Consider the following 57671-nt stretch of genomic DNA (forward strand, 5'->3'; position numbering starts at 1 on the left):
TGCATCTTGCCCGGGGTCTTGGAGGCGTAAGGCAGGTTGGTCTGCTCCTCGACGGGCAGCGCGTCCATGTCGGCGCGCAGGCCAATCACCTTGAGCCCCTCGCCGGCCGGATTGCTGCCCTTGATCACGCCGACCACGCCGGTCTGGCCAAGGCCAGTCACGACCTCATCGCAGCCGAACTCACGCAAACGGTCCGCAACGAATGCTGCGGTGCGGTGAACGTCATATAGCAGCTCCGGATGCTGATGCATGTCCCGGCGCCAGGCCTGAATATCGGGTTGGAGGTCGGCGACGCGGTTCACGATGGGCATGGAGGGTCTCAAGCTTTGTTGGGAATACAGGACTGTCTACCATGCAAGCGCCGGTCCACCTAACTGCCGCGGATCGAGGGTAGCCCTGTCTTCTCGTCATGGCCGGGCTTGTAGCGAGCTTGTCTTCGCCATCCACGTCCGACTATTAGGACAGAAAGCGCTGGAGCCCCGGGACAAGCCCCGGGCATGACGCCTGTTTGGGTGGACGCAGAATGCCAAGACGGCTCGAAGGTGAGTTTGACTACATTGTCGTCGGGGCCGGCACGGCGGGCTGTATCCTCGCGAACCGGCTCTCGGCCGATCCGAAGAACCGTGTCCTCATTCTCGAGGCCGGCGGCGACGACAACTGGATCTGGTTCCACATCCCGGTCGGCTATCTCTTTGCCATCGGCAATCCGCGCTCGGATTGGATGTTCAAGACCGAGGCTGAGCCGGGCCTGAACGGCCGCGCGCTCGCCTATCCCCGCGGCAAGGTGATCGGCGGCTGCTCGTCGATCAATGCCATGATCTCGATGCGCGGACAGGCTGCCGATTACGACCATTGGCGCCAGCTCGGCATGACCGGCTGGGGCTATGACGACGTGCTGCCGCTGTTCAAGCGGCTGGAAGATCACTTCCTGGGCGCGAGCGAGCATCACGGCGCCGGCGGCGGCTGGCGCATCGAGGCACCGCGGCTATCGTGGACGATTCTGGACGCGGTGGGCGACGCCGCCGAGGAGATGGGCATCAAGCGCATCCCGGATTTCAACACCGGCGATAACGAAGGCACGAGCTATTTCCACGTCAACCAGAAGCGTGGGCGGCGGTGGTCGTCGGCGCGCGGCTTCCTCAAGCCGGCGCTGAACCGCCCCAATCTGCGGCTCGAGAAGCATGTGCTTGTCGACCGTATCATCATCGAGCAGGGCCGCGCCATCGGCGTGCGCTTCATCCAGAATGGCGAGATCATCGAGGCACGGGCGAAGCGCGAGGTGATCCTCTCGGCCGGCTCGATCGGCTCGGTGCAAGTGCTGCATCGCTCCGGCATCGGCCCCGCCGACTGGCTATCGCCGCTCGGCATCGACGTCGTCATGGACAAGCCCGGTGTGGGGCGCAACTTACAGGACCATCTGCAGCAGCGCGCGATCTACAAGGTCGAGGGCGTGCGCACGCTGAACGAGACCTATTACAACCTGTTCCGCCGCGGCCTGATGGGGCTCGACTACGCCTTCCGCCGCCGCGGTCCGCTGACCATGGCGCCGTCGCAGCTCGGTATCTTCACGCGCTCGGATGCGACGCGCGAACGCGCCAACATTCAGTTCCACGTGCAGCCGCTGTCGCTCGACAAGTTCGGCGATCCCCTGCACCGCTTCCCCGCGATCACGGTGAGCGCCTGCAATCTCCAGCCAACCTCGCGCGGCACCGTGCGGCTGCGCTCGGCGAGCCCGGACGAGAAGCCGATCATCGCGCCGAACTATCTGTCGACCGATGACGATCGCCAGGTCGGCGCCGACGCAATCCGCACGACGCGCCGCCTGATGCAGCAGAAGGCGCTCGCAAAATATCGCCCGAGCGAATACCTGCCCGGCCCCTCCGTCGGCGACGATGATGCCTCGCTCGCGAAGGCCGCCGGCGACATCGGCACCACCATCTTCCATCCCGTCGGCACGGCGAAGATGGGCGCGGCGAACGATCCGATGGCGGTGGTCGACGAACGCCTGCGCTTCTACGGCCTTTCCGGCCTTCGCATCGTCGATGCCTCGATCATGCCGACCATCACCTCGGGTAACACCAACACGCCGACCGCGATGATCGCCGAGAAAGGCGCGACGATGATCTTGGAGGATGCGAAGTAGCATCTTGCCACTATGATCGATCCGCACCGCTTTTCGATCGGCCCGGCCGGCTCCGAGATCGCCATGCTGCAGTGGGGCGAGCGCGGCAAACCGCCCGCTCTTCTTCTGCACGGCACCGGTTTCGTCGCCGACGTCTGGGACGAGGTCGCGCGCGAGCTTGCATCGACCTACACCGTCTATGCGCTCGACCGCCGCGGCCACGGCGCCAGCCACAAGCCCGGCGCATATCACTTCCTCGATTACGCCGACGACGTCTGCCGGGTGATCGATGCGCTGGAGCTGCTCGACATCTACGGCATCGGCCACAGCGCGGGTGCGACGGATTTATTGCTCGCAGCGAAACTTCGGCCCGGCCGTTTCACGCGCCTGTTCGTGATGGAGCCGACCGTGATGGATCCGCGCAAGGCACGCGATGCGTCGGCGGGATTGAGCGAATGGGCCACCGCCGGCGTGCAAGGCGTGCTGCGGCGCCAGGCCGAGTTCGACAGTTTTGAGGCGGTCTTCAAGCGCTACCGCGCCGCGCCGGCGTTCGCGGATTGGACCGAGACGTCGCTTTGGGCCTATGTGAAGCACGGCTTCGCGCCTCTGGAGAATGGCCGGGTGCGGCTCTGCTGCACGCCAGAGATCGAGTCAGCGATCCTGCGGCCGATCTTCGAGGCAATGGACCAGATCTACACCGGCGACGCCCGCGGAAACCCCTTCGCGCGGCTCATCGAGATCGAATGCCCAGTGCGCGTGACGACCGCCGAGGCCTCGGGTGCGATCTACAAGGAGATGGCCTTGCGCGCCGTGTCACTCATTCCGCGCGTCAGCACGCAGGCCTTCGCCGGCATCGGCCATTGCGTTGCGCAGGAAGCGCCGGCCGTCGTGGTGCGGGCTGTGCGGGAATTTTCGGCCTAGCGCCACGACCGCTTGCGAAACCTGAAATCGCAGCAGGCTCCGCCCTCCATGATCGTCTGGCTTCGGGACAGTTCGAGTTCGTCGTTGAAGCCGGCCAGCATGGCATGATCACGATTGCAGTGGACGCGAATGCCGAGATCAGCGAGACCCAGCTCCTTGTAGAACGCGGCGTATTGGCAGCGCGTAACGTTGAAATCGAGGTGATCGTCGGACTCCGAGACAACCTCGACGTCCATGCTGCCGCCGCCCGCCCAGAGCTCCTGTGCCACGGTTCGCAGCGACGCAGTCGTCTTGCCGTAGGTTGCTGCCCATCTCGCGCCGTCCTCGGCAGCGAGCCTGCGGATCGTTTCGTCAACGACTTCGCGCATTGCGCTTTGACCAAACCGGTCACGCAATACCTGAATGAACGGGATCAGCACGCGCCCTTCGATCTTCCGGCGCTGCAGGTGACTGATAACAACTTCGCTCGCATCAACCATTGTCGCTCACCTGTTTCATGGTTCGGTGGGAGCTTGTTTCACGCCGCCATCCCCGGATCAAACCAGATCTTCTGACGTGTTGACTGAGATTTTCTATGCCATGAAAATTGGTGTTTCCGTCACCTGAGTTTCAAGCGGGCATCCGACGAGCTCTGCGTCACGCCCGGAGCCGTCAGCCAGCAGGTCGAGAGTCTTGAAGCGAGCCGGTGCAGCTGTTCGAGAAGTTCGTCCTTCTAACCGGACCTTAGTAACGCCGCCGGATCCAAGCGCGCAGCCCGCTCGGCCGGCAGAAGACCGAAGATAATGCCGATGAGACTGGAGCAGGCTACGGCGACCAGCGCCATCCCTGCGTTGAACTCGACGGGCCAGCCCAACGCGGAGGGCACAACGCGCGTGCAGGCGTAGCCGATAACGAGACCCGACAGGCCGCCGATGGTGCAGAGGAGCACCGCTTCCATCAGAAATTGTTTCCGAATATCTTGTGGCCGGGCGCCAAACGCAAGGCGAATGCCGATCTCATTGAACCGTTCGGTCACCGATACGAGCATGATGTTCATCACGCCGATGCCGCCGACCAAGAGCGAGATTCCCGCAAGCGCGGATACCAGCAACGTGAACTGGCGATAGGTCCGATCGCGCGTCTGGGCGATCTGGATGAGGTTCTGAATCCGGAAATCGTCGTCCTTGTGTCCCATGATCTTGTGACGCTGCCGCAGGACGCGGGCAATCGCACCTCCCACCGCTGTCATTGACTGGGTGGAATCGGTCTTCACCAGAATCGTATGCACGGCATCCGGATTGGCCTGACTTCGTCCGGTGGCGAAGATTCTTGCGGACGACAGGGGAATGAAGATGACGTCGTCCTGGTCGCGGCCGGTGAAGTCCTGCCCCTTCTCGGCAAGCACCCCAATCACGACATATGCAGTGCGGTCGATACGGATGAAGCGGCCGAGCGGATCGCTATCGCGGAACAGTTCGCGCGCGACCGTACCTCCGATCACCGCGATCTTTGCGACTGATGCAACCTGATCCTGATTGAATAGCTGCCCCTCCCCTATTCGCCACCCACGGGCTTCAAAAAACTCGGGGGTCACGCCGGCAACAAGGGTTGACCAATTCAAGTCTCTCGCGATGACCGTCTTTTGTCCGCCCACGAATGGCGCCGCAATGACAACGTCGGATACCTCGCGAGCAACCGCGAGCGCATCGGTTGTCGTCAGCGACAGGACGGTGCCCGCCTGCTGTCGCACGCCTTGCGCGTTTTGCGCACCGGGCTGCACCAGCAATAGATTGGATCCAAGCGAATTGATCTGTCTCGAAATCTCGGCACGCGCCCCTTCCGCCACGGCGACCACGATCAGCACGGCGGCAATGCCGATGACAATGCCCATTATCGCGAGAACAGAGCGCAATATGTGCGCACGTATCGACTGAAACGCCAGATAGACGTAGCCGAGCGATCGCATCAAACCTCCGCGATGGTCGAAGTTGAGGACGCGCCGAGAGATATCGAGTCGCCGACGACCGCGCCGTCCCGGAGCCTGATCGTGCGCTGCGCGCGCCCCGCGACTTCGGCGTCGTGGGTTACAAGCATGACCGTGAGGCCGCCACGCCGGAGTTCGGCGAGTATCGAGAGGATGGTATCGCGTGTGCTCGTATCGAGTGCCCCGGTCGGCTCGTCGGCCAAGAGAAGGTCGGGTTCGTTGACGATCGCACGCGCGACGGCGACACGCTGCTGCTCACCGCCCGAGAGCTGGCCAGGCATATGCTGCATTCTGCTGCTGAGACCGACCCGCTCGAGCGCAACGCGTGCCCTTGCGATCGGATTGCGCAGCCCGTCACGCCGATAGAACAAGGGCAACCCTACATTCTCGAGTGCGGTCAGGCGTGGCAACAGATTGAAGTTCTGAAACACAAAGCCGAAGCGCCGGTTTCGCAGTTCGCTCAACCGGCGCCTTGACTGCGCAAGTACATCCTGACCGTGAAGAAAGTAGCCTCCGGAGGAGGGTCGATCGAGGCAGCCTATGATCGAAAGCAAGGTGGATTTTCCTGATCCGGACGGGCCCACGACGGCAACGAACTCACCCGGATCGATTTGCATGGTTATGTCCGACAGCGCATGAACGCTTTGGCTGCCGAGCCGGTGCCGCTTGTGGATATGTTCGAGGACGACGAGCGATGTCATGGCTTGCTACGATAACCGATGGCGACCCGCTGACCGATTTGGACGTCCTCCGACAGGATCTGGGTCAGAGAGTCGCTGGTGGCGCCCAATGAGACCGAGGCTGGGTCCAGATGGCCGGACTTCGTACGGATCCAGATCACTCCCTGTCCGGGGCCGCGATCGGTTGCGCCGTCCCGCACCGGGCGAAAGCTGAGTGCGGCATTGGGAACAACCATCACATCGTGTTGCTCTTGAACTACGATGCGAACATCAGCCGTCATCCCGGGAAGCAGCAGATCTTCTGGATTGGGCGCCGAAATCATCACGGTGTAGGTCACCACGTTTTGTACCATCCGTGCTGCCTTTCGGATCTCGAGTACGCGGCCTTCGAAGGTCCGTCCCGGATAGGAATCGACACTGAACAGCGCACGCTGGCCGGTTCGCACCGCGCCAATGTCGGCCTCGCTGACGGACGCACTGACGCGCATGTCCGACAGATCCCGCGCGATGGTGAAGAGGGTCGGCGCCTGGAGGCTTGCAGCCACTGTCTGGCCAAGCTCGACGCTGCGCCGGATGACTATTCCATCGATCGGCGACTTGACGGTGCTTCGTTCGAGATCAAGTCGAGCCCGTTCGAGGGAGGCACGCGCAACCATCACACCGGCCGCGCGTACCTGCACGCGCGCCTGCGCCGCGGACAATTCAGCGCCGAGCGAGCGAGCCGTCATCTGCGCTCGCTCGGCGTCGCGTTGGGAAACACTGCCGTTCTTGCTGAGTGAGCTCTTGACCTGAAGATCGCGCAACGCGTCATCGTAGTGCGCCTGCGCGCCATCGACGGCTGCCTTGGCCTCCTCGTGTTGTGCGAGCGCGACGGTGAGCGAGGCTTCTGCTTCCTTGACCAAGACTTCGAAAGTGGCGCTGTCGAGTGCAGCAAGGGGCTCGCCGGCCCGAACGATGGAATTGTGGTCGGCCATCAGCTTGGCGACCTGCCCCGAAAGCTGCGAGCTGACCTCGACGGTATCAACGGCTTCGAGCGTTCCGGCAGCGGTGACGTTCTGAATGATGTTGTCGCGGGCAATGCTAACATAGCGCAGATCATCATGGTCGCCGCCGGCAGCTGTGAGCGAGCTGTCCGGAGCCCACAACGGATAGGCAACGGCAACCACGCAGCCCCCCAATGCTGCGCGCATCAGAAGGCTTCGGGGCGATGTCAATTGATTATCCGTGCGAATGATAATTTCGCCGCATTAGCTCTTGCGGCGCTCCACGCTGAACGTTGCCCCCTCGTTGACGATGCCGCAGGCGGCGTGATCAGACCAGAAGAGCTGAGACTGAACGCGCCGCTTCTGACCCGCCCCGAAGCGATCGCAGTGGCTGGATTAGGGCACCGAAGGGCTGCCCGTCGGCACAGTCTTCGTCCCGCTCTGCGCTGGCGGAGGCGTTTTAAGCATCTTCACCCCGGTCGTCGTATCCGTTGCCGGGACGGTATGGTCCTCGCCCTGAAATACGCTGCCTTGACCTGGGACTTCGTCACCCGGTCGACCCGGATTGTTGAGTCCATTCAGGAATGGTTGGCTTTCTTGGCCGGGGGTATTCGACAGTCCGCCCGCAGCCACGGCGGTGAACAGATGGTCTGCTGCATAGCTCGGGCAAGAGACTGCAAGCAGTGATGCGCCTGCCGCAAGGATCGCGAGTGTTCTCATCATCATCAACTCCTCTTCAGTTGCGTTCGCCAAGGCGTCAAACTCGGCAGCCTGCGTCATTGGCGAACCTTGAATTCAGTTGATCTCCAGCTGTTCCTATTCTTGCGATGCGAGCTCACCTTCGAGCGAGTTAGTTTCTGACACCGAAGTCAGTCTCGTCGATTCGCGGATGATTGCTGCGGCTGAACGCTGCATCCTGATCGTTGCACAAGCACCAAGAAACGACGGCCTGGCAACGGCTTCCACAGCGCGAGATGGTTGCTCAGCTGCGCCACCATTGGCGTCCCGCGGTGCGGAGACCACCTGTTTCGGGGTAAACCGGTTCTCGGAAAGTTGATTAGCCGGTCCCGATCCATTCTATCTGGAGCCCGGGAATAAACCCGCCCCTCTCCCGATCATCTCCCGGCAAGCCCAATTTCGGGCCAGAGGAGATGCGCGATGAGCGGACACGACCATGGCGAAGACGGCGTCAACCGCCGCAAGGTGCTGGAATGCATGACCTGGGCCGGCACCGGGGTTCTCTGGACCATCACCGGCGGGGTGCCGCGCTCGCTGGGCATCATCGATTCTGCGCAAGCCGCGACCGCGGCTGCGCCCGGCATGACCTTCCTCCAGATCAGCGACAGCCATGTCGGCTTCGACAAGCCGGCCAATCCCAACGCGCTCGGCACGCTGGAGGAAGCCGTGGGCAAGATCAATGCGATGCCGATCAAGCCGTCCTTCATGATCCATACCGGCGACATCACCCATTTGTCGAAGGTCACCGAGTTCGATAACGCCGAACGCATCATCTCGCAGACCAAGCTCGACGTGCACTACGTGCCGGGTGAGCACGACTTCATCGACGAGGAGGTTAAGCTCTATCGCGAACGCTATGGTCGCGGCACCAAGGGGCACGGCTGGTACTCATTTGATGCCGGCGGCGTGCACTTCATCGGCCTCGTCAACGTCGTCGACCTCAAGGCCGGCGGCCTCGGCAATCTCGGCGCCGAGCAGCTCGCCTGGCTCGAAGACGATCTGCGCGGCAAGTCGAAATCGACGCCGATCGTGCTGTTCGCCCATATCCCGCTTTGGACCGTCTACCCGCAATGGGGCTGGGGCACCGAGGATGGCGGCCGCGCACTGGAATACGTCAAGGGTTTTGGCTCGGTCACCGTGCTCAACGGGCACATCCATCAGGTAATGCAGAAGGTCGAGGGCAACGTCACCTTCCACACCGCGCGCTCGACCGCCTTCCCGCAGCCGGCGCCGGGGGCCGCTCCCTCGCCCGGGCCGATGAAGGTCGAGGACGCTAGACTCCGGTCCATGCTCGGCGTTGCTAGCATCAACTTCAAGCAGAACGAGCAGCGCCTCGCCATCATCGACACGCCGCTCCAGGGCTGAGAGAAGGGCTGATCATGAAGACACTTAACCGCCGCGACTTCGGAGTCGACTTCGGTCTCGCTTTGGTCGCGGCCATCCTGCTGCCCGCAACGACTGCCCGCGCCGACGACATGGAGGTACATATCGACAATTTCGTCTTCCAGCCGGCCGAGCTCAAGATCAAGGCCGGCACCACCGTGACCTGGACCAACCGGGACGACATTCCGCACACCATCGTGTCGGCCGGCAAGTTCAGGTCCAAGACCCTGGACACCGACGACAAGTTCTCGTTCACCTTCACCAATGCGGGCGATTACAAATATTTTTGTTCGTTGCATCCGCACATGACGGGGATGATCAAGGTTGAGTAACATCTCGAGCCGAGACATCAACGTCTTGCCCGGCCGGTGGTCCCACGCCGGCCGGGCTCGGACGTCTTCGATCACGGCAAAAGACGAAGCAAAGCAAGAGGCAAAGCGAGGAGCGATGCCCGCCACCGACGATATGCAGAAGGCGCAGCGCTTCCGCGAAGCGGCACTGCCCCATCTCGACGACGTCTATACCCTCGCGCGCTACCTTCTGCGCGATGCCTCCGACGCCGAGGATGCGGTGCAGGAGTGCTATTTGCGCGCGCTGAAGCACTTTGACAGTTATCGCGGGCCGGCGATGAAACCCTGGCTGTTCGCGATCCTGCGCAACGTCTGCAACGCAGAATATGCGCGGCGGGCGCACAGGCCCAGCGCGATCGAGGATACACCCGGCGCCGCGGAGCAGACGCCGATCTGGCAGGAGAGCGAGGCAAGCCCGGAAACCGAAGTGCTGCGCAGCCGCGATGCCGGCGCGATCCGCAAGCTGATCGACACGCTCGCCGAACCGTTCAAGGAGACCTTCGTGCTGCGGGAGATCAACAATCTGTCCTATCGTGAAATCGCCGAGACGGTCGGTGCACCCATCGGCACCGTGATGTCCCGCCTCGCCCGCGCCCGCGCCATGCTGCGGGCGGCCTGGACGGCGGAAGAGGAGCAAGCAAGATGACCTGCGACGAAGCAAGAATCCTGCTTCACGCGCTGCTCGACAATGAGCTCGATGCCGGCCATGCGCGCGAGGTCGAAGCGCATATCGCCAGCTGCCCGGCCTGCGCCGCCGAGCTCGCCGCGCAGCGCGAAATGCAGCGCGTGCTCGCCGACACCGATTTGCGCTACACCGCGCCCGCGAGCCTCCGCGCTCGGATCGAGGCGTCACTGCCGCAAGCACAGCACCAACCGACTCGCCGCTCCTTGCTGCGCGGCTTTGCCATGGGCTCGGCCGTCTCCGCGCTCGCCGCCTCCGGCGTCGTCGCATTGGTACTGCGCCAAGACGACCAGCAGCGCATCCTGTCGGAGGTCGTCTCCGCGCATCTGCGCTCGCTCCAGGCCGGCCACCTCACCGACGTGATTTCGACCGACCAGCACACGGTCAAGCCGTGGTTCAACGGCAAGCTCGACGTCGCCCCGCCCGTGATCGATCTCACGGCGCAGGGCTTTACGCTGGTCGGCGGCCGGCTCGACTACATCGACGCGCGCGCCATCGGCGCGGTCGTCTACCGGCGCCGGCAGCACGTCATCAACCTGTTCGTGTCGCAGACATCGAACGTGGAATATCGCGCGCCGAAGACCGAGACCATGCAAGGCTTCAACTGCCGCCGCTGGGGCAATCGCGGCCTGAATTTCTGGGCCGTCAGCGATATCGCCGCCGACGAGCTCGCCGAGTTCGTCGACAAGTTCGAGGCGGCGATGAAAGCGAATGTGGAGGGGTAGATTCACCCCGCACCGTCATTGCGAGGAGCTCGCGGCAAAATTGCGCAGCAATTTTGCGCTGAAGCGACGAAGCAATCCAGACTGCCTCCGCCGAGATAGTCTGGATTGCTTCGCTTCGCTCGCAATGACGAATGCCAAGATGGCTCGGCCAAAAATCAGGCCGACCGTCGCACCGCGTTGTCGACCAGGGTCTTGCCTAGCGACCAGATCGCACCGGGGACCTTGTGGCTGCCGGCGATGACGTCGTCGAAGGCGCGCTCGATCCAGCTGCAGTCTTCCTCGGTGATGGTGAGCGGCGGCAGCAGCTTGATGGTGTGACTGCCGTGGCCGGCGACTTGCGTGAGGATCTTGTGATCCTTGAACAGCGGCACGGTGATGAGCTGACAGAACAGGCCCTTGTTGGCGGTCTCCAGCACGTTCCAGGAGGCGCGCAGACGCAGCGATTTCGGCGGGCCGAACTCGATGCCGATCATCAGACCCTTGCCGCGGACTTCCTTCAACAGCTCGTAGCCGGGCACCATGCGCGTCAGCGCCAGGCGCAGCTCGGCGCCGCGCTTGGCCGCGGCCTCAATCAGCTTCTCGGACTCCATGACGTCGAGCGTGGCGATGCCCGCCGCCATCGCGAGGTCGTTCTTGGAGAAGGTGGAGCCGTGCACCACCGCACGGTCCATCTGATTGAAGATCTTGTCGAAGATGCTCTTGCGCGTCAGCACGGCGCCGACAGGCACGTGGCCGCCGGACAGCGACTTCGACAGCAGCACAATGTCGGGCTCGACGTTCCAGTGCTCGACCGCAAGGAAGCGGCCGGTGCGGCCCATGCCGGTCTGGATCTCGTCGGCGACGAACAGCGTGCCGTATTTCTTGCAGAGCGCGGCCGCGCCGGGCAGGAACTCGTCGGTGGGCATGTTGACGCCCTTGCCCTGGATCGGCTCGACGACGAAGGCCGCGACCTCGCGTGAGGCCAGCGCCTTTTCGAGCGCAGCCAGGTCGTTGAACGGGATCGGGGTGCAGCCCGGCAGCAACGGCTCGAAGCCGGTACGGAAGTTCGAGTCGCCCGTGAGCGACAGCGCGCCATAGGTCAGGCCGTGATAGCCGTGGGCGCAATAGACGATGCCGGGACGGCCGGTCGCGCCGCGTGCGAATTTGATCGCTGCCTCGACGCATTCAGCGCCGGAATTGGCGAAGAACGCCTTGTCGAGATAGGGGACGTATTTCAGAAGGCGCTCGGCGAGCACGCCGGCGAGCGTCGAGACGTCGAACTGGACGAGGTTCGGCAGGTCGGCATCGAGCACGCTCTTGAGCGCCTCGCGCATGACCGGATGATTGCGCCCGATCGCAAACACGCCGAATCCGGACAACAGGTCGAGATAGCGCGCGCCCTCGCGGTCGTAGAGGTACTGCCCCTGCCCCTTCTGGAAGCCGACATCGTAGCCGATGGTCTTGAGAACCCGAACGAACTGCTCGTTCAGATACCGATTATGCAGGGCGCTGCGCTGGGCCTGACGGTCCGCGAAGAGCTCAGACATGTCTGGATTTGGACTGTGCATCCGCTACATACTTCGGTTGAGGGCCGTCTAGTCAACTGAAAACGGACCGCTATCGAAACGGTCTGTGCGGCCTTTTGCCCTTTTTCGGACCATCTTCGCAAGCACAGCTTTAAACCATGTTGCACTGCCAAGGAACTATCATGCGTTTAGCCCTTTACACCGGAATAATACTGGCTGGCGGTTACACCTGTCTGACCCCCGCGCTCGCCACAGACCCGACCGGCGACTGGCGGGTCGCCGACGGCGTCGCCAACATCCGTGTCGCCCAATGCAGTGGCAGCATGTGGGGTGCCGTCTCCTGGGAAAAGCAGCCCGGAGGCCGCGACGAGAATAACCCGGATGTGTCAAAAAAGAACAGGCCGACGCTGGGCATGCCGACCCTGATCGACATGAAGAAGAAGCCCGGCGTCGATCAGTGGGAAGGACAGGTGTACAACGCCAAGGACGGCCAGCTCTACAGCGCGACCATCACGCCGGCCGGGACTGACCAGCTCGAAATCAAGGGCTGCGTGATGGGCTTTCTCTGCGGGGGCGAGACCTGGACCCGGGTTGGTCCGCCGATCCCCTTGAGCCCCGCCAACGCGATGGCCAAGGGCGCGCCGAAGTCCACCGGCGCGACACCGAAAGCCCAGGGCACGACGGGCGCCACAGCAGCCCCGAAGGCCGCCGGCGCGGTCAAGCCCGGTCAGAAGGGCGCCGCCGACCCGGTCGGCGACATCTGCCTACTCCCTGAGATTGCGGGGTTTGCCCATTAGGGCCGGCTGGAACAGCAGCACGGCGGCAAGCGTCGTTACCAGCGACAGTGCGAGCAGCTTGCCCATGCTGGACGTGCCGGGATGGCTGGACAGCCACAGGCTGCCGAACGCAGTCGCCGTCGTCAGCGCGCTGAAAAAGATCGCACGCGTCAGGCTGGTCTGCAGCAGATTCGTCCTGCCCGAGCGCCACGCCACGACATAATAGATCTTGAAGGCGACGCCGACGCCGAGCAGCAGCGGGAATGCGACGATGTTGGCGAAGTTGAGCGGCAGGCCGACCAACACGCAGATCTCGAGTGTCACCGCGCCGGCAACCAGAAGCGGCACCAGCGTCATCAGCACGTCGACGAACCGCCGCAACGTGATCCACAAGAGCAGGCCGATTACCAGCAGTGCATAGACGCCGGCGTGGATGAACGCCTTCACCACGGTGTCGCCGGATTTCAGGATCGAGACCGGCCCGCCGATCGCAGTCGGCTCGGCCGCGAGCACGGCCGCGGCAAACTTGCGCAGCGTGTCGTTGTCGTTGGGATCGCCCTTGGGCAGCGCCTCGACGCGGATGACGCCGTCCTTGCTCTTCCAGGCGCTGACGAGATCCGGCGGCAGTGACTTCAGGGTCACCGGCTCGGCCTGCAGCGCGTTTCTGAGCTGGTCGAACACGATCTTCATCGGTGTGACGAACACGTCCTGCGCCTTGTTGCGCGTGGCCTCGTCGGAATTAGCGAGCTTCTCGAGCGCGTCGGCCAGCCGGCGCGAGGCGAGCGCACCCGGTCCCTTCGCATCGCCCGCGGTCCGGCGCAGATTGTCGACCGAGGATTTCAGCGCTTCGACGTTTTCCTGGTCCGACGGCGCCGCGTCGATCTGGTCGGGATTGAGCGCGGGGTTCAAGACCTTGGCGCCCTGCGCGAGCAGCTTCAGCTTCGGCGGCTGATCCTGCGGCACGAAGCTGTCGAGTGACATCACCCGCAATACCTCGGGCACCTTCTCCAGCTCCGCCTCGACCTGCTTCGCCTGCTCTTCCGACGTCGTCATCACGTTGATGGCATTGGCGCCCGTGTTGGGATCCTTGCGCAGGTCGAGGAAGGTCGCGATCGATTCGGCATGCGGATTGCGCAGGTTCATCGGGTTGAAGTCGAACTTCATGAAGTAGAGCAGCGGCAGGCCGCCGAGCGCCAGCAGCAGCGTGCCGCCGACGATCAGCACGCGGTGCTTTTCGAGGAAGTGATCGAGCGGCGCCAGGAAGGCGTAACCGACGGGCTCCGGCTCGCCGGGCGGGTTCAACAGCTTCAACAGCGCCGGCAGCACGGTGATCGACGAGAGGAACGCGACCAGCATGCCGACGCCGGCGATCTGGCCGAGCTCGGAGATGCCCTTGTAGTCGGTCGGCATGAAGCAGAGGAAGCCCGCGGCCGTTGCCATCGCCGCGAGCGACAGCGGCACCGCCGAGCGTTTGGCCGCCAGCACCAGCGCGCCCGAGAGATCGTCGTACTTGTAGCGCTCGGAGCGGTAGCGGACGCTGTACTGGATGCCAAAATCGACGCCGAGGCCGACGAACAGCACCGCAAACGCGATCGACAGCAAATTGAGCGAGCCGACCATCATCAGACCGGCCGCGGTCGTGATCGCGAGGCCCACGAAGAGATTGACGAAGACCGCGAAGATGATCTTCGCCGAATGCAGCGCCAGCCACAGGATCAGCAGCACGACGAGAACCGTGCCGATGCCGTTGACGACGGCGCCTTCCTGGACGGTCGCGTATTCCTCGTTGGCGATCGGGACCGGGCCGGTCAGCCGCACCCGCGCCTGGTATTTGGTCGGGAAATCCAGATCCGCTGCGGCCTTGCGGATCGCGTCGGTGGCGCCCTTGCCCGGCTCCAGCGCGTTGTAGTCGAGGATCGGCTTGAACTCGATGAACGCGCGCTTGTCCGAATCCTTCAACGGCTCGTCGCTGACGAGCTCGCGCCAGGAGAAGCTGGCATTGCCCTTGTTGAGCACGGTCTCGACCGTCTGCGCGATCAGGTTGAAGGGCCGCTCCGTGTTGTCGAGCTTGACCTGGCCGCGCTTGACGCCGGCAAGTCCGGTCTCGAGCGCGCCGGTCAGGCCGCGGATCGAGGGGTCGCCCGCCATGATCTCGATCAAGGGCGCCGCCGATTCGAACTGACCGGTGATCTTGCCGACCTCCTCGGTCGGCAGGAACAGCAGGCCATTCTTCTCGAAGAACTCGCCGCTGCCGAGCTGCTGCATCGATTGGAAGTTGGTCTTGTCGTCCTTGAGCTTGGCAAAGAGCGCATCCGCTGCCGCGCTCGCCATCTCGGGCGTCTTGGCCTCGACGACCGCCGTGATGGTCGCGTCGCGGTCGAAGGCGCGGTCGAACTGCTGGTCGCGCTGGCGCCAGTCCAGATTCTGGGCAATCAGCGAATTGATGTCGGTGTTGATGGCGAAGTGGCGCGCAGCGTAATAGCCCGCTCCCACCGACAGCAGGAGCCCGAAAATGACGACGAGGGAGGCAAACCGGGTACAGGCCCTGACGATGGCAACAACGACGCTTTGCAGCACTTCTTTTCTTTCTGCGGTTAACAGCTTGCCGGAAACGCCCGCTGTTTATCGGAGTTCCCGGGCGAAACCTATTGCTGTTTGAGTGGTTCTCGCCGCGACAAGGTTCGAGGTAAACGGCGGAGGACCCGCGGCAAAATCATGCGGGACGGTCGGTATAGCCGGGGAGTTGAGGCGGGAAAGTGACGAAAGAGTGAGCCAAATGTCGCCATGTTGCTCACCGGGAATGACCTACCAAAATACCATCGAACTGCCTTTCTCTGGGAACTCAAGGAGCGTTCGACTTCCCTTGCTGCCGATTTTTTGACACAAAGTATTGCGCCTCCATGCGCCGGAGCCCAAACGGGGGTGGGTGGCTACCGCTGCGCGAGACCAATGGTGCGGATATTGCACCTCATTGGTCAGTAGCGAGGTGCTGCCGGGAACTTTGAAGCGGATTGATGCAACTTGCGTGATGGGCGTCCAATGGAAGTTTATCTGGCGCAGCCGCGCGGCTTCTGCGCGGGCGTGGTGCGTGCGATCGAGATCGTGGAACGGGCCCTGGAGAAGTACGGCCCGCCCGTCTACGTGCGCCATGAGATCGTGCACAACAAATACGTGGTCGAGAGCCTGAAGAACAAGGGCGCGATCTTCGTCGAGGAATTGTCAGAAGTGCCGCCGAAGGCGGTGACCGTTTTCAGCGCCCATGGCGTCGCCCGCAGCGTCGAGGAAGAGGCCGCCGCGCGCGATCTTCCGGTGCTGAATGCCACCTGCCCCCTGGTCACGAAAGTTCACAATCAGGGGAAACGCTACATCACCAAGGGCCGCACGCTGATTCTGATCGGCCATGCCGGCCATCCCGAGGTCGAGGGCACGATGGGCCAGGTCCCGGGGCCAGTGCAGCTTGTTCAAAGCGTTGAAGAGGTTAACGCCCTGACGCTGCCGGCGGATACGCCAATGGCCTACATCACCCAGACCACCCTGTCGGTCGACGACACCAAGGACATCATCGCGGCCCTCCAGGCCCGCTTTACAGATATTCAAGGTCCGGATATCCGGGATATCTGCTATGCGACACAGAACCGCCAAACTGCGGTAAGGGATTTGAGCAAGCTGGTCGACGTGATCTTGGTGGTGGGCGCTGCCAACAGTTCGAACTCGAACCGGCTCCGCGAAATCGGCACCGAAGCCGGCGTCGCGAGTTATTTGATTGCCGACGGCAGCGAGCTCAATCCGGCGTGGTTGAAGGATGCCAGGACGGTCGGCGTCACGGCCGGCGCTTCGGCGCCCGAGGTACTCGTGGATGACGTGATTGAAGCGATGCGGCGGATCGGACCAGTGAAGGTCTCGGTGTTGCCGGGCCGCGAGGAAAACATCGAATTCCGGCTTCCGGCCCAATTGGCTGCGAGCTGACCCATCCGAATTCAAAGCCCAGAAAGAAACTTGTAATGGCTATCCCGTTCTTCAAGGAAATGCGTATCGGCGGCTATTTGCTCAAGCAGAAACTGCTTGGCCGCAAACGCTATCCGCTCGTGCTGATGCTGGAGCCGCTGTTTCGCTGCAACCTCGCCTGCGTCGGCTGCGGCAAGATCGATTATCCCGACGCGATCCTCAACCGCCGCATGACGGCGCAGGAGTGCTGGGATGCCGCCGACGAATGCGGCGCGCCGATGGTCGCGATTCCCGGCGGCGAGCCGCTGATCCACAAGGAGATTGGCGAGATCGTGCGCGGCCTCGTCGCGCGCAAGAAGTTCGTCTCGCTCTGCACCAACGCGCTGCTGCTCGAGAAGAAGCTCGATCTGTTCGAGCCCTCGCCGTATCTGTTCTTCTCGGTGCATCTCGACGGCCTGCGTGATCACCACGACAAGGCGGTGTCGCAGAAGGGCGTGTTCGACCGCGCCGTCTCCGCGATCAAGGCGGCCAAGGCGCGCGGCTTCACCGTCAACGTCAACGCCACCATCTTCGACGGCCATCCGGCCGAGGAGATCGCGAAATTCCTCGACCTCACCGTCGAGCTCGGCGTCGGCGTCTCGATGTCGCCGGGCTACGCCTATGAGCGCGCGCCGGACCAGGAGCACTTCCTCAACCGCACCAAGACCAAGAAGCTGTTCCGCGACGTCTTCGCGATGGGCAAGGGCAAGAAGTGGAATTTCATGCACTCCGGCCTGTTCCTGGACTTCCTCGCCGGCAACCAGGAATACGAGTGCACGCCGTGGGGCATGCCCGCGCGCAACATTTTTGGCTGGCAGAAGCCCTGCTATCTGCTCGGTGAAGGCTACGCAAAAACCTTCAAGGAGCTGATGGAGACCACCGACTGGGACAGCTACGGCACCGGCAAATACGAGAAGTGCGCCGACTGTATGGCCCATTGCGGCTACGAGCCGACCGCGGCCACCGCAGCCCTCCACAACCCGCTGAAGGCGATGTGGGTGTCGCTGCGCGGCATCAAGACGTCGGGCCCGATGGCGCCGGAGATCGACATGTCCAAGCAGCGCCCGGCGCAGTACATCTTCTCGGAGCAGGTCCAGAAGAAGCTCTCCGAGATCCGCAAGGACGAGGCGGCTGCCGCGCAGGCGAAGGCCGCGCAGAAGGCTTCGACCGCCGCGTAAGCGCGCTGGTCGGCACCAACGAAAAAAGGCCCGGTCGCGAATCGCGACCGGGCCTTTTCTTTTGTTCAGCTCAGGCGCCAGGGGAAGAGCAGCGCGGTGCGTAGGCGAGGCCCCTTCGTTCCTCGCGTGGCCGGCTCAGGAGCCCTCCTGCAAAAAAGTGAAAAACAACCCCATGCACAGTAGAAACGCGGCCGGCGAACGGCGCCGGGCGATGACAGCGGAGAGTGGGACGCGTACTGCCTCCGCATAGTCATTGCGAGCGGAGCGAAGCAATCCAGACTGTCTCTGCGGAAACAACTCTGGATTGCTTCGCTGCGCTCGCAATGACGGGAGAAAGTGCGCCTACCCCGCTCAGGCCGCCTCGGAGACCAGGGCCTCGCTGCCGACCAGCTCGGTGCCGATCAGGTAGTCGCGGCAGCCGCGAAGCGAGCGCAGCGCGCGGTTGAAGTCGAGGCCGGTCGAGACCAGCGCATGCAGCGTCGCCGGGTTGCGCACGATGCCGCGCAGCACGGCCGCAAGGTCGATCTGGCCGTTCGGCTTGATCGCGGCGCGAGCGAGTGCCGGCAGCGCACGGTGGGCGGGGTCGCTGATGACGCGGACCGCGGCAAAGGGCAGTCCGGCCTCGGCGGCATAGGCGGCCGCGATATGGCTTTCCATGTCGACGGCCGCAGCTCCGGTCTCCGAATGCAGCGCCGCCTTGCAGGAGCGCCCGGTGACCACTTGCTCGGCACCGGCGAGGCTGCCGCGCACCACGCGGCGGCGTCCCGAGGTCAGGCGTTCGATGAGATCGTCGCCGAGCGACAGCCCGGCGGCCCAGCGGGTGTCGCCGGACAGCACTTCGGTTGCCAGCACGACGTCGCCGGAGCGCAGCGTCGGGTCGAGCCCGCCGGCCACACCGAAGGAGATCACGCCGCGAATCGTCTCGGGATCTACCACCGTCAGCAACGCCCGCAACTGGGTCGGGCTGCTGGATGAACAGATGACCGCCATTCCCGGCCCGGCTGCAATGCGGGCCTCCTGAACCAGTCCAGTCACGATCAGTATCGGCCGCGGGTCGATGGCATTACCCGCGGTAAAATAGTCCCCCGTCCCCAAAGTCACATTCCGACCCCTACCACCCTGCTGTTGGTGTTCCGCAAGTTCCGATACCGCGCCAGCGCCCACAGCGGGAAGAACTTTGGGTAACCATGATACCGTAGATAGAAGACGCGGGGGAAGCCTGTGGCGGTGTACCGCTGCTCGTCCCACAGTCCTTTTTTGTTTTGTGTTGCAATCAGGTACTCCACCCCGCGGGCGACGGCAGGGTGATCAACCTCGCCTGCCGCCATCAGGGCAAGCAAAGCCCATGCCGTTTGCGAAGCGGTCGAGGGCGCGGCCTCCCAGCCCTTGTAATCCAGGCGGTAGCTGACGGCGTCCTCGCCCCAGCCGCCGTCCTCGTTCTGGATCGAGGCCAGCCAGGCCGCGGCTTTGCGAATCATGGGGTCCTTGTGGTCGACGCCGGCCATGTTGAGGGCACAGAGCACGGACCAGGTTCCATAGATGAAGTTCATGCCCCAGCGGCCGTACCAGGAGCCCTCCGGGTGCTGGGTCTTGCGGAGATAGGCAACGCCATCGGCCACCTGCTTGCTGGTCTTCTCGGTCTCGCCGAGCTGGGCCAGCATCGAGATGCAGCGCGCGGTGACGTCCTCGGTCGGCGGGTCGAGCAGCGCACCGTGGTCGGAGAACGGAATGTTGTTCAGGTAATATTCGAGGTTGTTGACGTCGAAGGCGGCCCAGCCGCCGTCGTCGCTCTGCATGCCCTCGATCCACTCCCGGCCGCGGTCGATCGCGGCGTCATAGCCGGTCACCCCGTGCTCCCGGCGCATGCGGTCCATCGACATCACCACGACAGCGGTGTCGTCGAGATCGGGATAATGGGCATTGTTGTACTGGAAGGCCCAGCCGCCCGGACGCACGTCGGGCCGCTTCGCCGCCCAGTCGCCCTTCACCTCGAGCTCCTGCTTCGGGATCAGCCAGTCGAGGCCACGCTTGGCGGCCGGCACGGCTTGCGCGTTGCCGGCTTCCAGCAGCGCATGCGCAGTCAACGTCGTATCCCACACCGGCGAAACGCAGGGCTGGCAATAGGCTTCGTCGTCTCTGATTACGAGCAGCTTGTCGATGCCCCGGCGCGTGATCGCGCGCGGCGGATAATTCGCGTCCTTGCCGAGCGCGTCGTACATCATGACGATGTTGGCCATGGGCGGATAGATCGCACCCATGCCGTCCTCGCCATTGAGCCGCTCCTCGATGAAGGCGAGCGCCGCATCGATCGCGCGCTTGCGCAGGCTCTTGGGAAACATCGGCTCGATCACGCGCAGAATCGCATCGAGCGAGCGAAAGAGCAGGAACCAGGCCATGCTCTGGTGCGGCGCCTTCGCGGTCATGCCGATCGAGCGCGGATCCTGCAGGAACAGCTCGTCGATGCCGATCCCTTTCGGATTCTTCGCGCGCGGCTTCAGCGCGGCGATCACCATCAGGGGCACCATGGTGGTGCGCGCCCAATAGGAGATCTTGTTGAGGTGGAACGGCGACCAGAACGGCAGCAGCACGATCTCGATCGGCAGCACCGGCACCGCGCTCCAAGTCACCACACCGAATGTCGCGAGCAGGAAGCGGGTGAAGACGTTGCTGTGAATCGCACCGCCGCGGGCATGAATGGCCTCGCGCGCACGCACCATGTGCGGGGCATCGATGGAATCGCCGATCATCTTCAGCGCGAAATAGGCCTTCACGCTGGCGCTCATGTCGAACTCACCGTCATGCACCAGCGGCCAACCGCCATGGGCACCCTGGACGCGGCGCAGATAGTTGCCGATCTTGGCCTCGAGCACCGTGTCGACGGGCTCGGCGAGATAATGGCGCAGCAGGATATACTCGGCCGGAATCGTGCAGTCGGCCTCGAGCTCGAACACCCAATGGCCGTCCGGTTGCTGGAAGCCGAGGACGCCTTGCGTTGCCGATGCAATGCTCGATTCCAAGCTGCTCGGATCCAGGGCTTCGCGGCTGGTCGCGTTCACGGAATCCATGTCGCTCGATTGCTCCGATAGTCGATTGAAATTGACCGGGACATTTGCCCGTCAGGGCCGCTGTGCGGCGAGAATCAGATCGGCGGCGCGATCACCCGATCGGACCGATCCCTCGATGGTTGCAGGCAATCCCGTAGCAGTCCAATCCCCGGCGAGGAACAGATTTTTCAGCGCGGTGACCGGCGCCGGACGCAAGGCATTCTGCGCCGGCGTCGCGGCAAAAGTGGCGCGGCGCTCGCGCACGATCTGCCAAGGGGGCAATTGAGGGGGCAGCTCACCGGAGAGGCCGCCGGCCTTGCAGACGTCGTCCCAGATCGCCTGCGCGAGCTCCTCGCGCGGCATGTCGACCAGGCGGTCGCCGTTGCTGATGGTGACGGAAAGCCGGTTCGGGAACGCGAACAGCCATTCCACCACGCCGCCGATCACGCCAAGGATCGGCGCAGAGCCCGGCGGCGGCTCAAAGCGGAAATGCGCGTTCACGATGGCGCGGAATTCGGTCGGCGTCTTCAGGCCGGGCAGCAGGCTCGCGGCAGCGCGCGGCGGCACCGCCATCACGATGACGTCGCCCTCGCTGAGCTGGATCACGTCCTCGCCGCCGAAATTCAGCGCACCAACCTTGCCGTCACTGGTTGCAAACGAACGCAGCTCATGGCCGAGCTGAACCGTGTGGCCGCGCTCAGCCAAGAATTTCACGGCAGGCTCGATCAGCACGGCGCTGAGGCCGTCGCGCGCGATCAGGGGACGGCAGGCCTGTCCGCCCGCGAGCAGCGTCTCGCGCACGATCGCGCCGGCGAGCCCGGCCGAGCCCTCGGGCGGATCGACGTTGAGCGCCGCAAGCAGCAGCGGCTGCACCAAACGCTGATAGAGGATGCCCTCGCAAGGAATCGACTTGCCGACCAGCGTCTCCTCCGACGCCCAGACCAGCGGCGCCAGCTTGAGATAATCGGTGAGGCCGGTGTCGGGCACGCGGCGGCTTTCGTCGAGAACCCAGGTCGGCAGCCGGCCATCGCCGAGGTCGATCTGCCAGCGCTGCCCGGTCTTGATGTCGACGAAGGGAAACTGCGCGCGCTCGGGGCCGACAAGGCCGGCTTCGGTGCCGATCGCGCGCGCATAGGCGCGCGCATGGCTGTTGCCCGACAGCAGCAGATGATTGCCATTGTCGATGGTGAGATTGGTGGCGCCGTCGAAATAGGACCGGCAGCGGCCGCCGGCCTGATGTGTCGCCTCGTGCACGGCGACCTTGAAGCCGGCATTGGCGAGCCGCACGGCGGCGGAGAGGCCGGAAATTCCAGCACCGATGATGTGAGCTGTCTTTTGCATCAGATGAAAGCGTAACGGAGCAGGATCAGAATGCGTGTGATCTTCGACACACGCACCGGCTCGCGCGGCGCGTTGAAGCCGCGCGCGATCAGGAGGTCCAGAATGGAATGATAATATTTCGACATGATCCGCGGCGCGCGCACGGTGCGGCGCTTGTTGCGGTTCATGATCTCGTCCGACTTCTCGAAATGCGATTTCGCACGCTGCGTCAGCGGCAGGCAGACCTTCGGCAGCGCGCGCTCGGTGATGACGCGGCTGGGATCGTCGGAGGTGATGCCGGCATGCAGCAGCGCCTCGCGCGGCAGATAGAGCCGGCCGAGGCCAGCGTCCTCGTCGATGTCGCGCAGGATGTTGGTGAGCTGGAGCGCGCGGCCGAGATGATGGGCGAGCAGGATACCGTCTTCTTCCGGCAGGCCGAACACCCGCACCGACAGGCGCCCCACGGCACTGGCGACGCGATCGCAGTAGAGATCGAGCGTCGCCATGTCGGGCGCGCGGATGTCCTGCGGCACGTCCATCTCCATGCCGTCGACGATGGCGAGGAAGTCCTCGCGCTTCAGCCCGAAGGTTTTCACCGAGGCGACGTAGTCCCTCAGCCGCGGCGGCGGATTGCCCTGATAGAGCGCATCGATGTCGTTGCGCCACTGCTGAAGTGCGGCGAGCCGCTCCTCGCGCGGGCCGTCGGAATCGGCGATGTCGTCGACCTGGCGGCAGAAGCTGTAGATCTGGAACATCGCTTCGCGCTGGTCATGCGGCAGGATGCGCATCGCGGCGTAGAACGAGCTGCCGGATGCGGTCGAGCCATAATTGGCGCCGGGCGAGGTCGCCTCAAGCGTCATGTGCAGTCCCCGGTCTGGAAATGGCCTTGCGTCCGATCGCGCGACGGCCGACTTCGCCGATCATGCCGGCGAGGCTGAAGGTGAGCAGCTCGAGCTTGTTCAGATGCACGCGCTCGCGCAGGGGATCGCGTACCTTGAGCAGGCGCACGATGCGATCGGCATAGGCCTGGATTACCGAAATGTCGACGCCGAGGCGGAAGTCCCTCACCTCCGCGCTGAGCGACTTGCTCTCGTTCAGCAGCGCTTCGTTGCGCACGGCGAGCGCTTGAAGGCAGGCCAGCATCGCCGGCGGCGACTGCGTCAGCCCTAGCTGCTCGACCGAGGCGCCGCTCGCAGCCAGCGCATCGCGCGGCAGATAGACGCGGTTGAGCTCGCGAAAATCCTTGCCGCAATCCTGGAGGTGATTGTTGATCTGGAGCGCCGCGCAAAGCGCATCCGAGGCAGCCCAGGTCGACGTGCTCTCGCCATGGACATCGAGCATGAAGCGGCCGACCGGCATCGCCGAGTAGCGGCAATAGTGGATGACTTCGTCCCAATTCTCGTAGCGGAGCTTGGTCACGTCCATGCGGAAGGCGATGAGCACGTCGAGCGCATGGCGCGGCGCCATGCCGCGCTCGGCCAGCGCGCTGCGCAAGGTGACGGCTTCGGCCTGGGTGTCGCCCTTGCCGAGCAGTTCCGCCTCGAGCAGGTCGAGATAAGCGAGCTTCTCGTCGGGCGGCAGCGTCGCATGGTCGGCAATGTCGTCGGCGGTGCGGACGAAATTGTAATACGCCAGAATCAGCGCGCGATGACGCGGATGAATGATCCAGGACGCGACGGGAAAATTCTCGTCGCGGTCACCCTTACCGGATCGCAATTCGCTCGCAGAGGTCATCGAGGGCTGGTTTACAATCGTTTGGACAGGAAGGGCTTTTTCACTCGCGCGGGCTCATGCCAGCAGTGCCGCCGCGGCCCCCATATAGGGGAATACGGCCGCAAAACCAATCCTGTCTCTCGATGGCTGCCCTTCGTGGATCGCACCCGAAAAGGCGGCCCGGGAGCCGCCTTTGTGGGCCAGCGGCCGAGCTTACTGGTTGTGGTTCTTCAGGACCTGGTCGCAGGCCTGCGAGATCTTGGCCCGGTTCTCCTTAAGGCAGGCCAGGACGGTGAAATCGCCCTGGTCGATGACCGGACGGCAGAACTTCTGCACATCGCGCGTGCAGGCCTTCTGCTCGGCGTCCGTGCCACGCCCTTGCTGAGCGAGCGCAGCCGTCGAAAGGGAGGCCGACAGCAGGGTGAGAGCGACGAGAAGCTTACGCATTGTATTCCTTCATTCTGACGACAGAATCGCACCGATCCCGGGCTGCACAGGGCGGATGGCCGGAACGGGATTGTTCTGATGGCAAGTCGCCGCGGGAGGTGCGGCCTCAGAGAAGGCACAAGCACTGGCAAATGCGGCCAAATTGGCGCCACACCCACCAAATCAGGTCTTCCCTACGCCTTCATTGGCAGATGTAAGGGCTTGATACTACGTCATAATTCAGGAACGCCGCATTTTACTGCACGGCTGTTGCAGAGCTGCATCTCGCCGCCCGCCGTTACAGCCAGAAACACACCGAAACACAGGAAATTGCAGGGTCGCACCACGGTGCGAGGACCGGGTGGGACCGCCATCTCAGGCAGTCAGGCGTTGAACCTGACAGGGGCTGGGAACACTAAACTTTCGATGTGGCGAGACGTTCTCAATCGTAAGCGGGCGTCGTTCCAAAACGGGATATTTGAGATGACATTCTTTGGGCGATCTGGACTGGCAATCAAGGCGGCGGGCATCGGGGCTGCGCTGCTCTTCTCGGTGTCGGCAAGCCATGCTCAATCGTCCGGGCCATTTGCCGGTTTCGACGGCGCGTGGACCGGCACCGGGACGGTGTCGCTGTCCGACGGCTCCACCGAGCGCATCCGCTGCAAGGCCGACTACAAGGTCGCCGGCAGCGGCCTCAGCCTCAAGCAGGCGCTGCACTGCGCGTCCGACAGCTACAAGTTCGACCTCACCAGCGACGTGACGAGCCAGGGCGACCGCATCTCCGGCAATTGGAGCGAGGCGAGCCGCAACATCTTCGGCAACCTCCAGGGCACCGCCGGCGGCGGCCAGATCGACGTGTTCGTCGAGGCCAACGGCTTCGCCGCCAATCTGTCACTGCGCACCAACGGCAGCAAGCAGACGGTGCAGATCTCCTCCAAGGGCGAGATCCGCGGCGTCAACATCACGATGACGAAGGGCTGACGCCCTTCCGGCTCAAGAACAACAAAGCCCCCGGCTCTCGCGAGCCGGGGGTTTTTTGCTGTAGCGCTCCCTGCGGCTCAGATCGCCGGCTTGTCGGGTCCCTGAAGCCTGGCGTGCAGATTGATCAGCCACATCGCGGTCGGCCGCAGGATGAAGAGGTCGGCGACGAGGGCCATCACCATCGAGAAGGCGCTGAGCCAGCCGAACAGCCGCAGCGACGGCAGATCGGAGAACACGGTGACGACGAGGCCGCAGGCCAGCACCACCGTGGTCAGGATCAGCGCCGGACCGACCAGCACGGTCGCCCGCTCCACCGCCAGCCCCGAGCCGACGCCCGGCTTACTCTCGAGTCTCAGGCGATTGAGGAAGTGGATGGTGGCGCTCAAGCCCAGGCCGAACGAGACGGTGAGCGCAACGACGCTGGCGAATTGCAGGCCCTCGCCCATCGCCCACAGCACCGTGCCCGACATCACCACCGGGAAGATGCCCGGCAGGATGCAGGCCAACATCACCACCCAGGAGCGGAAGGCAAGGCCAATGAAGATCGCGACCAGCGCGAATTCGACGGTGAGACCACGGTTCAGCTTCTCGATCATGCTGGCCGAGTTACGCGCGGCAATCGCAGCGAGGCCCGTCACCGCAATCTCGTAGCCGGGATGTTTCTTGCGGATGGTGTCGAGCTCGGTATCGAGCTTGTCGACGATTGGCAGGAGCTGGCTGGAATCCTTGTCCGGCACGCGGCCGGCCACCACGACCGCGTCCTGCTCGGCGTCGATGAAGCGCCGCACCAGATGCTCGGGGATGACGTTGACATATTCCTTGAGCGTCGCGACGTCGGCGCTGCCGGCCTTTTCCGCGAGCCAGCGGCGCAGGGTCTCGAGCGACCAGACGTTGCCGACACCGGCCGCCTTCTCCACGGTCGCATGCACGTCGGCGATGGTCTGGAGCGTCTCCGGCGAATAGAGCGATTCGCCCTTGGGGAACGCGATCAGAACGTTGACCGGATTGGCGCCGGTCAGCTTGGCGTCGAGCCGGTCGCTGGCGGCGACCGCCTGGCGCTTGTCCGGCACCTGGTCGGCAAGGCGGTAGCGCGGCTCCAGATTGGCGTAGATGACGCCGAGGCTGCCGACGAACAGCACCGCGATGAGGCTGAACAGGCCGGGCCGGCCGACCATGCGCACCGCGATCCAGTAGCAGAAATTGCGCAGCGCCTGGACGCCGGCATCGGCGCCCTGGAACTTGACCGCAAAGACCCTCTCATTGCGCACGAACAACACGCCGAACACCGGCACCAGCGACAGCACCGCGACCAGCGCGATGATGGTGGCGGCAAGACCGGCCTCGCCAAACTTGCGGATCAGGTCGGAGTCGGAGAATTGCAGCGCGATGAAGGAAATCCCGGCGGTGCCGTGCGTCAGCACGCAGGCCGGGCCCACCACCAGCACCGCGTTCTTGAATGCGGTGAACTTGTCCTGGCCCGCGATCAGCCGATCGCGCGCGGCGAAGGTCAGCTGCATCGAGTCTGAGAAGCTGATGACCATGATGAGCGGCGTCATCACGTTCAGGAACATGTTGAGATTGAAATTGGCCCAGCCGAGCACACCGAGCGCCAGCAGGATCGCGATCATCGGCGGGAACGCCGCCGCGACCATGAACGAGATCTTGCGGAAGAAGATGATGGCGATGATACAGCCGGCGAGGATGCCGAGGACGTTGTAGGTGAGCCCGTCGCGCTCGACCGCATTGCGGATCTCGAGCTGCATCACCGGCACGCCGGAGAGCTGCACGTTGAGCCCGGTGTCGCCGAGGTCCTCCTTCATCAGGGCGCGGATGTCGGCGACGGTCTTGGTCAGCTTGCTGGAGGCGACCACTTCCGGATCCAGCGACAGCACAACCAACGCAAGTGTCCCGTCCTCCGACAACAGCTTGCCGCGGATGATCTCGTTGTTTTTGACGGTCTCGATGAACTTGTCATAGGCCGCGCCCTCGGGCAGCTCGGGCGGGAACAGTGCCGCCGGCAGCTTGCCCGGCGCCGGCGCCTGGCGCGCCGAGAACAGCGAAACCAGTCCGCGGGTGCCTTCGACGAGCTGCATGTCGGTGATGAAGTCGCGCAGCTTCTCCAGGTTGTCCCGCGCCAGCAGATTCTTGCCCTCAACCACGACGAGAACGTCGAACTCCTCGGCCGGGAACTTCTTGGTCACCTCTTCGTATTGGCGGAATTCGCGGGTGTTGGAGCGGAACAGCTGCGACAGGGAATCGTCGATCTTGATCCGCTGGATGCCGAACACGGCGCCGACGATCAGCGCGAGCAGGACGATACAGGAAACGATCGGGGTCCGGACGGCGATCAGCCCGAGCCGCTCCAGCCCGAAGGCGATCGAGGACGCAGGTCCCTGCTCGACCTTGTCGACGTGAACCTCATTCTCGCTGTGCTTTTCGAGCATGCCTTGTCCAGTTCCTAAATCGGCTCGTCTTGAGAGCTTATTGCGCCCCGCGAACGGCTTGAAAACGCCATACCAATGGGAGGCTTGCCCTTTGAAAATGCGCGGAAAATCGCCGCGAGGGTTTAGCAGGTCAATCACCCCTCTCGCAAGCCGGCGAAATGTGGCCAAATCGATCAAGATGCGGCGATTTTGCCGGAACGCCCGTCATTCGGGCCAAGCCGTGCCAATTCGACGTGGCGCACGGTCCGCGCTCTCGTCCTTCAGCGCCACGCCGGTAACCTTTCGGGCAAGCCCCTCGCGCACCAGCCAGGCGATCTTGAAGGCGGCCTCGTCATAGCTCAACCCAGCATGATGGATGTTGGACACGCAATTGCGCTCGGCATCGGTGCGCCCAGGATTCGGCGCGAAGGTCAGATAGGCGCCGAGACTGTCAGGCGCCGACAGGCCGGGCCGCTCGCCGATCAGCATCGCGACCATGTGCGCCCCGAGAATCGTGCCGATCTCGTCACCAAGGGCGACGCGCGCGCCTGAGGCGACAACGACACGGCCGATCGCGACGGCGCCATCGGCCGCGAGCAGCGGCAGCAGACACGTCAGCAGCGCCACCGCATGGGCGTGGACCGCTGCCGCCGACAGGCCGTCGCCGATCACGACTGCCAGCTGGCACGGCGCCGAGGCACCTCGTGCTAGAAGCTCCGCTGATCCGGCATCAAGCTGTCGTCCGAGGTCCGGCCGCCGCAGATAGTCGCTGCGCTCGACCGCCCGGCTCCTCACCTCGGTCACGACCAGGCCAAGTGCACTGAGATCGGCGACCAGAGGCGGCACATCGAAGGCGGCATGCACGGCATCGCGGGCGCGGGCATGGTCCAGCGTGAAGTCGAGCAGCGCTCTTGTCGGCACGCTTGCCCCGCTGCGGCCCAGCGCAACGCGCGCGGGCGTGAACGCCCGCAGATCGAGCGTCGGACGGCGCGGCGGGGCCGGATCAGACATGTCGCATCATTCGGCGGGAACGGCGGCCTCGCGCAGGCGGATCGAGTAGTTCGAGGCGTTCTGCTTGCCGCTCGAAGCCGCGCGCGCGAAGGTGATGAGGTGATGCGCGATCGTGGCGCAGCCGATCAGGCCTTCGAGATCGCCCCGCCGGATTCGCCCCAAGGCAAACTTCCAGAACACGCGCCTGTAGTCGCCGAGCACCCCGATCTGCCAGAAGATGTTGCGCAGCATGATCAGGCCGCGCTTGATGTTGGGCCAGGTCTTCATCTCCGGTGCCACCGGCACGTTGAGGCGGTTGGCATAGGTGTAGTCGCACTGATGCTGATAGCGCGCATAGACCTTCTCGGGCGCGTAGGCGACCTCCATGCAATGCTTCCAGGACGAGACGACCTCGTCATAAGGTAGCAGAAATTCGACGTTGGAATCGCGGCCCTCATCGTGGACCAGACGCCCCTCGCGCTCCAGCCGGTCCCACAGCGGCGTCTTGGGCAGCGCCTGGAGCAAATTGATGGTGAGCAGCGGAATCTGCGATTCCTCGACGAAAGCGAGCAGTGCGTCCGACGTGTTCGGCTTGTCGGTGTCCAGCCCCATGATGATGCCGGACACGACCTCCATGCCGTAGGAGTTGATGGTGCGCACGCCCTCCAGGATCGGGACCATCATGTTGTGGTCCTTGTGCATCGCATGCAATGCATCCGGATCCGGCGTCTCGATGCCGCAGAAGATGGTGATGAAAAAGGCCTCGCGCATCTTCTCCAGGATCTCGGGCCGCTTGGCGATGTTGAGCGTCGCCTCGCAGGCGAGCCGCACCACGTAGCCGGTCCGCTTCTGCCATTCGATCAGATGCGGCAACAGATCCATCGCGGCCTTGCGGTTGCCGATGAAATTGTCGTCGACGAAATAGACCGTGTCGGTCATGCCGCATTCGCGCAGGCGGTCGAGCTCGGCGATGATCTGCTCCGGCGTCTTGATGCGGGGATTGCGCCCGTAGAGGCCGGGGATGTCGCAAAACTCGCACTGATAGGGACAGCCGCTGGAATATTGAATGCTGCCGAGGAAGTACTTCTTCACGTCGGCGAGCTCGTAGGCCGGGATCGGAAACTCCGTCATCGGCACGCGGTCGTTGGTGGCGAGCACCACCTGCTGTTCGGGCCGCGACGTGTCGCGCGACAGGATCTCGATCAGCTGATTGGTGGCGTCGCCGAGCTCGCCGACATGGAGATAATCGAAGGTCGGGTAATAGTCCGGGCAGGCGCTGACCGAGGGACCGCCGAGCGCGACGGGCAGATCGAATTCATGGGCGCGGCGGCAGATGTCGTTCATCTGCTGGCGCTGGATGTGCATGCCGCTGACGAAGACCACCTCCGCCCATTCGAACTCTTCCCTGGTCGTGCTGCGAAGGTTCTCGTCGACGAATTTGACCTGCCACTCTTTCGGAAGATAGGCGGAAATCAGCAGCAGCCCCTGCGGCGGCATGAAGGCGCGAACGCCGTCGGTCAGGGGATAGGAATATTCGAACGTCCCGAATGAGGAGGTGTAACGCGGAAACACACAGAGAATCCGCCGGGACGTTCCGTTACTTTCAGCTCGCATCTATGCTCCCCCGCCACGCTCGACCGATGGTGCGGAAATTGCCAGCCAGACACATACCGTAATGCGGCTGCCGGAATTTCTCAATATTGTGGCATCCACTCAATTCGCGAGGGCCGCCAATAGTTTCCTGGGGAGCTGGCGTTTCCGCCGCCTCACGCGATCAGCCGTGAGGCAAAATCGGGCAATAGACCTGCATCGCCGGCAAGGCGGAAGTCGGCGCCCGCAATACCGGCCTGCACCAGCCAATCGTCGAATTCCGGCGCGCGGCGCAGGGAGAAGACGTCACGGACATAGAGCGCGTCATGAAAGGACGTCGACTGATAGTTTAGCATGACGTCATCGGCGCCGGGGACGCCCATGATGAAGGTGACGCCGGCGGCGGCGAGCAGCGTCAGGAGATTGTCCATGTCGTCCTGGTCCGCCTCGGCGTGGTTAGTGTAGCAGATGTCGACCCCGAGCGGCAGGCCGAGCAGCTTGCCACAGAAATGATCTTCCAGCCCGGCCCGGATGATTTCCTTGCCGTCGTAGAGATATTCCGGGCCGATGAAGCCGACCACGCTGTTGACCAGCAGCGGAGCGAAGGCGCGGGCGACCGCATGGGCGCGCGCCTCGCAGGTCTGCTGGTCGACGCCGTGATGGGCGCCCGCCGACAATGCCGAGCCCTGGCCGGTCTCGAAATACATCACGTTCTGCCCCACCGTGCCGCGCTTCAGCGACAGCCCGGCCTCTTGGGCTTCCCTTAGAAGCGCGAGGTCGACGCCAAAGCTGCGGTTGGCAGCTTCAGTGCCGGCAACCGACTGGAAGACGAGATCGACCGGCACGCCCTGCCCGATCAGCGACAGCGTCGTCGTGACATGGGTGAGCACGCAGCCCTGCGTCGGAATCTTCAGTCGCGCGATGATCTCGTCGAGCAACCGCAGCAATTGGGCGATTACTGCGGGATCGTCGCTCGCCGGGTTGATGCCGATACAGGCATCGCCGGCCCCTAACAGGATGCCGTCGAGGATCGAGGCGGTGATGCCCCTGGCATCGTCGAACGGATGATTGGGCTGGAGCCGCGTGCTCATCCGGCCCTTCAGCCCGATGGTGTTGCGGAAGGCGGTGGTGACCTCGCATTTCCGCGCCGCCAGGATCAGATCCTGGTTGCGCATCAGCTTCGAGACCGCGGCCGCCATTTCCGGCGTGATGCCGGGCGCGAGCATTTTCAATGCCTCGGGCGTGGCGGCGTCCGACAGCAGCCAGTCGCGGAAGGCTCCGACCGTCAGCGAGGCCACCGGCGCAAAGGCCTTTGCGTCGTGGCGGTCGATGACGAGGCGGGTGACCTCGTCGGTCTCATAGGGAATGACGGCTTCCTGCAGAAACTGTCCGAGCGGGACATCGGCGAGCGCCATCCGCGCCGCGATCATCTGCTCGGCACTGGCGGCGGCGATCCCGGCCAGCCGATCGCCGGAGCGGGGCGGCGTCGCCTTGGCGAGGAGGTCGCGCAGGTCCGGGAACGTATAGGTCGTGGCGTCGATGGTGTGGCGGTAGACCAAGGGCCTCTCCAGGGGTCATCGGCCAGTGGCCGAGTCCAAACTCAATCTCGAGCGCGATCCCGACGACAAGGGAATACGCTCTTGGCAGCCCCAGTGCACGCCGATCTTTGGGGGCGTCGCGCCGGCCCCCCGGGCGCGATCTGCCGGAGATCGATGAGGCATTCGCAACCGGCTGAAACATTTCGTATTTCCGCCGGCCGGCCGGCTCTCCATGGGGCTGTGGCGTTAACGCCGCATCCATCTTCGTTCTGCATAATTTTGCATCAAATTCAAACGACCGCGCTCACCGGCCGCTCCAGGCCATCTCGGGCTTCTTGAACACCATGACATCAGACCGATCTGGGAATGCCGCCGGCCTCGCCGGCCGCTTCACGCTTGCCACCAAGCTCTATGCGATCTTCGCGCTGTTTGCGCTGCTCACGGCGGCGATCGCGATGCTGTCCGACTACAACAGCCGCCGCAGCGCCGAGCTGACGAGCGCGATCGAGACGGCCAACGCCGCCGCGCAGAACGTCGAGCGCGTCAACTCGCTGGTCTATGCGGTCGTGATGGAATCGCGCGGCGTCTACATGTCGACCGAGCCCGCCGTGGTGAAGAAATACGGCGAGGGCCTGCTCAAGTTCAACGCGCAGATCCTCGACGTCGTGAAGCGCTGGGAGACTATCGTCAAGGCCGACGATGCCGAACAGTTTTCCACCTTCAAGAAGCGCATCGAGCAGTTCGTCGAGTTCCGCAAGGAGCTGGTGCGCCGCGGCATCGAGATCAATGCGGCCGCGGGCCGCGAATGGGGCGACAACGATGCCAATCGCAGCGTGCGCTCGGCGTTGAACAAGGATCTCGAAGCGCTCTCCAAGGTCTACGCCGAACGCGCCAGGCAAATCGCCCAGCAGACCGAGACCAATCGTACGCTGTCTTTCGTCCTGACCTGCCTCGGCGGCGTGGCGCTGGCCCTGGTCGTGATCGGCATCGTCATCATCGCCCGCTCGATCGCACGGCCCCTCTCGGCCATCACCGCGACCATCAAGCAGGTCGCAGACGGGGCCGAGAACGTCGCGGTGCCCTACAGCCGCCGCGCCGACGAGATCGGCGCGCTGGCACGCGCAATCGAGGTCTTCCAGGAGGCGATGGGCCGCAACCGCAATCTCGCCTCCCAGGTCTCGCACGACTCCGCCGCGCGCGAGGAGCGCGCCCGCCATATCGAAAGATCCGTCGAGGCATTTCGCGAAGCGATCGGCGCCATCATGCGCGGCCTCAGCGACAATGCATCCACCATGCGCGAGACCGCGCAGACCATCACGCGCGTCACTGCGGATGCGAATAGTCGCGCCGGCACGGCGGCGAACGCCACCGAGCAGGCCTCGCACAACGTCTCGGCGGTGGCGAGTGCCGCCGAGGAACTGTCCGCCTCGGTGGAAGAGATCGGCCGCCAGGTGCGGCAATCCGCCGGCGCGGTCGAGCAGACCGGCCAGCGCACCGAGAAGTCGATCTCCGAGATCGAGAGCCTCGCCGCCGCCACGCAACGCATCGACGGCGTGCTCAACCTGATTCAGGCGATCGCCGAGCAGACCAATCTGCTCGCGCTCAACGCCACCATCGAGGCCGCCCGCGCCGGCGATGCCGGCCGCGGCTTTGCCGTCGTCGCCCATGAGGTGAAGGCGCTCGCGGGCCAGACAGCCAAGGCCACCGCCGAGATCGGCGAGAACGTCTCGATGATCCAGACTTCCACGCGCAACGCGGTCGACGCCGTCCGCGAGATCGGCGGGGCGGTACGCGAGATCAATGAGGTCACCTCGGCGATCGCCGGCGCCATCGGCCAGCAGGACGCCGCCACGCGCGAGATCTCCTCCAACGCGCAATCGGCCGCGCAGGGCAACGAGACCCTGGTCGCCAACATCACCTCGCTGCGCGACGCCATCGGCGAGACCGACACGGCGGCAGCCTCCGTGCTGACGGCGGCGAGCAGCCTGACGGAGACGGCGGACACGCTGTCGCGCGAGGTGGAGAAATTCTTCCAGAACCTGCGCTCGGGCGCGGCGGACGGCCGCAACGCCAAGGCCGGCTGAATGCACGGCAAGGCCCGTTCGCGAAAAAGTCGAAAACGAGAGCGGCCTATCGTTGCAGTGATTGATCGACGAAGATGCGAACGCGGCCGACGTCCTCGATCTCGCGGTAGTGACTGAGCTCCTTTTGCAGTTCGGGATCCGAATTGGCCCAGGCCAACCAGTTGAACTCGAACGTGCTCAGCAGATAGGTATCCACGAGAATGACATTTGGCCGGCCGTTTCGCAGATCCGCCAGCAAATGCCGTCGTTCGAAATTGATGATGCCTTCCAATTTCGCCCGCTCCTCTTCGGTCGGGTGCGAGCTGTTCTCGCGCAGTATTGCGCCGGCCGCCAAGAGCTGCGCACACGAGCTGCCCACCCAAGTGCCGCCGATCTGACGGACGAGCGGATGCCCCAGACCGATGTGGTCGGTGATCGTAAGCAGCCGCGGCTGCTTCACGACGGCCTGGACACGCTCCTGCAGCGGCGGAAACCCCGGAGCCGGTGAGGACAAATAGAGCCCGAGGGCCACAATCGTAGCGAGGCCACCGATCACGATGAGCATTCGCACCGTCTTCGTGCAAACCTGTAGCAACGGCGCCGCAATCGCAAACAGGCAAAGCGCAAAAGCCGTATATGGCCAACCCTTGCCCTGAACAAGGAAACCCGCGGCTCCGCCGATCGCTGCGCCCAGCCAAGGGATTGCATCGCTCCGCATTTCCAGCGTTTCACGGCCAAACAGCCACAGGAAGCCGATGGAAGCCCCTATCACGGCAATTGGAATGGGGAGCAGGCTATCAAATTCCCTTCTGATCGGCAGATAGGCCTCGGCGACCATCGGGGCATAGGTGGAGAGATAGGCGGGGAAGAGCGCTACGACCACCGCCCCGTAGCCGATGACAACAGCGGCGGCCGTGCATGCTTCCGAGGTGAACAAGGGTCTTAGAGAACGCCGGCGGAGTGCGCCCAGGAGGATCGGGAGGCCTGCCACCAGAGCAAAGAAGGGCTTGATACTCATGGCCAGCCCCGCCCCCGCTCCGACGACGATCGCGACCCATCCAGGATCGAGCCCACGCCAGCGCAGTGCGGTGATAGCGACAAACGGGGTCAGTGCGATGACCGCGATGTGTTCACGTTGTCCGAATATGGCACCTGGTAGAATTGCGAGCAGAAGCGCAAACGACCATGTTGAAATACTTCGCTCCCGGGCTCCCAGCTTTGCGGCCGCAGCTGCTCGGTCCATCATCAGAAGCGCACCGGCGATCTCGACAATCACGAGGACGATGACGATGAATTCGGCTGCAACGCCGGTCATTCGGGACAGCATCACCGCCGGCATGTACATGTAGACTGACAGGGGCGGGTTGGACTCGAAGAGGTCGACCCCAAGCTTCCGGCCATCCAGGATTTTTTCGTTTGCAGTCAGGAGCCAGCCCAAATCCGCGTTGAGAACGAGCGGGATTTGAATGACCAAGGCCGCCAGGAGGATCGCAGCCACGACAATCCAACGTCGTTTTGCGCTGAATTTGTCATCTAGCAGACCCACGGCGTGACCTTCTCTTTCAGAGCAGCCCGTGGAGCCTTAAGCGGACATCCGCATCCATCGGGCATCTGCCGTCTTTAGCGTACGCGCCCTAAAAGAGGGTAACAGCGCTACCCCGCCATCACCCCGCCCCGCCGGATCAGTTCCTTGCCGACCGCGGCCAGATGCACCTGGTCCGGCCCGTCGCCGATGCGGATGAAGCGGGCGTAGACGTAAGCGCGGGCGAGGAACGTGTCCTGCGAGACGCCGGCCGCGCCGTGGATCTGAATGGCGCGGTCGATGACGCGGGCGGCCATGCTGGGCACCACGATCTTGGCGGCCGCGATCAGATCGCGTGCGGCCTTGTTTCCTTCGCGGTCCATCTTGTCGGCGGCCTGCAGGGTGAGCAGCCGCGCCTGCGCGATCTCGCAGAAGGAGTGCGCGATGTCCTCGCGCACCGAGCCCTGCTCGGCCAGCGGCTTGCCGAAGGCTGTGCGGGAGACCGCGCGCTGGCACATCAATTCCAGCGCACGCTGGGCGCAGCCGATCAGCCGCATGCAATGGTGGATGCGGCCGGGGCCGAGCCTTCCTTGCGCGATCTCGAAGCCGCGGCCCTCGCCGAGCAGGATGTTCTCGGCGGGCACACGGACGTTGTCGTAGACGATCTCGGGATGGCCGACCGGCGCGTCGTCGTAGCCGTAGGTCAGCATGTCGCGGACGATGCGCACGCCGGGCGTTGCCTTCGGCACCAGGATCATGGATTGCTGGCGATGACGATCGGGATGGTCGGGCGCGGTCTTGCCCATCACGATCAGGATCTCGCAATCCTCGTTCATCGCGCCAGATGTGAACCACTTCCGGCCGTTGATGACGTAGTCGCCGCCGTCGCGCCTGATCTCGCACTGGATGTTGGTGGCATCGCTGGAGGCAACCTGCGGCTCCGTCATCGAGAAGCCGGAGCGGATGCGTCCCTCCAAGAGTGGCTTCAGCCAGCGCTCCTGCTGCGCCGGCGTGCCGTAGTTCGCCAGCACCTCCATGTTGCCGACATCAGGGGCCGAGCAGTTGAAAACCTCGGGCGCCCACAGGATGCGGCCCATGATCTCCTTCACGGGCGCGTATTCGAGATTGGTCAGGCTTGAGTTGGGAAGATCTGGGCCGTGCTCACCGGAGAGAAACAGGTTCCAGAGCCCCTGCTCCCGCGCCAGCCGCTTCAGGTCCTGGAGCACGGGCGGCGTCTTGTAGCGCGCAGCTTCCGGCTTGACCTGCTCGTAATAGAGCTCCTCGACAGGCTCGACATGCGTCCGCATGAATTGGCGGACGCGGTCTTGGAGCTCGAGCGAACGGGGAGAGTGTTGAAAGTCCAGGGTGGCCTCCTCTTCGCTTCTCCCCTTGCGGGAGAAGGTGGCGCGAAGCGCCGGATGAGGGGTATCTCTCCTTGCGTCCAAATAAGAGTTGGACCCGCGGAGACATACTCACCCGGCTCGCCGCTTCGCGGCGATCCACCCTCTCCCGCAAGGGGAGAGGGCTTCTGTGGCGTTCGCCACCGCTCACGTCCCGCGCAGCAGCTCGCTTGCCACGACCCAGTCGTTGCCGTCGAACTGGAGCATGTAGCCGTCCTTGATCGGGCGGAAATCCTGCGGCGTGGTGTTGAGGGTGATGCCGGGCATCAGCAGCGACAGCGGCACGTTCTTCATGTGCGATGCCTGCGCCATGATGTTCTCGCGCGTCAGATTGTCCTTGCACTGCTTCAGCAGCACCACCAGCGCCTCGGCGACGGTGTAGCCGTAGAGGCCGGCGACGTTGTTGACGTCGGCATTGGGCAGGCGTTTCTTCATGAAGTCGATATAGGCGGACATCGCCGGATCGTCCTTCGGCTGCTCGACGAAAGGCTTGAGCGCGCCGAGCGACAGCACGCCCTTGCCGGCATCGAGGCCCGCCGGCACCATCACGGTCGCCTTGTTGGCGCAGCCGGAGGCGAGGAAGCGTGTCGGCTGCCAGCCGACCTCATGGGCCTTGCGGATCGCCTGCGCACAGGCGCGCGGCGTCACCGAATAGATCATGAAGACGTCAGCCTTGGTATTGGCGAGCGTCAGCACCTGGGAATCGACGGTGGGGTCAGCGACCTCGAAGCTCGAGGCCATCGCGATCGCCTTGTCGGCGTCGGCACCGAGCGCTTCCCTGATGCCGCGCAGATATTCCTTGCCGGCGTCGTCGTTCTGATAGAGCACCGCAAAGCGCGCATTCGGGTTCTTGGCGCGGGCATAGGCGACGTCGATCGCGGCTTCGCTGGTGTAGTTCGGCGCCCAGGGCAGCGCCATCGACCAGGGCATGTTGGCGGGATCGTTCCACTTCGAGGCCGAACTGATCAAGAACAGCTGCGGCACCTTGTTGCTGTTCAGGTATTTTGCGATCGCCGAGCTCGGCGCGGTGCCCATGGTGGCGAAGATGAAGGCGACGCCCTCGCCCTCGACCAGCCGCCGCGCCGCTTCCATGGTCTTCGGCGGCGAGAACGCATCATCGAGCGTGACGAGATTGAGCTTGCGTCCGTTGACACCGCCCTTCTCGTTGACTTCGTCGAAATAGGCCGCGATCACCCTGCCGGTGATGCTGAGCGGAGAAGCCGGCCCGCTATAGGGCATGGTGTTGCCGATCTTGATCTCGGTGTCAGTGACGCCGGGACCGTAGGATTTTTGCGCGGCAGCGGGCGTGGACAGACAGGCGGCGGCCAGCGCTGCGGCCAAGACCAAAGCGGCTTTCATGGTTTCTCCCGGTGATCTTTCGTCCGCGCGAGGCGGTCACGCGGCGCGCTGCTTCTTGTCAGCGCGCCAGCTCAGCGGAGTTCCGCAAGATGGTCTTGCGTCGAGTTGCTGATGGCCTCTTCCACTCTAGCGGCGCCGCTTCAAGCTGAAGCCGAGGCTGATCCAGCCGGCACCCGCCATGATCAGGTCGATGCCGAGGAACAGGCCGAGGATGTAGACGCTGTTCACGGGCCAGCGCGCCACGATCAAGAGGCCGAGCAGCAGCGTGATGGCACCCGACAGCGCTACCCAAACCCACGGGCTTTCGCGCTTCATGCTGAAGGCGAGAAACAGCCGGACGACGCCCGAGGCGATCAGCGAGGCGCCCAGGAACAGCGTCAGCAGGACTGCCGCGAACAGTGGGTTCTCGAAGGTCAGGAAGCCCGCGATGACATAGAGCACGCCGAGCAAGGCCCAGACCAAAAACTTGCCCCAGCTCTTCATCTGAAATGCGCCGATGATCTCGGCCGCGCCCGCGACGATCATCATCGCGCCGACCACGATCACGCTCGCCACCGTCGCCATCACCACGCTGCCGAGCGCGACGAAGCCGGCGACGAGGTAGATGACACCGAGCGCGACGATCCAGCCCCATTTGGCATGCAGCGCCGCGATGCCAGAGCCAAGGCCAAGACGATGGGAGGTATCCGATGCACTTGTCATGACGCCACTCCTGCATGCGAAGCCCGGAGACACTCGCCAGGATAGCACAGGTCGATCCGGGACGACAGCCAGCAGAGCAGCCGCTGACGGCAACAACATTGACGCAAATCAAGATCGGATGCGGCGCGTCAGGCGCGCGACCGCTCCATCTCGAGCTCGGCCTTGAGATTGTCGAGATCGCGGTAAATCGAAGCAACCGCGATCACCCGGCCGCCCCTGCGGTATTTCAGCAGGCAGTCCTTGCCGGGTACGCTGCCGTCGATCGCGACGTCGTCGAAGTTCTCGGCGTGACCGACATAGTTGATCGGCACGTCGTAGTGCTGGGACCAGAAGAACGGCACCGCATCGAAGCGCTCGCGCTTGCCGAGCATGTTGCGCGCCGCGGTCTGACCTTGCCGCTCCGCCACCACCCAATGCTCGACGCGGATGGTCTGCCGGGAATGCGGATCGGGCCAGCGCGCGATGTCGCCGGCGGCGAAGATGCCGGATACGCTGGTTTCGAGATATTCGCTCACGCTCACACCGCGATCGGCGGCAAGGCCCGCTTGCTCGGCGAGCGAGAGGCGCGGCTTGACGCCGATGCCGACCACGACGAGATCGGCCTCGATCACCGCGCCGCTCTTCAGCGTCGCGCGCATGCCATCGAGCTTTTCCACCGTATCCTTCAAGTGGAAGATGACGCCATTCTCTTCATGCAGTGACCGGACGAAATCGCCCATCTCGGCGCCGAGCACCTTCTGCATCGGCCGTTCTTCCGGCGCGACCACATGGACTTCCAGCTTGCGCGCGCGCAAGGAAGCCGCGACCTCGAGACCAATGAAGCTCGCGCCGATCACGAGCGCGCGTTTTGCGCTGCCCGCCGCCGTGATGATGGCGCGGCTGTCGGCGACGGATCGCAAGGTGTGGACATGCGGCTGATCGGCTCCGGGGATCTGGAGCTTCACCGGCTCGGCCCCGGTCGCAAGCAGAAGCCGGTCGAACGGCAGCCTGTCGCCATTGCCCAGCGTGACGCTGCGAGATTTGGGATCGATCGCAGAAACATTCGTGTTGAGCCTGAGATCGATACCGGCGTCCCGATAGTAATCCTCGGGCCGTAACGGCAGCCAGTCCTCCGGCGCGTTGCCGGCAAGATAGTCTTTGGAGAGGTTCGGCCGGTCGGCCGGCATCGCGCCGTCACTGCTCAGCATGGTGATGGCGCCGGCAAACCCCTCGCGCCGGAGCGTGTCGGCCGCGGCGAAGCCGGCCGCGCCGCCGCCGACGATCACGAATTTCTCCGGCGTCGGCGCGCTGCGATGTGCTGCCGACGGCTTCGGTGCCTCGCGCTTGCGCTGAACGACGATGCTGTCCCGATCGCGCGTGAGCTCCCACACCGCCAGCGCGTTCAGCGCCGGCGGGCGGGTGGCTTCGCCTGTGCGCAGGGAGAAGCAGGCGTGATGCCATGGACAGCGGATGGTGTCGCCGACCACCAGCCCTTCGGCGAGCGGGCCGTGGTAGTGGCTGCAGGCCGGCTCGATCGCAAAAATCTCGCTGCCGAACTGCACCAGCAGGACGTCTTCCTCGCCGACATGGCCGAGCAATTTGCCGTCCTTGAAATCGGCGGGCGACACGCCCCTGGTCAGATCGGGTCCGCTCGGCTTGTTGTCCTCGGTCATGGCACCGTCTCCTTGGCTCGCGCCGCGTGGCTCACGTGTCCGAATTGGCTAACCCCAACAACTCCTGTCGTGTCAGCGCATTGTCACGGAACACCCCCAGCATGCGACTGGTGACGAGATCGGTCCCGGGCTTGTACGCGCCGCGCGTGGTCATGCAGTGATGCGTCGCCTTGATGATGACGCCGACGCCTTGAGGCTCCAGCACGTCGTTGATGGTGTTGGCGATCTGCGCAGTCATCTTCTCCTGGATCTGGAGGCGCTTGGCATAGATGTCCACGACCCGCGCCAGCTTGGAGATGCCGACCACGCGCCCTTGCGGGATATAGGCGACCCAGGCGCGACCGACGATCGGTGCTATGTGGTGCTCGCAATGGCTTTCGAAGCGCACACCGCGCAGGACGATCATCTCGTCATAGCCTTCGATCTCCTCGAAGGTCTTTTGCAGGATTTCGGTCGGATCCAGCGCATAGCCGGAAAAATATTCTTCGAAGGCACGCGCAACCCGATCCGGCGTGTCGCGCAGGCCGTCGCGCGCGGGATCATCGCCCGCCCAGCGGATCATCGTCCGGACCGCTTGCTCGACCTCCGCCCGATCAGGTCGCTCGGTTGGCCTCTGCGCCACCGCGACACGTTCCAGCTTGCGCACTTGCGACTTCATCTAGATCCTCCCTGCAACGAGCCGCGACACAGAGGCGGCCCCACAGCTTGGACGGCTGCAATCGGAAAAGGTTCCCAGGATCAGGAAAAATCGGAAGGACGACAAGCCAGCCGCGAGACGAGAACCCGGCTCTATGAGGCCGCCTTCCGGACATCGAGCACGGCCTGCGCCCATTCGGCCGGCCGCTCCTGCGGCAAATTATGACCGGCGCCCGCGAACACGCGCCGTTCGAAAAAGCCCTCGAACTTGCGCGCGTGGTGGGCGGTGCCGGGATTGACGCCGTCGCTGTCGCCGTCGATCGCGATCGTCGGGACGCGGATCGGCGGTTGGCTTGCAAGCTTGGCCTCGATCGCGGCATAGGCGGGATCGCCTGCGACCAGTGCATAGCGGTGACGATAGGAGTGGATCACGACATCGACGAAATCGGGGTTGTCGAACGACGCGGCGCTCTTCTCGAACGTGGCGTCGTCGAATATCCATTTCGGCGACCACATCGACCAGAGCTGACGCGCAAAGCCGCGCCGGTTGCGCTCCAGCGCGCGGCGGCCACGCTCGTTGTGGAACAGATATTGATACCAGAGCGCGGCCTCCTCCGGCGGTGAGGCCGGCTCCATCGCGCGGGCGATGTTCTGGATGTTGTAGGAATTGCCTGAGACGAGTCCAATCACGCGCTCCGGAAAGAGTGCTGATACCACGCAGGCGGCGCGTCCGCCCCAGTCATAGCCGCCGACGACCGCACGCTTGATGCCGAGTGCGTCCATGAAGGCCAGCAGGTCGGCGCCGAGCGCCGCTTGCTCGCCGGAGCGCAGCGTCTCGGCCGCACGAAACCGCGTCGGCCCGTAGCCGCGCAGCCAGGGCACCAGCACCCGTGCGCCGGCTTGTGCGATCAACGGCGCGGTTTCCGCGTAGGCGTTCACGTCATAGGGAAAGCCGTGGCCCATGATGCAGGGCCAGCCATCGGGCGCGCCGTAGTCGAGATAGGCGATGTCGAGGATATCGGTGGTGATAGTTTTTTGTTGCATGATTTTCTCACCGATTGACGCGATGTCGTAGCCCGGATGGAGCGCAGCGGAATACGGGATTCGCGGATGCAGGCGTCCCCGCATTCCGCTTCGCTCCATGCGGGCTACGACGAGCTGATCTATCTCTGCGGACCGGACAGCGAGATGTCGCGTTCGGCGCGGAACACGTTGCTGTAGAGATTGGCGATCCACTGCCGGCCGATCTCGGTCTTGTTGAGATAGCCGATCTCGGTCTGGATGTGCGGTGCGACGCTGTTCCAGTAGAACTGCGGATAGCGGTTGACGATGTCGGCGGGCGAGTCGTAGCCGAGCTGGCGGTTGATGCCGACCTCTTCGAACTCGTAATAGAGCGCGTTGGCCTTGCGCAGATAGTTGGGATCGCCGAGCTGGCCGATGAAATCGGCGGCGCGCAGGATCGAGGCTTCGTCGTCGTACTCCTGGCCCTCGCGGGCCGGAAAGCGGGTACCTTCGATGGCGCGCGCGATGCGCTCAGAGTCGAGGCCGCGGATCGGCGGCAGCCGCCGACGCACAAAGAGTTTCGAGCGATCAACGTGATACATCATCAGACTGGCATCCGACGCGCCCCGCGGCAGCGACACCTTGGTCCCGGCCTCGTTGATGATGAAACCGTCGTCGTCATCCTCCGGAAACAAGCCGCGGACATAACCGATGTCATGCGCAAGGCAGGCGATCAGGATATGGAGGTAGTCGTCCGCCGCAAGATGCGCATGGAGATTGCGTCCCGTGAGGATCGCCTGAGCGGCCAGAGTCACCAGCATCGTATGCTCGATGTTGTGGTACAGCGCGTCGCTGTTGCCGATGCATTCCATCGCGGTGCGCGTCGAACCCTCCAGCACCCGGGCAGAGGGCTCGTCGTACCGGCGACGCATGAACGAGCCCAGCATCTTCTCCAGGGTCTCGGCCGCCAGTCGCGGTAACGTCATCATGGATGCAGCCCCGTCTGTCGATGGTATTCCACGCCAACTCCCGACGTTTCATTCTTGTCCTCGGCGCACCAGTCAGCATAGCCCATCTTGGGCCGAGGGACCAAATCCCGGAACGAGAACGCGAAAATATATTGCAGTTGCGCTCCGCTATATCGCGATTGCAGCGATGGGGCGACACATCCTAGAGGTGCCGGCGTCCGGACCGCAAGATTGAGGTCATTCGACCGGCAGCACGTCGACGGCGACGCCGAGCTTCTGTTTCGGCGAGCCGACGATGACGCCATCGACAGGCGAGACGTCGGAAAAGTCGCGTCCGACCGCGAGCACGATGTGGTCATTGGCGATCAGGAGATCATTGGTCGGATCGAAATCGACCCAGCCGAGCTCAGCCCCGCACCACAGCGACACCCAGGCGTGGGTGGCGTCCGCCCCTTGCAGGCGCGGCTGGCCCGGCGGCGGAATGGTACGCAAGTAGCCGCTGACATAGGCCGCGGGCAGACCGAGCCCGCGCAGCCCTGCGATCATCACATGGGCAAAATCCTGGCAAACGCCGTGGCGCTTATCGAAGACCTCGCCGAGCGGCGTCGAAATTACCGTCGCCTTGGGATCGTAGCGAAATTCGCTGCGGATGCGATGCATGAGATCGACCGCGCCTTTGAGGATGCCCGCGCCGGGCGCAAAGCTCACCGCCGCATAGGCGCTGACCGGACGCAGCACCGGCACCAGCGGGCTCGCGAAGACATAGCCGACCGGCGAGGACGGCCCGAGGCTCGTCGCCTCGAAGGCAACGTCGCGAATGGTCTCCCAGGGCGGGCTAGAGGCATCGCGCGCCGGCGGCTGTCGCGAGACGGACACACGCGAACGTGAATCGATCCTTAAGTTGCGGTGCGCAGCTTCGATCACCACGCTCTCGGTGAGCGTGCCGAAGAAATCGCGGCGGACATTGCGCTCGACCGGACGCGGTCGGATCTCGAGGTTGTGCGAGATCAGTTCCTGGCCATTGCCGCTTCTCGGCTCCAGCCGCAGCGTGCAGCGGGCGAAACTGACCGGATTCTCATATTCGTAAGTCGTGACGTGGCGGATGTCGTAGATCACGCCAGCCCCGTCAGCTTTTCCGGCCGGCTGGCATTGGGGCCGTGCGGGAAGTAGTGCTGCCCGATCGCCTCGGCGAGGCTGAGCAGATCCTGCTCCAGCGCAAACAGCATCTTGACCTCGAGCTTCTCGGCCTCCGCGGTCGCAAGCATCGCCTGCATCGCCACCGCAAGCCGCTGCGGCTGCTCGATCAGGCCGTGCTCCTTCAGGCTCGGCAGCGCGGCGATGTGCTCGTTCAGCGCCGCCACCTGGAACGCCACCGAACGCGGATTGTAGGGATCGAGCACGGCGAGGTCGCGCACCGGCGCCAGGATCGGCGCCAGCAGATAGCGCGAGCGATAGGTGATCTGGCAATCCACCAGCGTCAGCAGGATGTCGAGATCCTCGTCGCCGGCCTCGTCGTAGGCGAATTGACGCGTGAAGCGCGTGGTGTTGATGGCGCGCTCGACGCGGCGGCCGACGTCGAGGAAGCGCCAGCCGGCGGCGCGGTTCATGTTCTCCTGCGCGAGGCCTGCAAAGCTCGCTAGCTCCTGCAAGGTCAGTTCGGCAGCGCTCAGCACGCTGTCATCGTCCTCGACCTCGTAGGCGAGCCGCTCGGTCATCTCGGTGATGACCTGCCAGGCATCGGGCGACAGGCGCTCGCGCAACGAGGTCGCGGTGCGCTGGGCCGCGCGGACCAGCGACAGTGCCGAGCCGAAACGCGCCTCGCTCTGCAACGCTTCGGCGACGATAGGTCCGGGCGCCGCGCGCGAGGTCTGCGAGATCGCCCCCCAGGCCACCAGCAGGCGCTGGATGCGTTCGGCCGATTGCAGCGAGGCCGCGGTGCCCTTGTTGGGCCCGCTCGGCGAGCCCAGCGCGCGCACCAGGCGCAGCGTCGCCTCGGCGCGTTCCAGATAACGGCCGAGCCAGAACAGATTGTCGGCGGCGCGGCTCGGCAGTACGCCGGCGATGCGGCGGATGCGCACCTTGTCGGTCGCCGGCAGCAGCGTCGCGGTCGAGACCTGCTTGTCCGATACGACCCAGACGTCGGCGGCGCGGGCGCCGTCGCCCATCGACACCGCGCGCGCATCGGCCTGCTCGGCGATCCGGCAGAAGCCGCCGGGCATGATCACCCAGCCGTCGGGCGTGGCGGCTGCGAACACGCGCAGCACGAAGGGCCGCGGCGTGAGCTGCCCGTGCTCCCACACCGGCATGGTCGAGAGCCGCACCACCTCCTGGCCGACATAGTCCATGCCCCGCGCGGTGATGGCGTCGATCAGGCGCTGGCGGTCGCTCGCATCCAACTCGCTCGCGAGCACCGGCCCCGTGCTGTCGAAGCCGGGAACGCCGCGCCGGTAGGCGCCTTCGATCGCGACCTCGTCGAGCCGCGCCAGCACCTCATCGCGCGCCGCGGGCTGGCCGCACCACCAGGTCGCGATGTGGGGCATCTTCAGCTCCTCGCCGAGCAGGCGGCGGCTCAGCGCCGGCAGGAAGCCCAGTAGCGCCCGGGCTTCCGGCACGCCGGAGCCCGGCATGTTGGCGACGACGACGCCGTCCTTGCGCAGCACGTCGATCAGGCCGGGAACTCCTAACCGCGAGGAGGCATCAAGCTCGAGCGGATCGAGCGAGTTGGAATCGACGCGGCGGAGCAGCACGTCGAGCCGCTTCAGGCCGGCGACGGTGCGGATGTGGACGCGGCCATCGCTGACGGCGAGATCGTCGCCCTCGACCAGGAGGAAGCCGAGATAGCGCGCCAGCGTCGCGTGCTCGAAATAGGTCTCGCTGAAACTACCCGGGGTGAGCACGCCGATGCGCGGCTCGTCACGGTCGGCCCGCGCGCGCAAGCTGTCGCGAAACGCCTCGAAGAACGGCGCGACGCGCGGCACGTTCATCGACTTGTAGAGGTCGGAGAAAGCGCGCGAGAGCACCAGGCGATTCTCCAGCGCATAGCCCGCGCCTGAGGGCGCCTGGGTGCGGTCGCCGAGCACCCACCAGCGGCCGTCGGGCCCGCGGCCGACATCGGCGGCGTAGATCGACAGATACCGCCCGCCGGGCGGCGGCACGCCGCAGACCGGACGGAGATATTCGGGACTGCCGGCGATCGCGGCCGCCGGCAGCGCGCCCTCGGCGACGAGACGGCCCTCGCCATAGATGTCGCGCAGCACGAGCTCGAGCAGCTCGGCGCGCTGGATGATGCCGGCGGACAGCTGCTGCCAGTCGGCCTCGTCGATCAAGAGCGGCAGATGGCTGATCGACCACGGCCGGTCGGCGCTGTCGCCGGGCGCACGATAGGTGACGCCGGCCTCGCGGAGATGGCGGTCGGCCATGCCGAAGCGACGCTCGACCTCGTCCGGCGCGAGCGCGCCAAAGGCGTCAAAGAAGCGACTCCAGACCGCGCGCGGGGCGCCGTCGGGTCCCAGGAACTCGTCGGGAATGCCGGGCAGGCGACTATAGTCGCGGACCCATTGCGCCAGGCGGCGCTGGCCGTCACGCTGACCTTGCGCCCTGCCCGCCTGGTCGTCCTGTTCGGCTGCGCCCTCGCCCATGCGCCTCTCCCTGCCCCACCATCATACTCATTGCAGGAGCGGGGTCCGCAAGTCGAGGGTCAGTGGAAACTCATTTGTGCGTTCCTCCGGCGGCGGCTGGACCGGACCCGGGGTGTGGCCGTGGTCCTGGAAGCGCGCCAGCCGCCGCGCCTCGGCCTCATAGGTGTTGACCGGCTTGGTGTCGTAGTTGCGCCCGCCGGGATGGGCGACGTGATAGACGCAGCCGCCGAGCGAGCGGCCGTTCCAGGTGTCGATCAGGTCGAAGGTCAGGGGTGCGTGGACCGGAATGGTCGGGTGCAGGCCGGAGGCCGGCTGCCAGGCCTTGAAGCGGACGCCTGCCACGGCTTCAGTCGAGCGGCCGGTCGATGTCATCGGCAGCCGGCGGCCGTTGCAGGTGACGATGTGGCGGCCCTCGATAAATCCCTCGGCCTTGACCTGAAGCCGCTCGACCGATGAGTCCACATAGCGCACCGTGCCGCCGGCCGAACCCTCCTCGCCGAGCACGTGCCAGGGCTCCAGCGCCTGGCGCAGCTCCAGCGTCACGCCGCCATGATGGACCCGGCCGAAGGCGGGGAAACGGAATTCGAGCTGGGCCAGATACCATTCCGGCTCGAAGGCATAACCGAACTGCTTCAGCTCGGTGAGCACGTCCTGAAAATCCTCCCAGATGAAATGCGGCAGCATGAAGCGGTCATGCAGCGCGGTGCCCCAGCGCACGAACTTGCCGGCCTGCGGCTCGCTCCAGAATTTTGCGATCAGCGCGCGGATCAGGAGCTGCTGCGCCAGCGACATCCGCGGATCGGGCGGCATTTCGAGCGCGCGGAATTCGACGAGGCCGAGGCGGCCGGTCGGACCTTCCGGCGAATAGAGCTTGTCGATGCAGATCTCGGCGCGGTGGGTGTTGCCGGTGATGTCGACGAGCAGATGCCGGAACAGCCGGTCCACCAGCCACAGCGGCGTCTGGGTACCCGGCGGCGGCACATGCGAGAGCGCGATCTCGAGCTCGTAGATGCTGTCGTGACGGGCTTCGTCGATACGCGGCGCCTGACTGGTCGGGCCGATGAACAGGCCGGAGAAGAAATAGGACAGCGACGGATGCCGCTGCCAGTACAGCACGAGGCTCTTCAAGAGATCGGGCCGCCGCAGGAACGGCGAATCCTGTGGGCTAGAGCCGCCGACCACGATGTGATTGCCGCCGCCGGTGCCGGTGTGGCGGCCGTCGACCAGGAAGCGGTTGGCGCCGAGCCGCACCTTCGCAGCATCCTCGTAGAGACCGGTGGTGATGTCGACCGCATCTTGCCAGCTCTTCGCCGGCTGGATGTTGATCTCGATGACACCGGGATCTGGCGTCACCTTGATCACCTCGATGCGCGGATCAAACGGCGGCGGGTAGCCTTCGACATGGACCTGGAGCTGCATCTCCTCGGCGGTGTCTTCCAGCGCCGAAATCAATTCGAGATAGTCTTCGATGCGCTCGACCGGCGGCATGAAGGCGCAGAGCACGCCGTCGCGGATTTCCACGGCCATTGCAGTACGCACTGGAATTGCCGTGTTGAGATGCTCGGGGGCGGTGCGCGGCGGCGATGGCGGTCTCGCCATGCGGGTGAACACGGGAAGCCTGCCACGCGGCTCCATCGGGTCCTGCTCGACGATGTAAGGATATTGGTTCGGCGGGACGTGACCGAGCGAGCCCATCGGCAGGCGCAGGCCAAGCGGTGAATCGCCCGGTGACAGGAACAGGTGATTGCGCCGGAGCGGCCAGCGCTCGCTGCGCCAGCGCGGAGGCGCATTCCAGCGCTGGATCGGCAGCACGAAGCCGCGCGGTGTGGTAAGGCCCTGGTCGAACACGCGCGCCATCCGCGCGCGCGCTTCGGGATCTGACAATTTGGAATCGGTGGGGTCGACGTTGATCGGAAGCTCGGCTTCCTTCTGAAGCCAATAGGCCGGGTCTTCATAGGCCGGCATGATGTAGCCGAGATCGAGCCCGAGCCGCGCCGCGGTGCCTTCCATGAAGGCTTCGGCGTCCTTGACCTCCGGCCGCCTGGGATTCTCGATCCTGGCGATGAGGTCGGCGCTCTTCCAGATCGGAACGCCGTCCTTGCGCCAATACAGACCAAAGGCCCAGCGCGGCAGGCTCTCGCCCGGATACCATTTGCCCTGGCCGTAATGCAGCAGCCCGCCCGGCGCAAAGCGCGTGCGCAGGCGGCGGATCAAATCATCACCAAGCGCGCGCTTGGTGGGGCCGACGGCTTCGGTATTCCACTCGCCTGCCTCGAGATCGTCGACCGAGACGAAGGTCGGCTCGCCGCCCATGGTGAGCCGCACATCCTGCGCGGCGAGGTCGCCGTCGACCTGCTCGCCGAGATCGTTGAGCCGCGCCCAGGCTTCGTCGGAGAACGGCTTCGTGATGCGCGGCGCCTCGCGGATGCGCTTCACGCTCATGTCGAAGGCGAACTCGACCTCGGCAAAGCCGGCGCCGCCGGAGATCGGCGCGGCCGAGCGATAGTGCGGCGTCGCCGCAACCGGGATGTGCCCCTCGCCTGCGAGCATGCCGGAGGTCGCGTCAAAACCGATCCAGCCCGCGCCAGGCAGGTAAACCTCGGCCCAGGCGTGCAGATCGGTGAAATCGTTCTCCACTTCCGGCGGTCCCTCGATCGGGTCGATGTCGGGACGGATCTGAATGAGATAGCCGGAGACGAAGCGCGCGGCGAGCCCGAGATGGCGGAGCGTCTGGATCAAGAGCCACGCGGAGTCGCGGCACGAGCCGGCGCCGGAGGCGAGCGTCTCCTCCGGCGTCTGCACGCCCGGCTCCATGCGGATAATGTAGCGGATCTTCTTCTGCAGCTCGCGATTGAGCTCGACCAGGAAGTTGACGGTGTTCGGCGCTTCGTGCGGGATCGTATCGAGATATTTCGCAAACAGGCGATCGGGTTTGATGGTCTCGAGATACGGCGCAAGCTCCGTCTTCAGGTCCTTCGGATAGTCGAACGGAAAACTGTCGGCATAGGGCTCGACGAAGAAGTCGAACGGATTGACCACGGTCATCTGCGTCGTGAGATCGACCTCGAATTTCAGCTCGGTCGTCTTCTCCGGGAAGACATAGCGGGCGAGCCAATTGCCTTGCGGGTCCTGCTGCCAGTTCACGAAATGATTGGATGGCGTGACCTTCAGCGAATAGCTCAGGATCGGCGTGCGCGTATGCGGCGCCGGCCGCAGGCGGATGGTCTGCGGGCCGAGATCGATCGGGCGGTCGTATTTGTAGTGCGTGACGTGGTGTAATGCGACGTAGATCGACACGGGGTACGGTGCTCCAGCAGCTTTTTTGAGCAGAACACCTGATGTCAATGCGATCAAGCACTAACAACGGGCAGACCGTGCCTAGGAAGTATCCGCGCTACGCGGGCAGTATCGTAGGCTGGGCAAAGCGACTTGTCCGCCGTAGCTCGAAGAGCGAAGGCGGAAGCGTGCCCACCGCTTCTGTTGCAATGTGGATCGATGGTGGGCACGGCGCAACAGCGCCTTTGCCCACCCTACGGTTCTGCCGGTGGCTATGGGCCCCGGATCGGCGCGCGCTTTAGGACGCGCTTGTCCGGTGCGACAGCGGTGGGTGGCGCAGCGTTACGCCGCCGAGGTCAGCCGCTGCAGGAACTGCGTCACCTCGCGCCGGAGCGTCTCGACCTCGCCATGGACGCGTTCGGAGGCGCTGTTGACGCGGCTCGCGACGCGGCCGGTGTCGGCGGCGGCCTCGTTGATGCCGGTGACGTTGGAGGACACCTGCGTCGTGCTGAACGAGGCCTCCTGGACGTTGCGGGCGATCTCGCGCGTCGCGGCCCCCTGCTGGTCGATCGAAGCCGCAATGCTGGCGGTGATCCCGTCGATCTCTGCGATGGTTTGCGCAATCGCCTCGACCGCCGCGACCGAGTTGGTCGTCGATTGCTGCATCTCGCCGACCTTGGCGCTGATTCTCGGTCGCCCTCGCAGTCTGGTTGGCGAGGCTTTTCACCTCGGACGCCACCACCGCGAAGCCGCGGCCGGCTTCGCCCGCCCGCGCCGCCTCGATCGTGGCGTTGAGCGCCAAGAGGTTGGTCTGCTCGGCGATCTCGCTGATCAGCTTGACGACGTCGCCGATCCGCAGCGCCGCGTCCGCGAGCGTGCGGATCTCGCTGCCGGCGCGATTGGCTTCGTTCACCGCCCGCCCCGTGCTCGTGGTCGAGCCGGCCACTTGGCGGCTGATCTCGGCGATCGAGGACGCGAGTTGTTCCGCCGCGCTCGCCACCGTCGCGACGTTGTTCGAGGCTTGATCGGACGCGCTGCGCATCCCGGACGTCTGGCGGCTGGTCGTCTCGGCCGCCGCGGACATCTGGCCGGCGTCGGCCTCGAGATCGGTCGCGGCACTCATCAGGCCGCCGGCGACCTGGTCGAGATGCGTGCCGAACTGCTTTGCGAGCTCTGAGATCTCGACGACACGGCGGCCGAGGCTGTCGGTGCCGGAATTGATCACGGAAGCCGAACGGCGGAACGAGCCGGGCAACCCGCGCGCCAGGATCTTGCGAAAATGCTTGCCGCGGCTCGCATAGTCCATCGACGCCGAAGCTTCGCGGACGAAGGCATCGGTGACGTCGAGCAAGTCGTTGACCGATTTCTGAATCATTCCGATGCGGCCGGGCTGCCGATCGCCGAACGCGCGCACTTCGAGGTCGCCATGGGCGGCCTTGCGGCATACCTCCGCGAACTCTTCGATTGCAGCCAGCGAACGGCGCTGGTTCCAGACCGTGTAGCCGAGCAGCAGCACGATGGCGCCGAGCAGCGCAGCGGCCGGAGCAGCAGTCAATGCGCCCGCAATCGACAACGTGAGGACAACGACGGCGAGCAGGCAGGCAAGGCCAGCAGCGGCTTGCGCCTTAGAGAGAGAGCACAAATTCATCGTAGGCGACACCGTTTTGCTTGAGCAGGCCGACCATCATCTCGAAGCTCGCGCGCATGCCGTTCTTGGCATTGGAGTGGCGCGCCTCTTCGGCGCATAGCGCCTTGTAATCGGCTTGATGCGCTCGATCTGCGCAGGATCGGGTTTGCGGCGGTTGGAGTGGGAGCCGATGATATTGCCGCGATCGTCCAGCGTTGGGGTGACGTGAGCAAACACCCAATAATGGCTGCCGTCTTTGGCGAGATTGACGACGTAGGCGAAGATTTCCTGCTTGGCCTCGAGCGTATCCCACAACAGCTTGAAGACGCAGCGCGGCATGTCGGGGTGGCGGATCAGGCTATGGGGAGCGCCCATCAGCTCGGCATAGCTGTACTTCGCCATGCGGAGGAAAACGTCGTTGGCGTAGGTGATGCGGCCCTTGAGATCAGTCTTCGATACGATCAGCTCCTCCTCCCGAGGAGATTTTCCACGCCGGTCGGCCGTATCGCACGCGTCATCGTTGACGAATCCTCACGAAGGGCGAATGCCCCGAGTGAGTGGAGCTCGCATCTCTCCAGAACTACGGCGAGAGATGTTAATCAGGCGTGACCACGGGAACCAGCGCGATCACTTGACGCCTCCGTATCATTACCTAGGTGCGTCGCCGTGCAGTGTTTAGCTACCGCCGGCGCACGATGAGGAGATTACATCGTCGCCCCTAACACCCACGGCGCGAACTCGGCGCCGCCGAAATCGAAGCTCTCGCTCTTGGTCGGCTGTCCCGAGGCGGTCTTGAGGACGAGTTCGAAGATGCGCTGGCCGCAACTCTCGACGCTCTCCTCGCCTTCGAGGATGGTGCCGCAATTGACGTCCATGTCCTCTTCCATGCGCTTGTACATGGGCGTGTTGGTGGCAAGCTTGATCGACGGCGCCGGCTTGCAGCCAAACACGCTGCCGCGCCCGGTGGTGAAGCAGACGAGATTGGCGCCGCCTGCCACTTGGCCGGTCGCCGCGACCGGATCGTAGCCGGGCGTGTCCATGAACACGAAACCCTTCTTGGTGACGGGCTCGGCGTAGCGCAGCACCTCGACGAGATTGGTGGTGCCGGCCTTCGCCATCGCGCCGAGCGACTTTTCCAGGATGGTGGTGAGGCCGCCGGCCTTGTTGCCGGGGCTTGGATTGGCGTTCATCTCGGCGCCTTCGCGCTCGGTATACGCGTCCCACCAGCGCATGAGGTCGACCAGCTTCTCGCCGACCTCGCGGCTGACGGCGCGGCGCGTCAGCAGATGCTCGGCACCGTAGGTCTCGGGCGTCTCCGAGAGGATCACGGTGCCGCCGTGACGAACGATGAGATCGCTCGCCGCACCCAATGCCGGATTGGCAGACACGCCGGAATAACCGTCCGAGCCGCCGCATTGCAGGGCTACCGTGAGCTCGCTTGCCGGCACCGTTTCGCGCTTGACCTTGTTCGCGTCAGCGAGCGCCTCGCGCACGAAGGCGATGCCCGCCTCCACCGTCTTGCGGGTGCCGCCGACCTCCTGGATGTCCATCGCGCGCAAGCGGCCGGCGAGCTTCTGCTCTTCCATCAGGCCGCCGATCTGGTTCACCTCGCAGCCGAGGCCGAGCACGATGACGTGGGAGAAATTGACGTGCCGCGCATAGCCGCCGAGCGTGCGGCGGAGCAGCGCCAGGGGCTCGTTCTGCGTCATGCCGCAGCCGGTCTTGTGAGTCAGCGCGACCACGCCATCGACATTGGGGAAGTCAGCGAGCGGATTGTCGCCGGTGAAGGGGTTCTTCTTGAAGACGTCGGCGACGAGGCTCGCGACATGCGCGCTGCAATTCACCGAGGTCAGGATGCCGATATAGTTGCGCGTGGCGACGCGGCCGTCGGGACGGCGGATGCCCTCGAAGGTCGCGGGCAGGTCGAAGTTCGGCGTCGGCTTGACGTCGGCACAATAGGCATAGTCCTTGGCGAAATCGCCCATGCCGCAGTTCTGCGTGTGCACGTGCTGGCCCGGCGCGATGGCCTGGGTGGCAAAGCCGATGATCTGGCCGTAGCGCTTGACCGGTTCGCCCAATGCGATCGGCTTGATCGCGACCTTATGGCCGGAGGGAATGCGGTCGATCGTGGTCACGCCGTCGGCGACCACCGTTCCGGGCGGCAGGCTCGCGCGCGCGATCACCACGCCATCATCAGGATGCAGGCGGATGACGGGGCTGATGGTCATGGGTATCTCCTTCGGTCTTACTTCACCTCTCCCCGCTCTTACGGGGAGAGGTCGGATCGCGTTTGGCGATGCGAAGCATCGTCCAATGCGATCCGGGTGAGGGGCGAGCTGCGCGCTCGATCGTTAGATTAGTCCGTGTTGAGAGAGGCCCCTCACCCTAACCCTCTCCCCGTAAGAACGGGGAGAGGGAAAGGAGAGAGATCAGGCCTTGCCGCCCGACTCCTTGCGGGTCGCGTTGACCTGCATCTTGGCGTAGGTCGTCATCAGGCCGACCTCGTTCGAGAGCGTCACCAGCTTGAAGCCCATGTTGATGGCGCGCGCTGCGCCTTCGGCGCCGCTGCAATGGATGCCCGGGTTGAGGCCGCGCTTGCCGCACTCCTTGATGATCTTCTCATAGATCGCGAGGATCTCCGGCTCGCTGCGATCGAGCTTGGGCTCGAGGCCGTAGGAGAAGCCGAGATCGGACGGACCGATATAGACGCCGTCGATGCCTTCGACGTCCAGGATCGCTTCCATGTTCTCGACCGCGGTCCTCGTCTCCATCATCGGCAGCAGCACGATCTCGTCGTTGGCCGTCTTCTGGTAGGAGCCCGCGGTGCCGTACATGCCGGCGCGGATCGGACCGTTGGAGCGCACGCCCTTCGGCGGATATTTCGAATAGGAGACGAGGTTCCTGGCTTCCTGCGGCGTGTTGACCATCGGGCAGATCACGCCATAGGCGCCGCCGTCGAGCACCTTGCCGATGATGCCGGGCTCGTTCCAGGGCACGCGGACCATCGGCGTGATCGGATGCTTGTCCATGGCCTGGAAGCACTGGACCATCGACAGATAGTCCTGCACGCCGTGCTGCATGTCGACGGTGACGCTGTCGAAGCCGCATTGCGCGATCATCTCGGCCGAGAAGCCGGAGGGAATTGCGAGCCACGCGTTGACCACGGCCTTGCCCGACTTCCAAGTTTCCTTAACTTTGTTCGCCACGTTGCCTTCCTTCTTTGTTGTTTGGACCGTCGTCACCATGACGAGTGCCGCGACAAGGCGATGCCGTTATTACCGCGAACTCGATCGCCGCGCTACGCTCGCGATAACGCAAGATGTCATCCGACAAGAGGGGCGCCATCCGTCCCGGCGCCGACTTTCTAGCGATCGGCTTGGGCGGCACTTTGAGCGAAAAAACGCGGCTATGTCCATGGCTGTTGCCGCGCGCTCGCGCATATCTGCTTTCACTCCTCGGCACTTGCCTCCTCGCCGGCGCCGAGGCCTGCGAGACTCTGCTCGAGCTCGCCGAGCATGTCCTGCAACTCGGCGAGCTTGCGCGCGCCAAAGCGTCGCGTGATCTCGGTATAGATCGCCTCCGACGTCGGCGCCACGGAGGCCATCAGCTTCACGCCCTCTTTCGAGATCGAGACCATGCTGCGGCGCTGGTCCGCTTTGGCGGTCTTGCGCTCGATCAGATTGCGGGCCTCGAGGTCGCGCAGGATGCGTGACAGGCTCGGCCCGAGCAGAAACGCCGTGCGCGCGAGTTCCGTGACCTCGACCGCCTCGATGGCCGCGAGCGCGCGCAGGATGCGCCATTGCTGCTCGGTCAACCCGTGCTCGCGCAGCGAGGGGCGGAATTGCCGCATCACCGCCTCGCGCGCCCGTAGCAATGACATCGGCAGCGAGCGCGAGAAGTCGCGCATCGGCACCTGGCGCGCGGCAGGCGCGCTTCCGTTGGCGGGATCAGCGGATTTCTTCGTCATGACGCCCTTTCAAGCCGCAAAATGTTTGCAGTGCAGCAAGCCCAATTTGTGTTTGACGCATTCACTTAACATGTTAAGCATCTCCGGGCACCACGATTTGTAAGATCACAAATGGCGCTTTCCACCGACGATATCCAAGCTTGCGCGAGGCGTCTGCACCAGGCGGAGAAGACCCGCACGCAGATCCGGCAGCTCTCGCAGGATTTCCCTGACATCACCATTGCCGATGCCTACGCGATTCAGAAGGCCTGGGTCGACGTCAAGATCGCGGAGGGGCGCATCGTCAAAGGCCACAAGATCGGCCTGACCTCGAAGGCGATGCAGAGCGCGCTCAATATCGATGAGCCGGATTCCGGCGTGCTGCTCGACGACATGTTCTTTGCCGACGGCGGCATCATTCCGACCGAGCGCTTCATCGCAACGCGCGTGGAAGCGGAGCTCGCCTTCGTCATGAGCAAGCGCCTCGCAGGACCCGACTGCACGATGTTCGACGTGCTCAACGCGACCGACTTCGTGGTGCCCGCGCTGGAGATTTTGGACACGCGCATCGAGCGCGTCGATCCCAAGACCAAGGCGACGCGAAAGATTTTCGACACCATCGCCGACAATGCGGCCAATGCCGGCATCGTGCTCGGCGGCCGGCCGATCCGGCCGCTGGAGGCCGATTTGCGCTGGGTCGGCGCGCTGTGTTTCCGGAACGGTCAGCTTGAGGAGACGGGCCTTGCCGCCGGCGTGCTCAACCATCCCGCAACTGCGGTGGCCTGGCTCGCCAACAAGATCGCGCCGCTTGGGCTAGCGCTGGAGCCCGGACAGGTCGTGCTCGCCGGCTCCTTCATCCGCCCGATCGAGACCCGCAAGGGCGACACAATTCAGGCCGACTATGGCGGCTACGGCTCGGTGAGCTGCTACTTCGCTTAGGCGAACAAGAAGACAGGGTGAAACCGCGATGCCGCATTTCACGATCGAATATTCGGCCAATCTCGATGGCCGCCTCGACATGGGCCTGGTATGCGAAGTCGTGCGCAAGGCGGCGGTCGAGACCGGGATCTTCCCGCTCGGCGGCATCCGCGTTCGCGCCGTCAAGTGCGAGCATTACGCGATCGCGGATGCGCGGCAAGAATACGGCTTTCTCGACATGGTGCTGCGCATCGGCGAGGGCCGCGACCTCAAGACGCGTCAGAAGGCCGGCGAGCACGTCTTCCAGGCGCTCTCCAGACATCTCGATCCCGTCTTCGCGGCCAGCAAGTTTGCCTTGTCGTTCGACATGCAGATCAACGACAAGGACACGAGCTGGAAGCGCAACAACATCCATGACGCCCTGAAAGCGGAGGCGCAGCCCGGCTGACGTTCCCATTCCCTGCCCTGGCAGGGACATCTCGACCTTTGCCACACTCGCATTTGGGAACGTGATCGACGTCGAAGCCGAGGGCATCGCAAGCATGCGCAACTGCGTCGTCGATGAAGCCCGGACAACACTCGAAGTGGAATAGCACCATGACCACCCTCACCGGCGGCGAAGCGATCGTAAGCGGCCTCGTTGCTCACGGAGTCGACACCGTCTTCGGCCTGCCCGGCGCGCAGGTCTACGGCCTATTCGACGCTTTCCATCAGGCCCAGCTCAAGGTGATCGGCGCGCGGCACGAGCAGGCCTGCGGCTACATGGCCTTCGGTTATGCGCGCTCCAGCGGCAGGCCCGGCGTGTTCAGCGTGGTGCCCGGCCCCGGCGTGCTCAACGCCAGCGCGGCGCTGCTCACCGCCTTCGGCTGCAACGAGCCGGTGCTCTGCGTCACCGGCCAGGTGCCGACGCCATTTTTGGGAAAGGGCCGCGGCCATCTGCATGAGAT

The 57671-nt window shown here is 64.4% G+C and carries 47 protein-coding genes and 2 pseudogenes (2 of these 49 running past the window's edge); 15 read left to right on the forward strand and 34 right to left on the reverse strand.

What is annotated here, in order from left to right:
* Nucleotides 1-311, reverse strand: partial view of a M20 aminoacylase family protein gene (locus tag XH85_RS31745; protein WP_128934993.1) — the beginning only. The gene continues 862 nt to the left of window position 1, outside the view; 311 of the gene's 1173 nt are visible here — the first part of the coding sequence; it begins with the start codon at nt 309-311; its stop codon lies off the left edge, out of view.
* Between the two features lie 212 nt (nt 312-523).
* On the opposite strand from XH85_RS31745, the gene XH85_RS31750 reads away from it, so the two are divergent.
* On the forward strand, nt 524-2143 hold the full coding sequence (locus tag XH85_RS31750) for a GMC family oxidoreductase (protein WP_128934994.1): 1620 nt from the start codon (nt 524-526) through the stop codon (nt 2141-2143).
* Between the two features lie 12 nt (nt 2144-2155).
* Entirely contained in the window at nt 2156-3043 is an 888-nt protein-coding gene (locus tag XH85_RS31755; protein ID WP_128934995.1) for an alpha/beta fold hydrolase, read from the forward strand.
* Here XH85_RS31755 and XH85_RS31760 read toward each other — a convergent pair.
* Nucleotides 3040-3522 (reverse strand): L-2-amino-thiazoline-4-carboxylic acid hydrolase, encoded by a 483-nt coding sequence (locus XH85_RS31760; protein ID WP_128934996.1) that lies wholly within the window; start codon nt 3520-3522, stop codon nt 3040-3042. The two genes, XH85_RS31755 and XH85_RS31760, sit on opposite strands and share 4 nt — an antisense overlap.
* A 123-nt stretch (nt 3523-3645) precedes the next feature.
* On the opposite strand from XH85_RS31760, the gene XH85_RS47715 reads away from it, so the two are divergent.
* Nucleotides 3646-3759 (forward strand): hypothetical protein, encoded by a 114-nt coding sequence (locus XH85_RS47715; RefSeq protein WP_420837920.1) that lies wholly within the window; start codon nt 3646-3648, stop codon nt 3757-3759.
* Here XH85_RS47715 and XH85_RS31765 read toward each other — a convergent pair.
* The 4 genes from XH85_RS31765 to XH85_RS31780 form a co-directional block, all read right to left on the reverse strand.
* Nucleotides 3756-4988: an ABC transporter permease gene (locus XH85_RS31765; RefSeq protein ID WP_128934997.1), complete on the reverse strand. Its 1233-nt coding sequence runs from the start codon at nt 4986-4988 to the stop codon at nt 3756-3758. The genes XH85_RS47715 and XH85_RS31765 overlap by 4 nt on opposite strands.
* On the reverse strand, nt 4988-5707 hold the full coding sequence (locus XH85_RS31770; protein ID WP_128934998.1) for an ABC transporter ATP-binding protein: 720 nt from the start codon (nt 5705-5707) through the stop codon (nt 4988-4990). The genes XH85_RS31765 and XH85_RS31770 overlap by 1 nt, the downstream gene beginning before the upstream one ends.
* Nucleotides 5704-6876 (reverse strand): efflux RND transporter periplasmic adaptor subunit, encoded by a 1173-nt coding sequence (locus XH85_RS31775; RefSeq protein ID WP_128934999.1) that lies wholly within the window; start codon nt 6874-6876, stop codon nt 5704-5706. Before XH85_RS31775 ends, XH85_RS31770 begins: the two co-directional genes overlap by 4 nt.
* Before the next feature lie 189 nt (nt 6877-7065).
* On the reverse strand, nt 7066-7449 hold the full coding sequence (locus XH85_RS31780; protein WP_128935000.1) for a hypothetical protein: 384 nt from the start codon (nt 7447-7449) through the stop codon (nt 7066-7068).
* Nucleotides 7450-7827: 378 nt separating this feature from the next.
* Here XH85_RS31780 and XH85_RS31785 point away from each other — a divergent pair, with 378 nt between their 5' ends.
* From XH85_RS31785 to XH85_RS31800, 4 genes are all read left to right on the forward strand, one after another.
* The gene (locus tag XH85_RS31785) at nt 7828-8772 is read left to right on the forward strand and encodes a metallophosphoesterase family protein (RefSeq protein WP_128935001.1); all 945 of its coding nucleotides are present in this window, start codon (nt 7828-7830) and stop codon (nt 8770-8772) included.
* Nucleotides 8773-8786: 14 nt separating this feature from the next.
* On the forward strand, nt 8787-9122 hold the full coding sequence (locus XH85_RS31790) for a cupredoxin domain-containing protein (RefSeq protein WP_128935002.1): 336 nt from the start codon (nt 8787-8789) through the stop codon (nt 9120-9122).
* Between the two features lie 115 nt (nt 9123-9237).
* Nucleotides 9238-9786 (forward strand): sigma-70 family RNA polymerase sigma factor, encoded by a 549-nt coding sequence (locus XH85_RS31795; RefSeq protein WP_164939980.1) that lies wholly within the window; start codon nt 9238-9240, stop codon nt 9784-9786.
* Nucleotides 9783-10547, forward strand: coding sequence for an anti-sigma factor family protein (locus XH85_RS31800; RefSeq protein WP_128935003.1), 765 nt, complete (start codon nt 9783-9785; stop codon nt 10545-10547). The genes XH85_RS31795 and XH85_RS31800 overlap by 4 nt, the downstream gene beginning before the upstream one ends.
* Nucleotides 10548-10702: 155 nt before the next feature.
* On the opposite strand, the gene hpnO is transcribed toward XH85_RS31800, so the two are convergent.
* Nucleotides 10703-12094 (reverse strand): aminobacteriohopanetriol synthase HpnO, encoded by a 1392-nt coding sequence (hpnO, locus tag XH85_RS31805; RefSeq protein ID WP_128935004.1) that lies wholly within the window; start codon nt 12092-12094, stop codon nt 10703-10705.
* Nucleotides 12095-12234: 140 nt separating this feature from the next.
* On the opposite strand from hpnO, the gene XH85_RS31810 reads away from it, so the two are divergent.
* Nucleotides 12235-12849: a DUF2147 domain-containing protein gene (locus XH85_RS31810; protein WP_164939979.1), complete on the forward strand. Its 615-nt coding sequence runs from the start codon at nt 12235-12237 to the stop codon at nt 12847-12849.
* Here XH85_RS31810 and hpnN read toward each other — a convergent pair.
* Nucleotides 12817-15405: a hopanoid transporter HpnN gene (gene hpnN, locus XH85_RS31815; RefSeq protein ID WP_128935006.1), complete on the reverse strand. Its 2589-nt coding sequence runs from the start codon at nt 15403-15405 to the stop codon at nt 12817-12819. The two genes, XH85_RS31810 and hpnN, sit on opposite strands and share 33 nt — an antisense overlap.
* A gap of 462 nt (nt 15406-15867) precedes the next feature.
* On the opposite strand from hpnN, the gene ispH reads away from it, so the two are divergent.
* A complete protein-coding gene (gene ispH / locus XH85_RS31820) occupies nt 15868-16794 on the forward strand; it encodes a 4-hydroxy-3-methylbut-2-enyl diphosphate reductase (RefSeq protein ID WP_091890726.1) in 927 nt (308 codons plus the stop codon).
* Between the two features lie 35 nt (nt 16795-16829).
* Nucleotides 16830-17990: an adenosyl-hopene transferase HpnH gene (gene hpnH, locus XH85_RS31825; RefSeq protein ID WP_128935007.1), complete on the forward strand. Its 1161-nt coding sequence runs from the start codon at nt 16830-16832 to the stop codon at nt 17988-17990.
* A gap of 351 nt (nt 17991-18341) precedes the next feature.
* Here the strand turns inward: hpnH and XH85_RS31830 are convergent, their stop codons facing one another.
* From XH85_RS31830 to XH85_RS31855, 6 genes are all read right to left on the reverse strand, one after another.
* Nucleotides 18342-19091 (reverse strand): phosphorylase, encoded by a 750-nt coding sequence (locus XH85_RS31830; RefSeq protein WP_164939978.1) that lies wholly within the window; start codon nt 19089-19091, stop codon nt 18342-18344.
* The gene (shc, locus tag XH85_RS31835; protein WP_128935009.1) at nt 19088-21055 is read right to left on the reverse strand and encodes a squalene--hopene cyclase; all 1968 of its coding nucleotides are present in this window, start codon (nt 21053-21055) and stop codon (nt 19088-19090) included. The genes XH85_RS31830 and shc overlap by 4 nt, the downstream gene beginning before the upstream one ends.
* 51 nt (nt 21056-21106) lie before the next feature.
* Nucleotides 21107-22375: a hydroxysqualene dehydroxylase HpnE gene (gene hpnE / locus XH85_RS31840; protein ID WP_128935010.1), complete on the reverse strand. Its 1269-nt coding sequence runs from the start codon at nt 22373-22375 to the stop codon at nt 21107-21109.
* Nucleotides 22375-23214, reverse strand: coding sequence for a presqualene diphosphate synthase HpnD (gene hpnD / locus XH85_RS31845; RefSeq protein WP_128935011.1), 840 nt, complete (start codon nt 23212-23214; stop codon nt 22375-22377). The genes hpnE and hpnD overlap by 1 nt, the downstream gene beginning before the upstream one ends.
* Entirely contained in the window at nt 23204-24088 is an 885-nt protein-coding gene (hpnC, locus tag XH85_RS31850) for a squalene synthase HpnC (protein ID WP_128935012.1), read from the reverse strand. The genes hpnD and hpnC overlap by 11 nt, the downstream gene beginning before the upstream one ends.
* A gap of 192 nt (nt 24089-24280) precedes the next feature.
* Entirely contained in the window at nt 24281-24514 is a 234-nt protein-coding gene (locus tag XH85_RS31855; RefSeq protein WP_128935013.1) for a hypothetical protein, read from the reverse strand.
* A gap of 462 nt (nt 24515-24976) precedes the next feature.
* Here XH85_RS31855 and XH85_RS31865 point away from each other — a divergent pair, with 462 nt between their 5' ends.
* Nucleotides 24977-25474: a hypothetical protein gene (locus tag XH85_RS31865; protein ID WP_128935014.1), complete on the forward strand. Its 498-nt coding sequence runs from the start codon at nt 24977-24979 to the stop codon at nt 25472-25474.
* A 77-nt stretch (nt 25475-25551) separates the two neighbouring features.
* Here XH85_RS31865 and XH85_RS31870 read toward each other — a convergent pair whose 3' ends face one another.
* From XH85_RS31870 to XH85_RS31885, 4 genes are all read right to left on the reverse strand, one after another.
* A complete protein-coding gene (locus XH85_RS31870) occupies nt 25552-27918 on the reverse strand; it encodes an efflux RND transporter permease subunit (protein ID WP_128935015.1) in 2367 nt (788 codons plus the stop codon).
* A 204-nt stretch (nt 27919-28122) separates the two neighbouring features.
* Nucleotides 28123-28908, reverse strand: a complete 786-nt coding sequence (gene eutC / locus XH85_RS31875; protein WP_128935016.1) for an ethanolamine ammonia-lyase subunit EutC — start codon at nt 28906-28908, stop codon at nt 28123-28125.
* 6 nt (nt 28909-28914) lie between these two features.
* Nucleotides 28915-30501, reverse strand: a complete 1587-nt coding sequence (locus XH85_RS31880) for a B12-binding domain-containing radical SAM protein (RefSeq protein ID WP_091897464.1) — start codon at nt 30499-30501, stop codon at nt 28915-28917.
* A gap of 152 nt (nt 30502-30653) precedes the next feature.
* On the reverse strand, nt 30654-32036 hold the full coding sequence (locus XH85_RS31885; RefSeq protein ID WP_128935017.1) for an ethanolamine ammonia-lyase subunit EutB: 1383 nt from the start codon (nt 32034-32036) through the stop codon (nt 30654-30656).
* A 323-nt stretch (nt 32037-32359) separates the two neighbouring features.
* Here XH85_RS31885 and XH85_RS31890 point away from each other — a divergent pair, with 323 nt between their 5' ends.
* Nucleotides 32360-34099, forward strand: coding sequence for a methyl-accepting chemotaxis protein (locus tag XH85_RS31890; RefSeq protein WP_128935018.1), 1740 nt, complete (start codon nt 32360-32362; stop codon nt 34097-34099).
* A gap of 46 nt (nt 34100-34145) precedes the next feature.
* Here the strand turns inward: XH85_RS31890 and XH85_RS31895 are convergent, their stop codons facing one another.
* The 16 genes and pseudogenes from XH85_RS31895 to hpaR form a co-directional block, all read right to left on the reverse strand.
* Nucleotides 34146-35624, reverse strand: a complete 1479-nt coding sequence (locus XH85_RS31895; protein ID WP_245473814.1) for a hypothetical protein — start codon at nt 35622-35624, stop codon at nt 34146-34148.
* A gap of 107 nt (nt 35625-35731) precedes the next feature.
* A complete protein-coding gene (locus tag XH85_RS31900; RefSeq protein ID WP_128937501.1) occupies nt 35732-36964 on the reverse strand; it encodes an acyl-CoA dehydrogenase family protein in 1233 nt (410 codons plus the stop codon).
* Between the two features lie 183 nt (nt 36965-37147).
* Nucleotides 37148-38359 (reverse strand): ABC transporter substrate-binding protein, encoded by a 1212-nt coding sequence (locus tag XH85_RS31905; RefSeq protein WP_128935019.1) that lies wholly within the window; start codon nt 38357-38359, stop codon nt 37148-37150.
* A gap of 126 nt (nt 38360-38485) precedes the next feature.
* Nucleotides 38486-39061: an HdeD family acid-resistance protein gene (locus tag XH85_RS31910; RefSeq protein WP_128935020.1), complete on the reverse strand. Its 576-nt coding sequence runs from the start codon at nt 39059-39061 to the stop codon at nt 38486-38488.
* A 128-nt stretch (nt 39062-39189) separates the two neighbouring features.
* Nucleotides 39190-40713 carry an FAD-dependent oxidoreductase gene (locus XH85_RS31915; protein ID WP_128935021.1) on the reverse strand — a complete coding sequence of 508 codons (1524 nt, stop codon included), beginning with the start codon at nt 40711-40713 and terminating at the stop codon, nt 39190-39192.
* Nucleotides 40714-40744: 31 nt separating this feature from the next.
* The gene (gene folE / locus XH85_RS31920; protein WP_091897446.1) at nt 40745-41371 is read right to left on the reverse strand and encodes a GTP cyclohydrolase I FolE; all 627 of its coding nucleotides are present in this window, start codon (nt 41369-41371) and stop codon (nt 40745-40747) included.
* Nucleotides 41372-41502: 131 nt separating this feature from the next.
* The gene (locus tag XH85_RS31925) at nt 41503-42393 is read right to left on the reverse strand and encodes an alpha/beta fold hydrolase (RefSeq protein WP_164939977.1); all 891 of its coding nucleotides are present in this window, start codon (nt 42391-42393) and stop codon (nt 41503-41505) included.
* A gap of 119 nt (nt 42394-42512) precedes the next feature.
* Complete coding sequence (locus XH85_RS31930) at nt 42513-43340, reverse strand: HD domain-containing protein (protein ID WP_128935023.1); 828 nt, start codon at nt 43338-43340, stop codon at nt 42513-42515.
* Between the two features lie 216 nt (nt 43341-43556).
* Complete coding sequence (locus XH85_RS31940) at nt 43557-44435, reverse strand: transglutaminase family protein (RefSeq protein WP_128935024.1); 879 nt, start codon at nt 44433-44435, stop codon at nt 43557-43559.
* Nucleotides 44432-46957, reverse strand: a complete 2526-nt coding sequence (locus XH85_RS31945) for a circularly permuted type 2 ATP-grasp protein (RefSeq protein WP_128935025.1) — start codon at nt 46955-46957, stop codon at nt 44432-44434. The genes XH85_RS31940 and XH85_RS31945 overlap by 4 nt, the downstream gene beginning before the upstream one ends.
* A gap of 27 nt (nt 46958-46984) precedes the next feature.
* Complete coding sequence (locus XH85_RS31950) at nt 46985-50254, reverse strand: transglutaminase family protein (RefSeq protein ID WP_128935026.1); 3270 nt, start codon at nt 50252-50254, stop codon at nt 46985-46987.
* 321 nt (nt 50255-50575) lie between these two features.
* A pseudogene (locus XH85_RS47720) lies at nt 50576-51881 on the reverse strand (methyl-accepting chemotaxis protein).
* A pseudogene (locus XH85_RS31960) lies at nt 51859-52378 on the reverse strand (PAS domain-containing protein). Before XH85_RS31960 ends, XH85_RS47720 begins: the two co-directional pseudogenes overlap by 23 nt.
* 186 nt (nt 52379-52564) lie before the next feature.
* Complete coding sequence (locus XH85_RS31965; RefSeq protein ID WP_128935027.1) at nt 52565-54088, reverse strand: UxaA family hydrolase; 1524 nt, start codon at nt 54086-54088, stop codon at nt 52565-52567.
* Between the two features lie 201 nt (nt 54089-54289).
* Nucleotides 54290-55066, reverse strand: coding sequence for an HpcH/HpaI aldolase family protein (locus tag XH85_RS31970; protein ID WP_164939370.1), 777 nt, complete (start codon nt 55064-55066; stop codon nt 54290-54292).
* A gap of 242 nt (nt 55067-55308) precedes the next feature.
* Nucleotides 55309-55827: a homoprotocatechuate degradation operon regulator HpaR gene (gene hpaR / locus XH85_RS31975; protein WP_091897419.1), complete on the reverse strand. Its 519-nt coding sequence runs from the start codon at nt 55825-55827 to the stop codon at nt 55309-55311.
* 111 nt (nt 55828-55938) lie between these two features.
* On the opposite strand from hpaR, the gene hpaH reads away from it, so the two are divergent.
* From hpaH to XH85_RS31990, 3 genes are all read left to right on the forward strand, one after another.
* Entirely contained in the window at nt 55939-56745 is an 807-nt protein-coding gene (gene hpaH, locus XH85_RS31980; protein WP_128935029.1) for a 2-oxo-hept-4-ene-1,7-dioate hydratase, read from the forward strand.
* A gap of 28 nt (nt 56746-56773) precedes the next feature.
* Nucleotides 56774-57172 carry a 5-carboxymethyl-2-hydroxymuconate Delta-isomerase gene (locus tag XH85_RS31985; RefSeq protein WP_128935030.1) on the forward strand — a complete coding sequence of 133 codons (399 nt, stop codon included), beginning with the start codon at nt 56774-56776 and terminating at the stop codon, nt 57170-57172.
* Nucleotides 57173-57321: 149 nt separating this feature from the next.
* Nucleotides 57322-57671, forward strand: partial view of a thiamine pyrophosphate-dependent enzyme gene (locus XH85_RS31990; RefSeq protein WP_128935031.1) — the start only. 1279 nt of this gene lie beyond the right edge of the window; 350 of the gene's 1629 nt are visible here — the first part of the coding sequence; the start codon lies at nt 57322-57324; its stop codon lies beyond the right edge, outside the window.

This window comes from Bradyrhizobium zhanjiangense, assembly GCF_004114935.1.
GTDB lineage: Bacteria > Pseudomonadota > Alphaproteobacteria > Rhizobiales > Xanthobacteraceae > Bradyrhizobium > Bradyrhizobium zhanjiangense.

What these genes read in the sequence shown, in the direction of transcription:
- XH85_RS31750 (WP_128934994.1), top strand. Translation starts at nt 524, where the DNA reads ATGCCAAGACGGCTCGAAGGTGAGTTTGACTACATTGTCGTCGGGGCC.
- XH85_RS31755 (WP_128934995.1), top strand. Translation starts at nt 2,156, where the DNA reads ATGATCGATCCGCACCGCTTTTCGATCGGCCCGGCCGGCTCCGAGATC.
- XH85_RS31760 (WP_128934996.1), bottom strand. Translation starts at nt 3,522, where the DNA reads ATGGTTGATGCGAGCGAAGTTGTTATCAGTCACCTGCAGCGCCGGAAG.
- XH85_RS31765 (WP_128934997.1), bottom strand. Translation starts at nt 4,988, where the DNA reads ATGCGATCGCTCGGCTACGTCTATCTGGCGTTTCAGTCGATACGTGCG.
- XH85_RS31770 (WP_128934998.1), bottom strand. Translation starts at nt 5,707, where the DNA reads ATGACATCGCTCGTCGTCCTCGAACATATCCACAAGCGGCACCGGCTC.
- XH85_RS31775 (WP_128934999.1), bottom strand. Translation starts at nt 6,876, where the DNA reads ATGCGCGCAGCATTGGGGGGCTGCGTGGTTGCCGTTGCCTATCCGTTG.
- XH85_RS31780 (WP_128935000.1), bottom strand. Translation starts at nt 7,449, where the DNA reads ATGACGCAGGCTGCCGAGTTTGACGCCTTGGCGAACGCAACTGAAGAG.
- XH85_RS31785 (WP_128935001.1), top strand. Translation starts at nt 7,828, where the DNA reads ATGAGCGGACACGACCATGGCGAAGACGGCGTCAACCGCCGCAAGGTG.
- XH85_RS31790 (WP_128935002.1), top strand. Translation starts at nt 8,787, where the DNA reads ATGAAGACACTTAACCGCCGCGACTTCGGAGTCGACTTCGGTCTCGCT.
- XH85_RS31795 (WP_164939980.1), top strand. Translation starts at nt 9,238, where the DNA reads ATGCCCGCCACCGACGATATGCAGAAGGCGCAGCGCTTCCGCGAAGCG.
- XH85_RS31800 (WP_128935003.1), top strand. Translation starts at nt 9,783, where the DNA reads ATGACCTGCGACGAAGCAAGAATCCTGCTTCACGCGCTGCTCGACAAT.
- hpnO (WP_128935004.1), bottom strand. Translation starts at nt 12,094, where the DNA reads ATGCACAGTCCAAATCCAGACATGTCTGAGCTCTTCGCGGACCGTCAG.
- XH85_RS31810 (WP_164939979.1), top strand. Translation starts at nt 12,235, where the DNA reads ATGCGTTTAGCCCTTTACACCGGAATAATACTGGCTGGCGGTTACACC.
- ispH (WP_091890726.1), top strand. Translation starts at nt 15,868, where the DNA reads ATGGAAGTTTATCTGGCGCAGCCGCGCGGCTTCTGCGCGGGCGTGGTG.
- hpnH (WP_128935007.1), top strand. Translation starts at nt 16,830, where the DNA reads ATGGCTATCCCGTTCTTCAAGGAAATGCGTATCGGCGGCTATTTGCTC.
- shc (WP_128935009.1), bottom strand. Translation starts at nt 21,055, where the DNA reads ATGGATTCCGTGAACGCGACCAGCCGCGAAGCCCTGGATCCGAGCAGC.
- hpnE (WP_128935010.1), bottom strand. Translation starts at nt 22,375, where the DNA reads ATGCAAAAGACAGCTCACATCATCGGTGCTGGAATTTCCGGCCTCTCC.
- hpnD (WP_128935011.1), bottom strand. Translation starts at nt 23,214, where the DNA reads ATGACGCTTGAGGCGACCTCGCCCGGCGCCAATTATGGCTCGACCGCA.
- hpnC (WP_128935012.1), bottom strand. Translation starts at nt 24,088, where the DNA reads ATGACCTCTGCGAGCGAATTGCGATCCGGTAAGGGTGACCGCGACGAG.
- XH85_RS31855 (WP_128935013.1), bottom strand. Translation starts at nt 24,514, where the DNA reads ATGCGTAAGCTTCTCGTCGCTCTCACCCTGCTGTCGGCCTCCCTTTCG.
- XH85_RS31865 (WP_128935014.1), top strand. Translation starts at nt 24,977, where the DNA reads ATGACATTCTTTGGGCGATCTGGACTGGCAATCAAGGCGGCGGGCATC.
- XH85_RS31870 (WP_128935015.1), bottom strand. Translation starts at nt 27,918, where the DNA reads ATGCTCGAAAAGCACAGCGAGAATGAGGTTCACGTCGACAAGGTCGAG.
- eutC (WP_128935016.1), bottom strand. Translation starts at nt 28,908, where the DNA reads ATGTCTGATCCGGCCCCGCCGCGCCGTCCGACGCTCGATCTGCGGGCG.
- XH85_RS31880 (WP_091897464.1), bottom strand. Translation starts at nt 30,501, where the DNA reads ATGCGAGCTGAAAGTAACGGAACGTCCCGGCGGATTCTCTGTGTGTTT.
- XH85_RS31890 (WP_128935018.1), top strand. Translation starts at nt 32,360, where the DNA reads ATGACATCAGACCGATCTGGGAATGCCGCCGGCCTCGCCGGCCGCTTC.
- XH85_RS31905 (WP_128935019.1), bottom strand. Translation starts at nt 38,359, where the DNA reads ATGAAAGCCGCTTTGGTCTTGGCCGCAGCGCTGGCCGCCGCCTGTCTG.
- XH85_RS31910 (WP_128935020.1), bottom strand. Translation starts at nt 39,061, where the DNA reads ATGACAAGTGCATCGGATACCTCCCATCGTCTTGGCCTTGGCTCTGGC.
- XH85_RS31915 (WP_128935021.1), bottom strand. Translation starts at nt 40,713, where the DNA reads ATGACCGAGGACAACAAGCCGAGCGGACCCGATCTGACCAGGGGCGTG.
- folE (WP_091897446.1), bottom strand. Translation starts at nt 41,371, where the DNA reads ATGAAGTCGCAAGTGCGCAAGCTGGAACGTGTCGCGGTGGCGCAGAGG.
- XH85_RS31925 (WP_164939977.1), bottom strand. Translation starts at nt 42,393, where the DNA reads ATGCAACAAAAAACTATCACCACCGATATCCTCGACATCGCCTATCTC.
- XH85_RS31930 (WP_128935023.1), bottom strand. Translation starts at nt 43,340, where the DNA reads ATGATGACGTTACCGCGACTGGCGGCCGAGACCCTGGAGAAGATGCTG.
- XH85_RS31945 (WP_128935025.1), bottom strand. Translation starts at nt 46,957, where the DNA reads ATGGGCGAGGGCGCAGCCGAACAGGACGACCAGGCGGGCAGGGCGCAA.
- XH85_RS31965 (WP_128935027.1), bottom strand. Translation starts at nt 54,088, where the DNA reads ATGACCATCAGCCCCGTCATCCGCCTGCATCCTGATGATGGCGTGGTG.
- hpaR (WP_091897419.1), bottom strand. Translation starts at nt 55,827, where the DNA reads ATGACGAAGAAATCCGCTGATCCCGCCAACGGAAGCGCGCCTGCCGCG.
- hpaH (WP_128935029.1), top strand. Translation starts at nt 55,939, where the DNA reads ATGGCGCTTTCCACCGACGATATCCAAGCTTGCGCGAGGCGTCTGCAC.
- XH85_RS31985 (WP_128935030.1), top strand. Translation starts at nt 56,774, where the DNA reads ATGCCGCATTTCACGATCGAATATTCGGCCAATCTCGATGGCCGCCTC.